Origin of the sequence: uncultured Ruminococcus sp. (assembly GCF_947301925.1) — a bacterium.
Taxonomy (GTDB): domain Bacteria; phylum Bacillota; class Clostridia; order Oscillospirales; family Ruminococcaceae; genus Ruminococcus.
In genome coordinates this window covers 170716-228386 of sequence record NZ_CAMYUE010000004.1, presented here as the reverse complement: position 1 = coordinate 228386, position 57671 = coordinate 170716, and the positions used below count along the sequence as shown (strand labels likewise).

Genomic DNA, 57671 nt, shown 5'->3' with positions numbered 1-57671 from the left:
GTGCTGACCGCCTCGGAAACCACTGGTGGCTCATCGGTACTGCTGCCGTTCTTTGATGAACTGCAGCCCGCCGCAAGAGTAACAGCTATTGCTGCCGCAGTGAGCAGTCCCGGAAGCTTTTTATAATAGTCCATACAGATCTCTCTTTCTTGAATTATTATCCGTTCAGCTCCCGACCTATGAATGCATTATAAGCTACAGATATGTGTATTCTGTGATAGAAAGCTGAATTAAATGAAAAATCCTCACGGAAAGCCCGTGAGGATATTTTTTCTCGGGAAGTGGGCAAATCAGAGCCCCGAAACGGAGAAATCCACCTCGATATCGGTCCAGTCCTTGAATTCGGCAGGATCCACCAGCTGAGCCGAATAGCTGCCGTCGTTGAGCTCTGAGGGAGAATTGGGATCGTTATTGTTGAAAAGAGCGCCCTCAGCCGACCTTGCGTCTCCGGGGAGACAATCGTCCGTTACCCATTCGTTGAATATATTGGAGCGTACAGCCTCGCCCTCGGTATTGGTATAGCCCTTTTTCTTCAGCGGAACGTCTCTGCCGTCCACCTTTACTCCCTTTACCGTGATGACAGCCGACGGCAGCGCCTTTTCGCCGTCGTCGATGATAACTGCCGCAAAGCCGATGCCGTTGACCTTGTACGAGCCCTTGGGATCGCCTGCCGCAAGATACTGGAAGGCCGTACTGTTGGCGGTAACGCTTACCTTATAGTCGCCGTTGCCGTTTATATGGGCGACGCCCGCCTTGTAGCACAAGGGATTCTTCTCATCGCTGCCGCCCAGATACTGCTTATCCCAGTTTGCGTCAACTACCGCGAGATATGCGTCTCCCGAAGCGGCCTCCACGGCCTCGTTGAAGTCCACACCCTCCACGGGAGCAGTGGTGGACTCAGCCTCACCGCCGGAGGCGGTATTTGTCTTTGCGGGAGCGTTTTTATCCTTTGAGCTGCATGACGCAGCTGCTCCGCATATGATTGAAGCAGCAAGAAAAGCTGCCGCCGATCTCCTGAAAACCATTTTCATGACCTCATTCCCTTTATGTTTGTAGCTATTATAATAATACACGATAAACCGTCAGTGTTCAAGATACTTATTGAACAAAGTTTGAGCCCTGCCTGTTTTTTGAATTGTATAATTGTATTAGCTGAGCTCGAACATACCCGTATAGAGCTGGTAATACTTGCCGTGCTGAGCTATGAGCTCCCTGTGGCTGCCTCTCTCGATTATCCTGCCCTGCTCCAGCACCATTATGGCGTGGGAGTTGCGCACAGTGGACAGCCTGTGAGCTATGACGAACACCGTCCTGCCCTCCATGAGGGAATCCATGCCCTTTTCGATAAGAGCCTCGGTACGGGTGTCTATGGAGCTTGTGGCCTCGTCCAGTATGAGTACGGGAGGATCCGCAACAGCCGCCCTTGCAATGGCAAGGAGCTGTCTCTGTCCCTGTGACAGGTTGCCGCCGTCCGCGGTGAGCATGGTCTCGTAGCCGTTCTCAAGGTGCTTTATGAAGCTGTCGGCGTTTGCCAGCCTTGCGGCCGCATAGACCTCCTCGTCGGTGGCGTCCAGCTTTCCGTAGCGGATATTGTCCATGACCGTGCCTGTGAACAGGTGGGTATCCTGAAGAACTATGGACTGTGATCTTCTCAGGTCGTCCTTCTTTATCTTGTTGATGTTTATGCCGTCGTAGCGTATCTTGCCCTCGGGCACGTCGTAGAAGCGGTTTATGAGGTTGATGATCGTGGTCTTGCCCGCTCCCGTAGAGCCCACGAAGGCTATCTTCTGTCCGGGCTTTGCGTAGAGGGATATGCCGTTGAGAACGGTCTTGTTTGGCTCATAGCCGAACACCACATCATCGAACTCCACATTTCCCCTTACCTCGGTATAGGTAACGGTGCCGTCCGCCTTGTGGGGGTGTCTCCACGCCCAGCGTCCCGTCCTATCGGCGGACTCGCTGATAGTGCCGTCGGCAGCTATCTCCGCATTGACAAGGGTAACATAGCCCTCATCAGCCTCGGGCTCCTCGTCTATCACACGGAATATCCTCTCGGCGCCTGCCAGAGCCGTGAGCACCGAGTTGAGCTGCTGCGATACCTGTGTTATGGGCATCGAGAAGGAGCGTGTGAACTTCAGATAGGAGACCACCGTACCCACAGTCATGCCGCCTATGTGCTTCACCGAGAATATACCGCCGACTATGGCCGTAATAGCGTAGTGAATATAGGAGAGATTGTTCATTATGGGCATGAGGATATTCGCAAAGGTATTGGCATGGGTAGCAGCCCTGCACAGCTCCTCGTTGAGGACGTCCAGTTCCTCCTCCGCCTTTTTCTCGTGGCAGAATACCTTTACCACCTTCTGGCCGTCTATCATCTCCTCGATGTAGCCGTTTACGCTACCGAGAGCCTTCTGCTGCGCGATGAAGCCCTTGCTGCTGCGGGAGCCCACAAAGCCGATGACCCTGATTATCACGAAAAGAACGGCCACAACTATGATAGTGAGCTGCCAGCTGTATATCAGCATGGCAATGAACACGCCCGTGATAGTCACCGCCGAGCTTATGAACTGGGCGATACTGTTGCTGAGCATCTCGCGTATGGCGTCGGTATCGTTGGTATAGAGGCTCATGAGCTCGCCGTGGGTATGCTTGTCGAAGAAACGCACAGGGAGCATTTCCATCTTGCAGAAAAGGTCGTTCCTTATCCGCATGAGGGTTGTAGTGGATATCTTCATCATCATGCGCTGATAGCAGAATGAGGACAGAGCTCCCACTGCGTAGATCACAGCCATGAATGTCAGTATGCCCGCAAATTTGCCGTACTGCCATTTTCCCGTATCTATGGCGCTGTCGAGGTTGTCGATGAGGGGCTTCAGCATGAAGTCTCCCATAATGCCAACGAAGGAGCTGAACACGATACATACCACCGCCAGTGCGAACTGAAGGCGGAAGCCGTACATATAGCTGAATATGCGCTTCAGCGTTGCGAATATGTTCTCCGGCCTGGCCAGAGCTCTCTGTTTTGTCGGAGGCATTATTCGTCATCTCCCTTCTGCTGGGACTCATATACCTCGCGGTATATCTCGCTGGATACCATGAGCTCGTCATGAGTTCCGATATCCGTTATCCTGCCGCCGTCCATGACGATGATGCGGTCGGCGTCCATTACAGAGGTTATCCTCTGGGCGATTATTATGGTAGTGGTATCGGAAAGCTTCTCGCGGAATGCCTTTCTGATACTGCTGTCCGTAGCGGTATCCACAGCGCTGGTGGAGTCGTCGAGAATAATTATCCTCGGCTTTTTCAGCAGAGCCCTCGCGATACACAGTCTCTGCTTCTGTCCGCCCGAAACATTTACGCCGCCCTGTCCCAGGTCGGTGTCGTAGCCGTCGGGGAAGCCTGTGATGAAATCATGTGCGCAGGCCGCCTTGCAGGCCTCCATGATCTCCTCGTCGGTGGCGTTCTCGTTTCCCCAGCGTAGGTTGTCCCTGATAGTTCCCGAGAAGAGAACGTTCTTCTGGAGCACCATGGCCACCTGGTCGCGGAGGGTATTGAGAGCGTACTCCCTGACGTCGTGACCGCCCACTATGACCCTGCCCTCTGTGGCGTCGTAAAGACGGGGTATGAGCTGCACCAGTGAAGTCTTTGAAGAGCCCGTACCGCCGATGATACCTATGGTCTCTACCGACTGTATGTCAAGGTCTATCCTTTCAAGGGCAAGATTGCCCATATCGTCATAATAGCTGAAGCTCACGTTCTCGAAGCGCACCGAGCCGTCCTCTGCCGAGACCTGCGAGTCAGGATCGTCCTTTATGGCGGGTTCCTCCTGCAGCACCTCGTAGATACGCTGGAGTGAGGCTCTTGATACCACGAACATGATGAACAGCATGGAGAGCATCATCAGTGACATGAGTATCTGTCCCACATACATGATGAAGCTTGAAAGCTGTCCCGTTTCGATATCCCCGTTTACGGACATATGGCCGCCGAAATAGAGTATAGCCACGATGCTTGCGTACATTACCAGCTGCATTATGGGCATATTGAGAATGACCAGCTTTTCCGCCGCGAACTGCGCCAGACGGACGCTGTCAGTCTCCCGGCCGAAGCGCTCCTTCTCGTAGTCCTCACGGGCAAAGGCCTTTACCACGCGGATACCGATGAGGTTTTCCTGTATCCTGCCGTTCATGCGGTCATAGCGCCCGAGCATCTTCTCAAAGCGTGGGTGAGCCTTGGATATGATGAAGAACACCGCTCCGCCCAGGACCGGTATAGCCACAAGAAACACCACTGAAAGACTTGCGTTCTGCTTTATGGCCATAGTTGTGGCACATATGAGCATTATGGGCGAACGGAAGGCCGAGCGCAGGAACATCATGAAGGCGTTCTGTATGTTGGTGACGTCGGTGGTGAGACGTGTGGTGAGCGACGCAGTGGAGAATTTATCCACATTGGCAAAGGAAAAGCCCTGTACCCTGCGGAAAAGTCCGCCCCTGAGATTTTTTGCGAAGCCCATTGCCGCAACAGCGCTGAATCTTGCCGCCAGTGCGCCGAAGCACAGGGAACAGACCGACATGAGCACCATAAGGCAGCCCATTTTCACAACATAGTTCACATCTCCGCGCCTTATGCCGTTGTCTATGATGCGGCCTGTAACTGCGGGGATAAGCACCTCCATGAGCACCTCTCCGATTATGGTCACAGGCGAGAGAATTGCCTGTTTTTTGTATTTCCCCACATGGGAAAAGATCGTCTTATACATCATTACTCCCCTTTCAGGCCGAAAAACAGCCTAACTTATATTTTACCATTTATAATGTGTCTTGTCAAATGAGCGGAAACCATTCTCCGCTTCTTGACATCTTCCCCGTACTATAGTAAAATGTAATTCGGAGGTGTTATGATGTTAAACTACAGACCTAAAATGTTCGACGAAGCGTCGAAGTCACACGCATCAAAAAAGCTCATATGGATAATACTGTCCTTTATCGTGGTTTTCTTTGTAATACTCATACTCGAGACCATAGTCCCGGGAATAATCTCATGGGGAGCCATGAAGGAGGAAATGGCAAGGCTTTCGGCAGCGGGCTTTTCCGGCAGTGAATGGGAGCTTTCCATGAAGGCTTCACAGATAGTCTCCGCCGAGCCCAACATAATGGTACCCACCCTGCTCAGCACGGTATTCGGCACACTTGCAGCCATATTCTACTGCCGCTGCATAGAGCTCCGCCCCGTCCGCTCCATGGGCGCGGTGAAGAAGCACAGCCTGCTCAACTATGCGGTGGGCATGGTCATAGGCGCCGTCCTCATGACGTCCATAGTCCTCATGAGCAAGCTCACGGGCACAAGCAGGATGACACTCTGCGAGAATATCAACTATAAGGTATTATGCCTGTTCTTCCTGGGCTTTTTCGTACAGGGCATGAGCGAGGAATTCATCTTCCGCGGCTATTTCATGACCACCATCGGCGGCGCAGGACACCATACAGCCCTTGCTGTGGGTATCAGTGCAGTGGGCTTTGCACTTGCCCATGCCACCAATCCCGGCTTCGGCCCCATACCCTTCATCAATCTCACACTGTTCGGCGTATTCGCCGCTTTATACATGATACTCACCGACAGTATCTGGGGAGTATCCGCAATACACTCCATATGGAACTTCACACAGGGCGACCTGTACGGCATAAGCGTCAGTGGAAGCGCCGACACCGAGTCTGTGTGGCGCACCACGGCGGTCTCCGCAAAGGACTATCTCACAGGCGGAGAATTCGGCATAGAGGGAAGCCTGTTCACCACCATTGCCCTTGGCATCGGCACGGTCGCAGTGCTGTTTCTGCTCAGCAGAAAGGCAGCGGCAGCAAAGACAGCTCCCGAGGCCGCAGCATAGACCATAACATGAAGCCCCCGAGCCTCAGCTCAGGGGCTTTGCAGATAATATCGCACTACAGAACAGAATACATACGGGAGGTGCTGAAATGCTGAATTACAGACCAAAAATGTTTGACGAATCATCAGATACAAATACCTCAAAGGAATTATTCTTAATTATATGCAGCTTTGTAGTTGTATTCATGCTCATACGCGGCTTAAACGCCATTGCTCCCGCTATCGCATTATCCCGACTGATAAAACAGGAAGAGGAGATATCCTCAAATGATCCAAGAGTAAAGATACCCTACCTGTTCGGTACGGTGCTTGGCATTATAGTTGCTATTATATACTGCCGCTTCCTGGAGCACAGACCCGTCCGCTCCATGGGCGTAAAAAGGAAGGGCTTCCTTGTTCACTATCTCTCGGGCACACTGGCGGGAGCAGCCCTCATGTCGTCCACTATACTCATGACAAAGCTCACAGGCACAGGCACCGTAAAGCTCTGCGGAAACGTGAACTATAAGCTGATCGTTCTCTACCTTCTCGGCTTCTGCGTACAGGGAATGAGCGAGGAATTCGTTTTCCGCGGCTATTTCATGAACTCCATAGGCGGCGCAGGCCATCATACCGCCATTGCCGTAGGCGTAAGCGCGGCAGCCTTCGGTATTTCCCACGGTGAAAACTACGGCTTCGGCCTCCTGCCCCTTCTGAATATTGCGCTGTTCGGAGTCCTCGCATCGCTCTGCATGATACTCTTCGAGAATATATGGGGCATATCCGCCATTCATTCCATATGGAACTTCACACAGGGCAATGTGTACGGCATAAGCGTCAGCGGTACGGGAGAGACGGAATCCATATTGCGTACCACCGTCACATCGGATAAGACTTATCTGACAGGCGGAAAATTCGGCATGGAGGGAAGCATATTCACCACCATTGCCCTCGGCACAGCTGCACTGATCGTATTTCTCCTTATCCTCGGAAAGGCTGCCTCGGCAAAGAAAACTCCCGAAGCAGCAGAATAATTTCATGAATGAATACAGAAAGCCCCCGAGCCTTTGCTCAGGGGCTTTGATGTTATTACGAAAGATCCTGTACCTTGGTCTGTATTATGAGCAGAGCCATGTATCCCACGTGTACCAGTACCGCAGCTATGCAGCCCACGGAGGTCATAGCCACCGACAGTCCTCTCAGCTTCTGTGCGGGAGTGGATACGGGGAGCCTGTTCTTCCTGCGGAATATTATAAGCAGGATAAGACCCACAACTGCCGCCGCGATAAGTCCCACCGACAGCATGGCCGTCATGGTCTTGTTGTCCTTTACAAGGGATATCACCGTTACCATGCTGTTGATGAAGATGTGAACGATGACGGAGGGGACGATTGAATTATGCTTCATGTCGATGTGGCCGAAGAATATTCCGATAAGGAAGGCCAGCATGAACTGGGGCACATTACCGTGAGCCAGTCCGAAGAAGGCCGCCGAAATGATTATCGCGAACCTCTGATCCGCCTTTGAGAATATCTTCATCAGCGCACCGCGGAACATTATCTCCTCGGTCAGAGGCGCTATGATACAGCTGTATATGGTCAGTATGGCGAAGCCCAGACCCGTTTCTCCGTAATCCGTGTCCATGACAAGTGTGGAAAAACCGTACTTGGAGAAGATATCCTCGATACCGCTTGACAGGAAGCCTGCGGTGACCCATATGAACAGTCCCGCAAAGCAGTGTATCACCGCGTCGCTCACGGTATAGTCACGGGTCTGTATCATGAAGGAGGGCTTTATCTTCGCCCATTTCAGTCCTATGAAAGCAAAACCTATATTGGCTATCATGTAGATAAGGAGATTTATAGAGACGAATATGGCCCCCTTGTCCATGTAATGTGAGATAGCGCCGCTTGCTGCGTCGGGGTTCAGCTTTTTCAGTATGAACTGTATTCCCAATATGAATATCAGCGCCAGAAGATTGCTCCCCAGGAACTGGAACAGCATGGTGAAGCCGCCTATGCTGTAGTATTTCCTGATGGCGTTCTTCTCCACCTTTGCAGGCTCATAGGGCACCGAGAATTCGGGCATGGTTATCCAGGGAAGTATCTCCGAGTAGTCGTCCCTGTACCAGTGGTACTCCGTGGGGTTCCTGAAGGGATCCTTCACATCTGTCTTTGTAGCCTCGCGGCACTCCTTTTCTTTGGCCTCGAGCTGCTTGGTAAGACTGTATATCTCATGGCTGAGCGCGGCATACTCCGCACTGTAGCCCTGTGTTTCATTCATTTCCGTCAGTCATCCCTGCCTTTCTTTATGTATCTGAAGTCTATTTTACCACAAAATCAGCCAAAAGTAAAGGGGCAGGAGCCATATTTTCAAACGTTCACGGTTATTGCCGATCCGTCGGCGCTTTCCACGGTATAGGGCTTGTCTGTACCGCTGACTGTCACCGCCAGCACATCGCCCCTGCGGACAGCTTTTATCTCGGCTGCCACAGCACCGCTCCTGTCGTAAACTGCCGAAGCAGCCTCGTCGCCGTCCTCCATGCCGTATACCACTATCCTCATGCCGTCGGCGTAGTCGTAGTCGGCGGTATCGGTGAAGTTTCCGTAAACTATGATCGAACGGGGCCTTGCAAACAGAGGAAGTCCGAAGTAATCGTACTTCCTTGTGTACCAGCCGCCGCCCGTGAGCTCCTCGCCTGTCTGTATATCCGTCCATACTCCTCCGGCGGGAAGATAGAAGCTGCACCGGCCGTCCTCGCTGAAAACAGGCGCCACCAACAGGGAGTCACCCAGCATATACTGGGTATCCACAGTAAGAGCTCCGCGGTCGTGGGTGAAGTCAACGGCCATAGCCCTCATGACGGGTACTCCCGTGAGATGAGCCTTCACGGCGTTAGCCCAGATATAGGGCATGAGCCTGCCCTTCAGGCGGACGAAATGCCTTGCGACGTCGCAGCTCTCCTCGTCGTAGTTCCAGGGCACACGGTAGGAGCTGCTTCCGTGATAGCGTGAATGAGTGGACAGCAGTCCGAAGGCCGTCCAGCGCTTGTACAGGTCGGGAGTTCCCGTGGATTCAAAGCCGCCTATATCGTGGGAGAAGAAGCCGAAGCCCGACATACACAGGGAAAGTCCGCCGCGGAGGGTCTCCCCCATGGAGCTGTAATCGGAGAAGCAATCGCCTCCCCAGTGTACGGGGAACTGCTGACAGCCTGCGGTGGCAGCTCTTGCAAAAAGGCAGCCCTTTCCGTCAAGCGCTTCAAATACCGTCCTGTTGTACAGATAGGAGTAATAGTTGTGCATCCTGTAGGGATCGGAGCCGTCGCTGTACACCACATCGGTGGGGATACGCTCACCGAAATCCGTCTTTACCGCGTCCACGCCCATATCTGCCAGCCTGCGCACCTGCGCCGCGAACCACTCTCTTGCCTCTGCATTGGTGAAGTCTATAACAGCCATTCCGGGCTGCCACATATCACACTGGAACACCGAGCCGTCCCTTTTCCTAATGAAATAGCCCTTTTCCATGCACTCACGGAACACAGGGGACTTCTGTCCCACATAGGGATTTATCCACACGCATATCCTCGGCCCCTGCTTTTTCAGCCTTGCCAGCATTGCCGCAGGCTCGGGGAACCTGCTCTCGTCCCATCTGAAGCTGCACCACTCCATCTCCTTCATCCAGAAGCAGTCGAAGTGGAAAACATCGAGGGGGATTTCCCTGCGTTTCATCTCGCTGATGAAGGAGCTTACCGTCTCCTCGTCATAGTCGGTGGTAAAGGAGGTGGACAGCCACAGTCCGAAGGACCAGGGCGGCGGCAGGGCAGGCCTGCCCGTAAGAGCGGTATAGCGCTCTATGACATCCGCGACAGTATCGCCGCCGAAGATGAAATACTCCAGCTCCTCCCCCTGCACGGAAAAGGCCGTCCCCGATACGTTCTCGCTTCCCACCTCGAAGCTTACCCTTTCGGGAGTATTCACGAACACGCCGTAGCTCCTTGAGGAAACGAAGAACGGCACCGACTTGTAGCTCTGCTCGGTGCAGGTGCCGCCGTCATCGTTCCAGACCTCAACGGTCTGGCCGTTCTTCACGAAGGCGGTGAACTTCTCGCCAAAGCCGTAGATGTACTCCCCAACGGACAGCCCCAGCATCTCGCGGATATAGGTGCTGCCGCCGTTGTCGTATGCGGAGAAGAAGCGCTGCTCCCTGTTCTCGGCTTCTGCCAGCCTTCTGCGGAAAGGCTCCTCCGTGACGATGGAGGTAGTACGCCAACCCGAGCGTGTAAGGAGCCTGTCACCGAAACGGTAGGATATATCCCACTCGCCGCCCGTCTTACCGGTTCTGACTGAGGTATTACCCGATATGAGCTCATAGCCGCCGTCCCCGGTACGCCTTATTACGGGACGGAAGCCGCTGTCCTCGCCGAGTTCAAAGGACGGGGACTTTTTTACGCCGCCGCTGAAGTGCCTGATCGTTACCTTTATGCTGTTTTCCAGAGTGGACGTAAATGTGACCGTGAGCATGGGGCCGCCAAGAGTCATGCCCCTGTTAGAGATGAAGTGAGTCGCCGCCCACACCGTCAGGGACCTGTCGTCCGCTTCGGTTTCATATATCTGAGCCGCCCAGCGGACGTCATAGCCTGTCCTGCTGAGCCAGTAGCCGTCTGAGACCTTCATTTTTCAACACCCTTTCCCGAAGTATCCGATAATGTCATGATAGTATCATCATATCATGTTTTTATGAACTTTTCAATCCGCCGTGTTCTTTGTTTTCTTAACTTTCTGCATTTTTTCACCAATGCAAAATGGTAATTCCACGCTCTGGATTTTCGGCACATATATGAAAAACAGCCCAGTCGTCACGACTGTTCAAAAATTGCGATTACCGTCGCAATTTATGGTAATATCATCATTTTTGCATTTTACAGCACACAGATACAACGAGATATATATAACATATAGTGCAAAATGTCACTCATTTTCCGAAATAGTACTTTTATGCTGTTGATAGTAAAATAATGACCTAAATTTTGTTTTCGGCAACGTATTTTGGGGACTTCCGTCATTTTGTACACCTAATCTGTATTTTGGGGGTTGCAAACTATAAATTAATGCAGTAAAATGAGTGTGACAACATGGAATGGTATGCCGTGTATCATTGCGTGAAAACGAAAAAATAAAATAATAAATATGAGGAGGAGAATGTATGAAAATCAAAAGACTGGTTGCAAGTCTTGCAGCTGCAAGCTGTATGTCGACCACGATAGTTGCACTGCCCGATCTTGTGCAGCGCACCTACGCGGCTTCTGTAGTTAGCAACGACTTCGAGCGCAACTACGAGGGCTGGTACGGCAGCAGCGATACTGTGGAGCTCACCGCTAACTCAGCGGCGGGCGTGAATATGTCCAGAGGCATGAAGGTCTCGGGACGTACTTCCAGGGAGGACGGAGCTCTTTCGTCAAAGGGTCTGTACCTTTTCGGCGGAGATACCTACACCTACAGTATCAAGGTATACAGCAGGACAGCTGAAAGATTCCATCTCACACTTACAACTATCGACGAGGAAACAGAGGAAGAGACCACCGTTGAGCTGGCCGCAAAGGACGCAGAGGCAGGCCAGTGGACAGAGCTGAAGGGCACCTACAAGGCTCCCAAGAACAGCTACGAGTTCAGGGTAGGCATCAGGAACGATTCCACAGAGGACTTCTTCTTCGATGATTTCCTTATCACAGGCGACAAGAAGGCTCTTGAGGCACACGCGGCTCCCTCAGGCAAGGGCCTGAAGGACGAGTTCGCCGATTACTTCCGCGTTGGTAACATCTTCAACGGCGGTACTATCAAGAACAGCGGAATCCAGGGCATACTGCTCAAGGACTGCAACGCTATCGAGTGCGAGAACGAGACTAAGCCATGGGACACTCTGGTACAGGACGGCTCCACTGATACAAATGTAAAGGTATCACTCAGCAGCTGCGCAGCTATCTGCGATTTCTGTGTAAAGAACGGCCTCGGCTTCAGAGGACATACTCTTGTATGGCACAGCCAGACCCGTGAGTGGTTCTTCAGAGAAGGCTTCAACGAGAACGGTGCTTATGTAAGCGCTTCAACCATGGATCAGCGTATGGAGAGCTACATAAAGAATATGTTCAATGCATTCAAGACCCAGTATCCCGACCTTGACCTTTATGCATACGACGTATGCAACGAGGTGGTTTACGACGGCACAGCCAGAAACGGCGGTGCAAGACCTACCACAGGCAACGACAGATCATCATGGGTCCAGGTATACGGCGGCAACTCCTTCGTTGAGAAGGCCTTCACCTACGCAAGAAGGTATGCACCTTCCACCTGTAAGCTCTACTACAACGATTACAATGAGTTCGCAGGCGACAAGAAGAACTGCATAATCAATACTATCCTCAAGCCTCTCATGGCTAAGGGACTCATCGACGGCATGGGAATGCAGTCGCACGTAAGCGCAGCTTCAGGCCAGTATGACTGGGGCGGAACTCCTTCCTACCTGGCTGCAATGGACGATTACCTCAGCCTGGGTCTCGATGTTCAGATAACTGAGCTCGATATCTCCACAGAGGCAGGAAAGTACTCATTACAGCAGCAGGCCGAAAAGTACAAGGCTATATTCCAGCACGCTGTTGAAGCAAACAAGAGCGGCAAGTACAAGGGCAAGGTTACTCTCGTACAGGTATGGGGACCCAATGACAACAACTCGTGGGTAGGCACCGACAAGCAGACAGGCAAGAGCAATGCTCCCCTCCTCTACGACGGAAATAACCAGCCCAAGCAGGCATATGAATACATTACATCCATTATCCCTGACAGCCAGTGGGGCACAGGCCTTCCTTACAAGGGACCCGGAAGCAGCGGCTATGAGCCCAAACCCGTTGAGCCTCCCAAGGTAAACAGCGACGGCTACTGGTTCCACAGCACCTTCGAGAACTCGGATGACGACTGGATAGGCAGAGGCTCCGCTTCAGTAGCTACCAGCAGCACAACAAAGTATCAGGGCAGCAAGGCTCTCTATGTAACAGGCCGTGAGGCTTCATGGAACGGCGCTGCTATCAACCTTGATTCTTCCATCTTCCAGAACGGCGAGGAGTACAGCTTCTCGGTAAATGCCTGCTATCTTGACGGCGATCAGGAATCACAGGAGTTCAAGCTCACACTCCAGTACAACGACAGCAACAACGATCCTCACTACGATAAGATCGCTATTGCTTCAGCTCCCAAGGGCGAGTGGGTACAGCTTGCAAACACCAACTTCCAGATACCCGCTGACGCTTCCGATCTTCAGCTCTACGTTGAGACCACTGACGAGAACGTATACGGCAACTTCTATATAGATGAAGCCATTGCCGCTCCCGCAGGCACAAAGATCGACGGCGCAGGACAGCCCCATATACGCACACTTATCCTCGGCGATGTAAACTTCGACGAGTGCATAGATTCTCTTGATATGATCGCTGCAAGAAGAGGACTCCTCAAGGGCGGCTTCGATGATACACTCACTCAGAAGGCTGCCGACGTTGACCAGAACAGGACCTTTGAGGTCGCAGATCTGGTGCTCCTCCAGCAGTACATCCTCAAGAAGATCACAGAATTCCCCGTAAACAAACCACAAGTAGACCTTGGTGCACTTGCATCTAAATTTGGAACAGTGACTATTGCAGATTCATGGAAAAAGGATAACGAGAACAATCCTCTTACAACACAGCGCTTCGGCGCAGACCCCGGCTGGATGGTATATGACGGAAGACTTTACATCTATACCACCAACGATGCTTTCGAGTATGTAAACGGAAACATCAGAACAAACGAATATGAGGTCCGTACGATCAACTGCGTATCTACAGACGATATGGTCAACTGGACAGACCACGGTGCTATCCCCGTTGCTTACGACCGCGGCGCACTTCCCAACGGTGCAGCTAAGTGGGCAGCTCGTTCATGGGCTCCCGATGCAGCATGGAAGATGATAGACAACAAGCCCAAGTTCTTCCTCTACTTCGCAAACAACGGTTCAGGTATCGGCGTTCTTACAGCCGACAGCCCCACAGGTCCCTGGTCAGATCCTATCGGCCATGAGCTCATCAGCCGCAACACACCTAACTGCGGAAACGTAGAATGGCTCTTCGATCCCGGCGTATACTACGACGAAGCAACAAATGAGGCTTACCTCTTCTTCGGCGGCGGTAAGAAGGAAAATGACGGCAACGGCTACGACAACCCCAAGACAGGACGCTGCGTAAAGCTCGGTGACGACATGATCTCTATCGAGGGTACTCCTCAGACAATGGAGACACCTTACCTCTTCGAGGACTCCAGCCTTATCAAGATAGGCGACACATGGTACTACTCGTACTGTGCAAACTGGAACGTTCCCAACAACACTAACATCAACGGCGTAAGCTTCGGCAACGCAGATATCCTTTACATGACTTCCAAGAATCCTCTCGGACCCTGGACAAAGAATCAGCTCGCAGGCAATGTATTCAGAAATACAGGCTCGCAGGGCATCGACAACGGCGGTAACAACCATCACTCCATCATCTACTACAAGGATAAGTACTACGTTGCATACCATTCACGTCAGCAGGAGATGCGTATGAACGGCGGCAAGGACAGAAACTACCGTTCAACTCAGATCAATGAGTGTACATACAATGCATCAAACGGCTCACTCTTCTGTAAGGGCGATATGACAGGTGTATCACAGATACAGAACCTCGATCCTACAAAGACTGTACGCGCAGCAACAATGGCTAACGAGTCAAAGGGCATAAGCGTATCAGGCGTAGGCAACACAACAGTAGAGTTCAAGAAGGGCGAATGGGCAAAGGTAAGCAAGGTCGACTTCTCCAAGGTAAAGAGCGGCACACTTACAGCCAAGGCTTCTTCCAAGAACGGCGCTATCATCAAGGTGGTAGCAGGTTCAAGAACAGGCGACGCTATCACTTATATCGAAGTACCCGCAGGCGGCTCAATGGAGACTATCGAGACTCCTCTGGCAGATATTCCTACAGGTGCAACAGATATTTACTTCATCGCTAACGGCGATTTAAGCTTCGACAGCTGGTCAATAGCATAATTTTATAATTCTTTTCGATGTTGATCTGTGCGGTGCATCTGCACAACGCGCCGCACAGATTGATATAATTCCAAAAATAAATTGTAAGGGACAAATCAGAACAGGAAAGCCGTGCTTAGGCAGCACGGCTTTCTTGTTGCTATACGGAAAAAGGAGTACCTCGCGGTACTCCTTTTTATGTGCTGTAAGCGATGTACAATTATCAGTTCTGATGATAGTGAGCGAGCTTGCAAGCTACAACGCGGCAAGGGTGCAGCGTCACGCTGCTCCTTTTTTCATAATATGAAGCAGATGAGCCCCGAACAGCCCTCGTTTATCACCCTTTCGAGAGTTTCCTGAAGCTTCATACGCGCGTCCACAGGCATTTTGAAAAGCTTGCTGTGAAGCCCCTCGTTCACCAGCTCGTGGAGGGACTTGCCGAAGATATTGCTCTCCCATATCCTCTTGGGATCGTCGTCGAAGCCGTCCAGCAGATACATCACCAGCTCCTCGGACTGCCGCTCCGTGCCTACGATAGGACTTACGGTGGTATTGATATTCGCCTTCATCAGGTGTATGGAGGGCGCTGAGGCCTTGAGCTTCACGCCGTATTTTCCGCCCTGACGTATGATCTTCGGCTCCTCCAGGGACATCTCCTCCAGCTCGGGCATGACTATGCCGTACCCCGTAGCCTCCACCTCCGCGAGGGCAGGCTCTATGCGCTTGTACTTGCGGCGTATTTCGTTGAGCTCCGTAAGCAGCGGCATGAGGTCGCTCTCGCTCTCGATATCTATACCCGTTGTCTCACCCAGTATCTTATAGAACAGGCTGTTATCCAGCTCCGCTGTGATAGTCACGGAGCCCTTGCCGAGGTCGATGCTGCTTATCTCCGCCTTTACCACATCGGGACACTCACCGATAGCCGCAGCCGCGTCCGCTGCCTCACGGACGAGACGTATATCCTTGGCCGCCGCCCTTATGCAGTCAAGTATCTCCGACCTGAGCCAGTGCCCCTTTTCAAGGGAATTTATCCACCGTGCGGTGCGGATATTTATCTCCTTTACGGGGAAGGAAAAGAGTATCTCCCTGATTATCCCGCGTATATCCTCCTCGCTGAGCTCCAGACAGTTCACGGGAATGACCTGCGCGTCATAGCGCTCCGTCAGCTGAGCCGCAAGAGCTTTTGTCTCCGCCGCCCGTGGGTCCACAGTATTGAGTATCACCACAAAGGGCTTGCCAAGCTCTCTCAGCTCGCGGATAACGCGCTCCTCGCACTCCTCATACTCCTCACGGGGGATATCCGTAACGGAGCCGTCCGTGGTAATGACCAGTCCAATGGTAGAGTGGTCGGTTATGACCTTCTGGGTGCCTATCTCCGCTGCCATATTGAAGGGTATCTCCTCATCGAACCATGAGGTCATTACCATACGGGGCTGCTCGTTTTCGATATAGCCGAGAGCGCTGGGTACTATATAGCCCACGCAGTCTATGAGGCGGACATTGAAGCCTGCGCCCTCTCCCAGGTCGATGCGTACCGCCTCCTCGGGGATAAACTTTGGCTCCGTAGTCATAATGGTCTTGCCTGCCGCGGACTGCGGAAGCTCGTCGAGAGCTCTTTCACGCATGAATTCACTGTTTATATTTGGTATCACCAGCGATTCCATAAACCGCTTGATAAAGGTGGACTTGCCCGTGCGGACCGGCCCCACCACGCCGATATAGATATCGCCGCCTGTACGCTCCGCGATATCGCTGTATATATCTTTAGTCATACAATACTCCTTTTTATAAGAACTATGTTCTGAGACCCAAGAACCAGGATTTGCAAACTGATGCACCTTAGTTCTCATTCCTTATGTCTCAGCCCTTGGTTCTATGTTCTTAGCTCTGATTTTCAGGATACTATGGGGATAAGCAGCATACCGCCCTTTTCCAGTCTGTCACCTGCCAGGTCGTTCTCCTCCATGACTGCGTCCACGCTGGTGCTGTAGCGTTTTGCGATGTCCCAGACGTCCTCATTCTCGGCGCCGAAATAGAGCTTTATGGCATAGTCGCCGTCCCTTTCCTTTCGTGCGGAGTCGTCCACGGTGATGTCAGTCACCGCCCTTATGGAATCGGAGCTGTACACCGAAAGCTTCACTGCGATATCCGACTTCGCCGCAAGCACGCCCTCGGGAGATATCTCATAGGAGGTCTCCCGTGTGCTGACCTCCGCCGACACAGCCGAGCCGCTGATATCGTCGGGAAGAGCAACTGTCTCCTCAAAGGCCTCCTCGCGGTCTGGCATGACTATCATACCCGACCTGTCCCTTGCTGCCATGGAGTACACCAGCATACCGCTGATGACCACGGAGCGGCCGTCGTCGCCGATACGGGTATTGATATTCTTGGGCGTGCTCCACATGGAATACACCGTCTGAGGAACACTGTCCCCCTCTGCAAGCCTTGCGCTGTGGCGGAAGCTCTCGTCATATATCTCTGGTATCTGCTCTGCCTTTATCTCCGACATTTCAACAGCGCAGGGATACACCGTTGAAAACGCGTCCTCCGCTATCATGGCCGAAGCGGTCTTCACAGCGCGGCAGCACAGGCGTAGCTCCGCCTCGCACCGCAGAACACGGCTGCTGCCGTCCTTATCCGCGGCAGCAGCCGCATCAAAACCCACGACCTCTGCGGCCACGGTGCAGCCGAAGCTTTCGTCCAGTCCCTCAACGTCGATTATCTGGCTGTAGCTCAGGGAGAAGCTCATGGTCTCCACATCTTCGCCGCCCATATAAAGGATATGCACGTCCGCCTCTCCCTTTGCAAGCAGCTTCCCGGAGATGAGCTTGACCTCGCACTCGGAGGCCGTACAGCGGCAGCTGAGTATCCCCGAGATATCGGGCTGAGCTGCGGAAAGCTCCATTTCCTCCTCGATACGGACAGTCTTTTCCTCGGTGAGCCTCCTTGCTGCAAAGCTCACGGACCGCTTTTTAAGCTGTATATTCATGCCCTCTGCGTCGGATATGACCTGCTGCTCCTGCTGTCCCTCAACGCCTATCTTCACGGACACCGTCCCTCTGAGCTCCAGACGGCGCTTGTTCACGGCACGGAAGCTGACATTCTCGGTCTTGGGCGCAAGTCTCACACGGGGAGAATCTGCGTCTCTGCCCAGCTCCACCGTCTTTGTGAAGGTACGGTGCTGATCCACGGACTGCACCTGGCTGCCCTCCTCGCCGCAGTAAAGGATATGTATATCGCACCTCAGCTCATAGGTGAGCCTGCCGCCGCTGAAGCTGCGTTCGGTGACGACGGGCGTCACATCGCAGCGTATCAGGCGGAAGATATCGGGACAGTAATCGGGCAGGATATAATCCAGCTCCACGGACTGCTCCTGAACGCCGTCGAAGATCACCGCGGCAGCAGGAACGGTCTCTCTGCTAAGTTTTAATTCCATAAAGTTCGGCCTCCTTGAAGTTTTGCTTTATGTAATCATATTCAGCGCCGCGGCCGTATATTCCTGTCCGTATTGACTTGCAGAGCCATATGTGCTATAATTCGGGTAAAGCAAGGACTGAGAAAGGAGCGGCAGCTATGAACAAAAAGGAATATTCGGGCTACAGAGGCTATATTATCAGCGTCGGCGGAGAGATACTCCTTGACAGCGGCTTCTGCTGTGTTGTACATTACAGCTATCCCGAGGACACAAGGTACTATGTGCAGTGCGAATTTCCCGTAAAGGCAGGCGTCCGCGAGACAAGCTGTCCCGAGATATGGACAGGCGACGAGGCCGAGGCAAAGTATCTGCTGGATAATCCCGACAAGGTGGTGGACTGGCTCCGCGGACGTATCAAGGCCGACCCGAAGCTGAGCCGCTATGCGGATCAGCCCGTTATCGAAAAGGAGCACAGGCTGCCGAATTACGGCGGAGATCCGCAGCTTCTGGCGAAAACTCCGCAGTATATCATCTTCAGGTGCCACTGGCCGGCACATGAGTACTATGAGCTGGCGGCAGAATACACGCCGAGAGGCTGCCACGACTGCGCCCCCATGTGGTCCTGCCGCATAACAAAGGAACAGGCGGATGACCTGCTTGCCCACCACGAGAAGACAGGACCGCTTTTCGGCGAGATGCAGAAAAGATACCCCTACGGCGACTGAAAGGATACAGAAAGGCAGTCCTCGCGGACTGCTTTTTCACAGGCCTTTGCCTGTGTTGGCAAAATTCTTTTCTTTTTTACAAAGTCAGGTATAGACAAATTTAACAAAATATGCTATAATATTTGTGAACAACATAAATAAGCAGCACCCGAAAGCCGCAGAAGCAGGGTGTCATGCTTATATTCTGCCTGTTTATCGGGCAAGAAAGGATAGTCTATGCTTCACGAGAAATCATGCGGCGCCATTGTCTACAGGAAATACCACGGCAATACGGAAATACTGCTGATAAAGCATATCAACAGCGGTCACTGGTCCTTCCCCAAGGGTCACGTTGAGAAGGGCGAGACCGAGGTGGAGACTGCTCGTCGTGAAATCATGGAGGAGACCTCCATTGACGTTATTATTGATCCGACATTCAGAGAAACAGTTACCTATTCACCGAAAAAGGACACGGTAAAGGTCGTAGTATACTTCCTTGCGAAGGCGAAGAATGTTGATTTTTCGCCGCAGGAGGGAGAGATCGCCGAGATACGCTGGGTAGATATCTCCTACGCCTCCAATATCCTGTCCTATGAGAATGACAGGACCATCGTAGCAAAGGCAAAAAGCGCTATAAAGGACAATCACTGAACCGGCAAATGGAAAGCCACCGCATAAGCGGTGGCTTTTTGTTTTGTTTATTCAAATGTCACAGGGTAACGGGCAGTCCGTTTATCTCGATAGTGGGATCGTCTATATCTATAAGGAGACAGCGTCTGCCGTCCACCACGCTGGTGCGGACCTTATCCGCCGCAGATGGCTTGATATTTACCGTAATACCTGGAGAAGTCAGCACGGTCTTTGTTTCCACAAGGTTAGCCGCCGTAAGAGGAGCGGTGCCGCACACCTTTTCGTATACGGGCTCTACCATATTCACTCTCTCCTCGGGAAGTCCCACATCTACCAGGATATCCCTGAGCCTTGCGTTGTCGATGACCACTCTGTCGGTCTCGTCCTTGCTTTCCTCGACCACCTCCTGTATCTTCTCGTTGACGGTCTTGATGAGCATATAGTCAAGATCCTCGCCCACCACGTTCTTGAGTATGCTCTGGAAGCTGCTCTTCTCGCTTTCGGCGGACATTACAAAGCTGCATCCCAGCACGTTCTCCACCACTGATACATTGGGTGACTTCACATTCTTGGTGTAGTACATCACATGATTGATGTCGGAGCTCCTGTTGCTGAAAACAGGGTACAGGAAGCCGTCGGAGGGCGCCTTGCTGATAATGAGCTCCGTATTGATTTTCTTGGTGATCTCATTGCCCACACTGTCGAAAACGAAGCCGTCCTTGCTGGTGTTCACGGGGCAGATAGCAGTGAGAAGATAGCGGTATATCTCGTCCTCGCCCTCAGCGAACTCGTCGTTCTTGTCCTTTTTGCGGACGGTATATGTACAGTATGAGGTTATTACCGCAAACGGGCCTGTATAGGCGATATTATTGGCGATATGGTTGAGGAAGTCCTCGCAGGCTATATCGTCCTTCAGCTCCGAGGTCAGCAGGGTATAGAGTATGTTCTGGGGCTGACCCTCGTCATAGGCCTCATTGGGGAACTCGTACTCCACAAAGGACTTGCCCACGTTGGTATTGAGCACCTTTTTCAGAGTCTCGTCGTAGACGTCGTGCTCCTCCACGGGCATGGTAAGACATGAGCTGACGTTATGACAGCGGAGGTTCTTGTCCGCGTCTATGAAAGCGGTAAGGACTCTCTCCATTATGAAAAAACCGCTTTTATCGGAAAAATTCTTTTTTATTTCTGCTGTTTCTTTTTTATTCATTGTGTTTTCCCTTTCCTGCGTAAAATGGAGCTGCCGTGCGGCCGTTACGCTCATACATAATTCATAATTATTACCGTGTGAACCATTTGAAGCAGGTCATTCCTCATCTCTCTCAAGACCGTTATTTCGTTTTTCTCTGACGGAGCCCCTTTGCATACTTGTCTTCACCAAAAGGGGGCTCTGTCAGTGAAAAAACGGCTAAAAGTCTTTGGAAAGCGGTTCGGGGAAGAACCTTTCCTCAGAAAGGTTTTCCCCGATAAATAACTATGATATGATGTATAAGCGCGGCGTTCAGACGACGCAGCTCCGTATTATCATCTTACAGTGATGCTTCCGCCCTGAAGGTGTTCAAAGGCGTATTTTTCAAAGGACATATCGTTGTCCGCATTGCGGAACATATCCGATTCCTTATAGTAGAAGCCCAACTTGTAGACTGTGCCCTGCTGAGCGTCATCGGGCACCTTGAAGAAGAAGGTGGCAATATCGCCGTCGCTGCCCTTGTTGTCCACGAACATGGTAGTAAAGAAAAGCGATTTTTCATGCTCTCTCACCAGCTCGGGATCAAGGTTTTTCTGCCAGTCCATAGCTATGAAGCCCGAATTTGCCTTTATGGCGCCTCCCGGAGTATATGCCGCAGAGAGATCGGTGGGATCCTCTATCTTGCACTCCAGAACATCTGGGTATGTCATATGGATACCGCACATTGTCCACTGATCCTGTGCTCCCGTGAGAGACACCGTTACCTCGGCCATTTCGCCGGGCTTTGCGAAGGTCTCGCTTATCTTCAGCACAGGTCCCTCTGAGAGTTCGGGAACGTCCTTGTATTTTATCCTCATGAGCTCCATGCTCTCGGACATCTCGTCGCCGCCGTTATCTGCGGAAGGCTGAGTCTCTCCCGAAACCGCAGCTGTAGTCTCCGCAGGCTTTGCCGTGCTGCTGCTCTTGCCTGAGCTGCTGCAGCCTGTCATTACTACCGCAGCCGCAGCCAGTGCAATAAGTGCCGCCGTTATCTTACGCTTCATCTGAGGGAGCCTCCTTACTGCCGCTGACATTGAGCTTGCCGTCCTCTGCGGTTATACTTATCCTGTTTATCTCGGAAACGCGCTCCAGTATCATCTCGGCAACCTTATCCTCCACCTCGTCGCGGATAACTCTGCGGATATCTCTTGCGCCGTAGGGCTTTCCGAAGGCCTTTTCCGCAATGAGCTCCAGAGCCTGACGGGTATAGTCAATGGTGATATCCTTCTCTGCAAGAGGCTCCTTCATCTCGTCTATCATGAGGGCGGCGATGTCCGCGAAGTTCTCCTTTGTGAGATCCCTGAACACCACTATCTCGTCGATTCGGCTGATGAACTCGGGACGGAGGAACTCCCTCAGACCCTTCAGCGCCTTATCCCTTGATATCTCGTTCTCGGTGCGGTTGAAGCCCACACCTATGCTCTTGTCCGTAGAGCCTGCATTTGAGGTCATACAGATGATGGTATTGGCAAAGTTTACTGTTCTTCCGTGAGCGTCGTCGACCTTGCCCTCGTCCAGTATCTGCATGAGGAGGTTCATAACGTCGGGGTGAGCCTTTTCTATCTCGTCGAAGAGGATAACGGAATAGGGCTTTCTGCGCACCTTTTCCGTGAGCTGTCCTGCCTCGTCGTAACCCACATAGCCGGGAGGCGAACCGATCATTCTCGCAACGGAGTGCTTCTCCATATACTCCGTCATATCCAGTCTTATAAGGGGATCGGGAGAATCAAAGAGCTCCTCCGCAAGGGATTTTACCAGCTCCGTCTTTCCCACGCCCGTAGGCCCCACGAATATGAAGGAAGCAGGTCTGCGGCGCTTGCTGAGCTGTACTCTTGTACGCTTTATGGCTCTTGTGAGCACTCCCACAGCCTCGTCCTGACCGATGACTCTCTTTTTCAGGGCGCTCTCAAGCCTTGATATCTTGAGGAACTCGTTCTCGGCTATCTTTGCGGCGGGTATACCCGTCCAGCGCTCGATGACCTTGGTGATATCGGACTCCTCAACGTTTACGCCCTCGGCCTTTTTCTTCAGTTCCACTGCGTCGTCGCGGAGGTGTATGAGCTTGCCCTTGACCTCGGCAAGAGCCTGATAATCTATCTCGTCCTCCTCGGATATGGACTTCTCCATATCCTCCAGCACCTTTATCTCCTTCTTGAGCTTTTCGTACTCGCCTATCTCGGGAGAGCGTATGCAGGCATAAGCGCAGCTCTCGTCCATAAGGTCGATGGCCTTATCGGGCAGGAAGCGGTCGGTGATATATCTCTCGGAGAGCACGGCACATATCCTTACAAGGTAATCGGAGATATGCACCTTGTGGAACTCCTCGTAATACTTCTTTATGCCCACGAGGACGTTCACTGTGTCCTCAATGGTGGGCTCATTTACCGTAACGGGCTGGAAACGGCGCTCCAGAGCCGAATCCTTCTCGATATACTTGCGGTATTCGCCGAAGGTGGTGGCGCCTATGACCTGAACCTCGCCTCTTGAAAGGGCAGGCTTCAGGATATTTGCGGCGTTCATTGAGCCCTCGGAGTCTCCGGCGCCCACAAGATTGTGTACCTCGTCGATGAAGAGGATTATATTACCCTCACGCTTTACCTCGTCCACAAGGCCCTTCACACGGCTCTCGAACTGTCCGCGGAACTGAGTTCCCGCAACGAGAGCGGTAAGGTCAAGAAGGTATACCTTCTTATCCACAAGGTTGAAGGGAACGTTGCCCTCGTTAATGCGCAGGGCTATGCCCTCAGCGATAGCCGTCTTGCCGACGCCGGGCTCGCCTATGAGGCATGGGTTGTTCTTGGTGCGGCGTGAAAGTATCTGAATAACTCTTGCTATCTCGTTGTCTCTGCCGATGATATTGTCCAGCTTTCCGTCCGCAGCCTTCTGTGAAAGGTTGGTGCAGTAGCTTCCGAGGAATTTGGGCTCCTTCTTTTTCTTCTCCTTATTGCGTGAGAAGAATCCCTTCTTATCCTTGCCGTCGTCGGACTTTTCGCCGCCGAGGCCTCCGAAAAAGCTCCTGGGATCAAAGCCGCCGTCAGAGGGCTTTTCCTCGCTGCTGCCGCCTTCGTCGTTTCCGCCGAACATATTGGTGATAAAGTCGGGAAGTACGCCTGAGCCGCCCATTTCAAAGCTGTCGCCGTCAAGCATACCCATCATCTGCTCGGAGAGCTGATCCAGCTCCTCGTCGGTGATGCCCAGCTTATCCATGTATTCCTTTATCTGCGGGATATTCTGCGCCCTTGCACATGAAAGACACAGTCCCTCGTTTTTCTTCTCATTGCCCTGAACAGAGGTGATGAACACCACCGCAGGTCTTTTTTTGCATTTACTGCACATTATCATCAGGCAGTTCCTCCTGTAGTAAGTTATATGCGCCGCCCCCGGGGATACCGGGAGCGCATTGCTCAAGGCCGTTTACATATCCTTGACGAAGTTGTAAACGTACTTGAAGATATAGGTATTGTCTATGGCCTCATGATTGAAGAACAGCATCTTGTTGCTGCCCATCACCACATACAGACGTACTATGGCGGCTATAAGGAACACTATGACAGCGCCCTTGAAGATACCGATGAGTCCGCTGAAGAAGTGGGTCACGAGGGTCGGAGCGACCTTATCGTCCTTGCCTGTGGAGGCGACGATAAGAATAGTTATCACAAGGAATAATACAAGCAGTATTATAAGTGTTATGAGCTTTACCAGTGTTGTATACGGGGTCTTGAGGTAATTGTCCGTAATGAACTCCGCAGGCTTGCGCAAACTCTCCGGCTCGTCGAAAAGCTTGAGAAGCTCATAGATCTTACCGGGATCGTTTCTTATCTCCTCGGCCGTAAATTCAGCGGAATACTCGCTGAGATGCTTTGATACGAAGCCGCTTGTAACGCTTGCATAGCCCTCATGGAGCTTGTTCATGAAAATGGCTTCCTCATCGACCTTTCTGTTGTTGATGTTGTTGAGATACTTGTATATCTTCTGATCGACGTCCTCTCCGCTTATACAGATATCGTACAGCGTGTCACGGTCTACGCTGACATTGTAGCCGAGTGACTCGAGATACTTGCCAAGCTCGTCGATATAGCCTCTGTCTGTCAGAGACTGATCCACTTTTTTTGTAACGCTCTCTCTTATAGAATTCTTATAGATAGAGCCTCCTATTGATGAACTGAGTGAAAGTGCTATGATAATTGCTATAACATAGCCAAGTGCGGACAGGGCTGCCTTGAAGAAGCCCTTCTTCACTGTGACAAAAATACTGATCAGAACTACAGCTGCTGCTATGACATCATAAAACCACCAGAATTGTACTCCCATAAAAACGCGTCATTTGCAAGGTGACGCTGCCTCCCTTCGATTAATGGTGTAGAACATATCAAAAGTCAGCTTTCATAGTCTATACGGTCTATTTTATTATAGCCCTTCAGGAAAATATGATCCTCGCTGCGCAAAAATCCCGAATAGGAATCGCTTACATCAGCAATTGAGCGCAGTCCGCCGTTAAAGTCATATGCCATGACTCTTCCCTGACACATAACATAGGCAAGGTCCTCATATATGGCAACGTCGATGGAGGGCTCGTCCAGCTCGATGATACGGGCCTCGGTATTGCCGCCCTTGAATATTGCCATAACATATTTTCTTCTGTCGTCGTCGTTGACAATAACAGCCGAATTGCCGCCCTCGCTTGCTCCCGCAACGAGCTTGCCGTCGTAGGAGTAGTATGAGCTTATCTGACCGTTTGCGTCAACATAACCGCAGGCGTCTGTTCCAAGGACAAAAGCGCCCTTTCCGTAGCCAAAAACATCAAGTCCGAGGGTATTGAGTCCCGGGGATGTCCAGTGCTCACCGTCCTTGCTGAAATCGATCTCCTGAACATTAGTGACGAGCTGACCGTTTTCTGCCGAGATATAACTCAGCACGCAACCCTTGCTCCTGTTGATGAAGCTGAGGTCGCTGACCTTTTCGATACATTCCCGCCCGTATATGAACTTTCCCCTTTTGTCATACACGGTGATCTCACAGCTATAGTTATCGGTAGTAGTTACTACAGCCGTAAAGCCTTCCTCGCTGATCCTTGCAAAGAGTATCAGCTTGTCGGCAAAAGTCTTTGAGTAGATGATCTGATCCTCATCCTCCACACAAAGCTCGTTTCCTCCGCTTTCATAGAGCAGGGCCTTTCCCCCTGCCGCACGGAGCACCGTATTGGTGAATGTATGCTGACGGCGTCTCAGAAGCGCTCCGTCAGTATCGTAGAAGTATGTATAGGTATCGCTGAGCACGATCATCTTGCTGTCCGTAAGATCGAACTGATAATCGGCTCCTCCGCTGACCTCTATAGGGAAATTTCCCGAAGCCAGCTTTCCTGAGTTCTCGATAGTCCTGTACTGCTCTCCTATACCCCTTAACTTATTATACCACTTGTCACGGGTGAAATAAAGCCCCGTTCCAATGCCCGCTATAAACAGGATAGTCAGAAACCGCATAAGTCTTTTCCGCCGCCTTTTGCGATTTTTAAGATCGACTATATCATCGGCGTCATACATTTTCGGCACACTGACACCTCCTTATCTCTGTTCTTACGATGAGATATACGCCTCACCGTTATGTATCTTCCAGAAGCTCCTCCTCGCTGTAGAACACGCGGTTCAGGTACAGCCCGTGAGCCATGGCAGTTCTGCCTGCTTTCAGGCGGTCTTTGGCTTCAAGGATACGGGGGATATCATCTACAGCTATCCTCTTTTCGCTGACGTCGATGAGAGTGCCCGCCATTATCCTAATCATATTATACAAAAAACCGTTGCCTTTTACAAGCATTATCACAGAATCTCCACTATTTTCTATTTTGAAGGAATAAATAGTCCTTACAGTCGTGGAAACATTTGTACAATCGGCACAAAATGAGGAGAAGTCATGAGTCCCCTCAAAGTACCTTGCAGCCCTCCGCGCCGCCTCGATATCGAATTTTCTCCTGTAGTGTAGCATCAGATCGGGAGCGAACGGGTTCTTTGATTCACTGCAGTGCATCTTGTAGATGTACTCCTTGCCCTTGCAGTCGAACCGGGCGTGGAAGTCCTCGGGAACGTCCTCGCAGCTCAGCACGGATATATCGTCGGGGAGTTCGCCGTTTACGCCTCTGCAAAAGCCCAGACAGCCTATGCTGCTGTCGGTCTTTACGTTGAGGCAGAACATATTTGCATGGACTCCCGTATCCGTCCTGGAGCAGCCGATAACGGCAACGGGCTGGTTCAGCACCTTTGAGAAGGCCTTTTCCACCACCTCCTGCACCGTAACTGCGTTGCTCTGCCGCTGGAAGCCGTGGTACTTAGTTCCCCTGTACGCTATCGTTACTTTCAGATTGCGCATCACCGACCTCCTTCCCTTCGCTGCCGTCGTAGAGTATTACCTCCGTGTCCTCCACTCTGCCCACGTCCTCACCTATGAGGGATTCGCAGACCTGATCGTAGACCTCGGCTCTGTAGTTGAAGTGTGACTCCTCTGCGTCTTCCTCCTTCGGCTCCTCAGCGGGAGCTGTCTGCCTGCGGCGCTTCAGCCGCCTCTTGTCAAGGAATATAACGAAGATCACAAGTCCCAGACTGACTATGGATATGGTCAGTCCCAAGGGGAAGCCCTCGGGAGTATATTCTATGCGGATATCATGCTCTCCCGCAGGTACGTTTACGCCTGTCATTGACTGCACCAGCTTGAAGGTCCCGGCTCTTTCGCCGTCTATGTAGACCTTCCAGCCCTTTTCGTAGGGTATGGACAGGAACAGTATCCCGTCCTCCTTTGCAGTCAGCTCGCCCCTTATCTTCCTGTCAGAGAATTCGGTGATATGGAGCTGCTCATCTGCAAGAGCGCAGTAGGCCTTCTCGAATACCTCCTTGTTCAGGGCATATATCATAAGCTTGAAATTGCCTGTCTTGTGGTCGGGATTGGACGTTATCTTCACGGTGGACATATCTCCGCCCTGACCGTTGCCCATAGTGAAAACTATGGGGTAGCTCTCGATAAGCTTGCCCGAATCCACCAGCTCGTCGCCGCACTTTATCTCAAGTGTGTCGCAGGTGCCTCCCATGCCGTTTGCATAGCCGTAGAGGTAGCTGCCGTCGATACAGTCGAAATTATATGTGGCGCTTCCGGTGGGCTCTCCCGAATCGTTCTGGAATGTGTAATTGCCGTAGCCGTTCTTGGTGATGTCAAGACCGTCATAGGCTGCAAGAGCCACGGGCTGAGGAACGAAAAGCTTGTCCTCAACGCCTGATATCCTGCGTATAAGGTCGTTCTGGTACTCAAAGGGATTGGCGCCGCCGTTATCCTCCATCATGAGCACCTTTTCATTTACCATGAAGCCCAGTGACAGCGGATAGCGGTTCTCATAGATGTGGGTATTGCCTGCGGAGTCGTCCTCCACCAGCGCCCACGACTCGGAATTGAGCTCGCCGCCCTTCTTCACGATGTATTTTATTCCCAGAAGTGAGTTCACAACGGGAGTAGATATCCTGTAGTAGTATCTGTTTCCCGCCTCCGAGGCGTATAGTCCCAGACGCTTGAACCAGGTGGTGACCGAGACGTTTGCCGCCGACGAGAACTGCGATACTCCGTAGTAGCCGTAGAGGGCACTGTCGTTGAGTGTATAGGTCTGGGTCATCTCTGTACGGTAGAACAGTGATTTTTCCGTCTGTGCCGTCCTGTCAAGAAGCTCCTTCACCTCGTCATAGCTGGCGGGATAGTCGTAATAGCCGGTGGTATCCACCGTCCTCACGCCCATCTGCGCATTGCTGACGAACTCGCTGAACACCGCCGCCGAAAGGGCAAGGGTGAGGAGCACGTTCCTGCGCTTGTTGGTCTTGAAGGGGAACAGCTTTGCGGCCACGAATATAAGCCAGAAAGCCACCGTGATGACTATGGAGCTCTTGAAGGCCTGCGAGGGCTTAAAGGCGTCGCCTTCCACCATGCGGTTGAGGACGAACACCGTGACCGGCACCACCGGCATGAATATTAGCTGATATATCTTTATGCCCCTTGACAATATCACGTCCAGCGCCCTGAAGGCCGACGCCGCCAGCACGAAGCTGAATATAAAGGCGAAGCGGTAGGGTATCTGGTTGGTGAAGTGGAAGCCGTGCCAGATGAAGTTGAGTATGTTCATATTGCAGCTGACGGCTATTATACCCAGCATCAGCAGCGATGATATCTTCTCTCTTATCTTTATGCCGAAGGAGAACACGAACACTCCGAACAGCAGCAGCGCCAGCATACCGCAGGCGAAGTTGGGAAGTCCGTCCACCTTTGTGGGCTCTCCGTATGAGAGCATATTTGCGAATATCTTCTTCCAGTCCTCGTAGAAGGTCATCTCACGGGGCATGGTATTGTTGGCACTGTAGGTCAGCTTCAGTCCATAGTAGGCGGGCAGGAGCATGAAGGCTCCCAGACCAAGTCCCAGCGCAGACGAGCGTATCATTATGAACAGCTTCCTGAACCAGTCCTTGATGCCCCTGCACTCGATAATGCTTGCCGAGGCGAACATGAACACCGAGAATATGCAGGTGAAATAGCCCACATAGTAATTGGCAATCAGTGAAAGCGCCAGTCCTATGGTGAATACCTTCCATTTTCCCTCGCGGCATATCATTACAATGCCCATCATTACCAGAGGGAACAGCGCTATGGTGTCGAACCACATGACGTTCCAGTAATAGCCCAGAGTATAGCTGCTAAGGGCGTACATCACCGAGAACATACATATGGTGAAGTCCTTGCGCTTGTAGGTGTACCGCAGGAATGTGCTGAAGAACGCTCCTGCGAAGCCTATCTTCGCCGCAAGTATGAAGGTAAGCGCGTCGCGCTCGCCTCCCTCTCCGAAAAACAGCGACAGCCAGTTCAGCGGACTTGCCGCATAGTAGGATATCAGCGACAGGAAGTTGGTGCCCATGCCGTTCTCCCACGAATACAGGAAGGAGCCGCCGCTGACCAGCTTTTCATGCACTACCCTGAAAAAGGGATAGTACTGATGCCAGAGGTCGACTACCAGTATCTGTCTGTCACCGAATGGGTGAACGCCGTATATCCCGAAGGCATACAGCATTATGGAGAATGGGATAAGGAACGAAAGCAGAAAGTACAGGACTCCCTTTTCGTACAGTATCCCGTAGAATTTTCCTTTTCTGAACCGCTCAAGCCTTGTGCGCCTGGCAGCTCTCTTTTCCTCTTTCTTCATTGTGATCCTCTCAATAGTTCATTTCAGAACAGTCTGCTCAGGACTATTACTGCCGCAAGGAACAGTATCGTTATACCCAGCGCGATATAGTCGCGGGGAGCCGATTTCAGCTGTCTGAGCCTTGTTCTTCCCTCTCCGCCGTGATAGCAGCGGCACTCCATAGCAGTTGCCAGCTCGTCCGCGCGTCTGAAGGCGGATATGAACAGGGGCACCAGTATGGATATGAGGTTCTTTGCTCTCGTTGTGAAGCTTCCTGTATCTATTTCGGCTCCACGGGCCTTCTGTGCGGACATTATCTTGTCCGTCTCCTCGATGAGTGTGGGAATGAATCTGAGCGCTATGGACATCATCATCGCCAGCTCATGTACGGGGAACTTTATCTTCCTCAGCGGCGAGAGCAGCCGCTCGATAGCGTCTGTAAGGGTTATGGGCGAGGTGGTGTAGGTCAGCAGGGAGCTTCCCATTATGAGGAGGACTATCCTTATGACCATGAATACGCTGGTATTCACGCCCTCGTCGGTTATCTTGATGAATTTCCAGTGAAAGAGCACGTTTCCGCGGCTCATGAAGAGCAGATTTATCAGCGCCGTTATCATAAGGAATATGAACAGGGGCTTTACGCTCTTGAAGAACATCTTCAGGGGTATCCGCGAAAGGAGTATTGCTCCGAAGGTATAGACAGCTCCCACTGCAAGGCATATATAGCTGCTGCCCGTAAAGAGCATGACTATATAGAGTATGGTTATCACTATCTTGAAGCGGGGATCCAGCCTGTGTATTATGCTGTTTCCCGGGAAGTACTGTCCTATGGTTATATCTCTCAGCAACTCAGCGTCCCTCCCTTTCACCGAGTTTCCTGAGCAGAAGGTCGCGGGCGTAGCCCACTGTGAATACCTCCTTGCCGAAGTCCAGGCCTCTGTGCTTCAGCTCTCCGAAAACTCTTGTTATCTGGGGGACGTCAAGTCCTATGCGGCTTATCTCCTCAGCCCTTGCGAATACCTTTACGGTCTCGTCGTAGCAGAAGAGCTTAGCCTTGCTCATTACAAGTATCTTGTCCGCAAATGAGGCGATATCCTCCATGCTGTGGGATACTATGAGTATTGTGTTCTTTGTGCGCTCATGATAGCGCTTTATGTGCTCCAGTATCTTGTCCCTGCCCGCAGGATCAAGGCCTGCTGTGGGCTCGTCAAGAATGAGCACCCTGGGCTCCATGGCCATAACTCCCGCTATAGCCACGCGGCGCTTCTGGCCGCCCGAGAGCTCAAAGGGAGAGCGCTCCAGCAGCTCCTCCGAAAGGCCTATATCACGGGCTGTCTCATGGACGCGGCGCTTTATCTCCGCCTCGTCGAGCCCCATATTCTTAGGGCCGAAGGCAATGTCCTTGTAGACCGTCTCCTCGAATATCTGGTACTCGGGGTACTGGAAAACAAGTCCCACCTTGAAGCGGACGTCCCTTATCCTGTTCTTGTCTGCCCATATATCCTTTCCGTCAAGAAGCACCTTTCCCGATGTGGGCTTCAGAAGCCCGTTGAAGTGCTGTATGAGGGTGGATTTGCCCGAGCCCGTATGACCCATGACTCCTACCATCTCGCCCTCTTCTATTTTAAGGCTCACATGGTCAACAGCTGTCTTTTCAAAGGGCGTACCCATGCTGTAGGTGTATGTGAGCTCCTGTGTTTCAAGGATAGCCAATTCTATTCTCCTTTTCTTTCTTGCAAATACACTGGCATTCTTTTATATTTATCCATGTGATTTGTTAAGAGTTATTTCTTTATATTCTTTTTCAATATAATCATACTTTCGACAAATTTCATCTAAAATCTTTCTAATTTCACTTATATCATCATTCATTTTCCTTTCAGTTTCTTCTTGTTCCTTTACACCTGCAATAATCTTTTTAAAAAAGCTATTTGGTAATTGGTATACAAGGATAGCAAAAAGCGTATAAATAATTATCCAGCCTCCAATCAATCCAAAAAATTCGCCTAAATATAACGCAAGATCATCTTTAACTGACTTGCTAAAAAAAAGCAATAAAATGAAAAAAACAATAAAAACAAACCCACATTTTATTCTATTATTCATGGCTTTTCGCCATTTAACAGGAGATTCTTTCAAGTTATTTTTTCTTTTTTCAAGTTCTATTTCATTATTATTAATTAGATGTGCCATAATAAACATATTATAAAATCGATGTTTGCCTTCTGATGTTTCATTTATTTTAAGTTTAATTATACCTTTCTTAGTATCTTCCAACACTTTCCACATATTCTCACAGAATTTTCTACACTCTATTTTATAATGCTCTGCTTGTTCTAAAAGATGAATGTGCTTTTCAAGCTTCCTTTCATCTATACAACCGCTTTCTGGGGTCCAAAAATCCTTATCATTTTCGCACTCTTTAATTTGCTCGATTATTTCTTCTCTTCTTCTATTGTATTCTCTTTGCTCTCGTTCTCTTTTCAGCCTGTCCTGTTCTTCATTATAAGCAGCATCATACATTTTTCTTAAATCTTGAACCTCTTTATCAAAAGGATACTCTAATTCAAGACGCTCTAACATTATTTCGGCATTTTTGAAATTACCGTTCTGAATGTGTGTATGTGCCGCTTTACAAAAACGTTTTTTGCTATCTAAATCAACAGATAAATGTTGCTGAATATCAACATCTATGCCGCAAAATTGACAGGTATATATATACTCGCCTCTTGGAGACTTATCAAGTTTTCCACCACAATTGGGACATTTCAGATTATTCACTTAACTCCCCACCTTTTTAAATCAGTCTGCAAAAAGCTTCTGAATCGCTGCCACACACTCTCCCTCCGAGATTATCTCAGGGGAAATGTCGCAGCCCGCCTTTCTCAGCTCCCACGCCAGCTCCGTCACCTGTGGTACGTCAAGGCCTATGGCCTTCAGCTTTTCCACCTGTGAGAAAACCTTCGCGGGAACGTCGTCAAGGACTACCATGCCCTTGTCCATGACCACCACGCGGTCGCAGTCCGCAGCCTCGTCCATATAATGGGTGATGAGGACTATGGTTATGCCCTGCTCGCGGTTCATGCGGTGTATCGTCGCAAGGACTTCCTTGCGTCCCTGTGGGTCAAGCATTGCAGTGGGCTCGTCAAGGATTATGCACTTGGGCTCCATGGCGATTATGCCTGCTATGGCCACTCGCTGCTTCTGTCCGCCCGAGAGCTGACTGGGCGAATGCAGCCTGTACTCGTACATTCCCACGGCTTTCAGGCTCTCGTCCACACGCCTGCGCATCTCCTCATAGGGAACGCCCAGGTTTTCCAGAGCAAAGGCCACGTCCTCCTCCACTATGGAGGAAACTATCTGGTTGTCGGGGTTCTGGAACACCATTCCCGCCCGCTGACGCAGGTCGAACAGTTTTTCCTCGTCCTTTGTGTCTATGCCGTCCACCGTCACCGTTCCCTCGGTGGGGAGCAGTATGGCGTTTATATGCTTTGCAAGGGTGGATTTTCCGCAGCCGTTGTGCCCAAGCACTGCCACGAACTCCCCTTTTTTTATATCAAGGTCTATTCCCTTGAGCACCTCAACGGGCTTCTTTTCCTCGTCGTCGGACTCATATGAGAAGTGCAGACCCCTTATTTCGATTATATTTTCCATATTTATCCCTGTTTTCACTTAATATCTATTGTCGAGCACATCATAAGCGCTTCTTCGAGCGTTCCTCCGATGACCTCTGCCGAATAATAGCTGTTGTCATCAACGAATAGCTCTATATCAAAGCACCGGTATCCGTCCCGACCTTTGCCGTCCTTCAGAAAATAGACATCATGTCCGTTTATCTGCCTGTAATACACCTCGGAATTGTCGGAAAGCAGGATTTCCTTTGCAAGCCCGGCATTCTCAAAGCTGATTTCGTTATCATCGGTGCGCAGAGCGCTCGTCAGCGACAGTGCCGACTTAAACATAGAAAGGCGGCTGCCGTCGTAATCTATGCCAAGATCGGCAAAGGAGTCCTTGACGACCTCCTCGGTCAGCTCCGGGAAGCTGAAATCATTGAAAAAACCGCTGCGAGCTTCCATTTTATCAACGATATATGCCGTTCTGAAGCCGTCCTCCTCCGTGTAATACGCCTTGACGTAGGATAATCCGAAATCCGATTCCGTAAGATCGGGCGGTATGCGCATACTTACGTCCTCGTATGATATTTCCTGCCAGTCGTCGGGGATTTCCCCGCATTCGGGAAAGGGCTGTGACGTTATATCAATGCCTTCCTCTGCTTTGAGCTTCATGTCTTCTCTGTGTTCCGCGTCCCATTCATCCATTTCCCACTCGGTGGTATCGGCTTCGCTGACCGTTTCCGTAGTCGGAGTGCTTTCGGGAGCAGACGTACTGTTTTCTTTTTTGCCGCAGGATACAGCGGCAGATGCCATTGCAGCGGCTGCTGTGATAACTGCAATAAATGCTTTTTTCATTTTTTATCCTTTATTTCTTGTAATTCTCGATCTCCTCGGGAGTAGAAACGACGGGCTTTCCGTCCTTGTCAACAAGTACGCATAGACCTCCCGCGTAACCGTCCTTGCGGTACAGGTAGTTTACTCCCGTTTTTTCGTCAACCCATATTTCGGATTCTACCAGCTTGCCCTGTGAATAAATCTTGATAAATCTTTCGTTTTTTGCCATGATGATTTCTCCTTTGATTGCTTTGATGATTAGTTGATATAGTTGTGCATTTATATGCAAGCCGTGCAGCAGCCCGGCTTATGGCTGTTTGTATAGTGAGTTTACCTCACGCTGAACAATTGATACATCAAAATTGACATTTTATACCAGCTATATATAACTTAAAATAAACCTTTTGCTTGACCGTCATTTTTGACATATACAGCATAGATTTGAGGCGTTATGATTTCTTTCCCCCAAAAATTCTGTGTTTTTGCACCTTTACTTACGCCCCAAATAGTGACAATATCATTATTAAGGATATTTGATTCTAATCTGTTACTTTCAACTTCAAAAGCAACAGTATCATCATAACCAAAATCCGTTTTTGTAACATTCATTTTATAAACACCTGAATTTCCTATTTCAGTAATTCGCCCCGTAAACTTAACTTTTTGTCCTTTAAAATAGTTTTTATCCCTTACAAACTCTTCATATGTTACTGCTCTGCAAGATGCTTTATAATCGGATTCATTATATCTGTTTGCTTCACTGATTATTCTCGAATTATCTGAAGCAGCAATATTGCTATTGAGAAATACACCTAAAATAATTCCGCCTACTACTATCGTTAATACTATCAATGTCGTAATTACAATAGAAAATAAACAGCCGCCTCCTGTTTGTTTCTTACGGCAATACGGGCATACACTTGCTCTGGGATCTATTCTCTGTCTGCAATATTTGCATAATTTGAATTGAAACTGCATGGGTTGCTGATTATTCATAATAAGCGCTCCTTTATTCAACTCTATAATATGTTTCCCTGCCAAAGACAGTCATTTATGGTCTGTTTGTATAGAACGAAGCAGTGTAGGCATCGCCCACTACAATGGGTCATTTGAATATTATAAGCAAGCGTCGCGCTGCCAGATCGCGGTGGAGCCGCAGGGAAGGGTCATTCCCGTGGACTTTACGGGAAGGCCTATCTCGTCGAAGCTTACCGTGCCGCCAAATCTGTCCGTCAGCACGCTTCCCAGTATATAGCCCATTACCGAGGGCGAAAGTCCTGTGGTATAGCTGTTTATCAAAAAGAACAGCGGATCATCGGAAAGGACTCCCGAACAGAGCTTCACCAGATCGTAAACGCAGTTTTCAAGCTTCCAGACCTCGCCTCCGGGGCCTCTGCCGTAGCTGGGAGGATCCATTATGACCGCGTCGTACTTGCGTCCGCGGCGTATCTCACGGGCGATGAACTTCTCGCAGTCGTCAACTATCCAGCGTATAGGCTTTTCCGTAAGTCCCGATGCAGCGGCGTTGTCACGGGCCCACTGTACCATGCCCTTTGAGGCGTCAACGTGACATACTGAGGCTCCCGCAGCAGCACAGGCCAGAGTAGCTCCGCCCGTGTACGCAAAGAGGTTCAGCACGTTTATCTCACGGCCTGCGCTCTTTATCTTGTCCGCCATGTAGTCCCAGTTCACGGCCTGCTCGGGGAAGAGCCCCGTATGCTTGAATCCTGTGGGACGGATATTGAAGGTCAGCTCGCGGTAGCTTATATTCCACGACTCGGGAAGTCTTTTGCGGAATTCCCACTTGCCGCCGCCCTGATTTGAGCGGTGATAGTGGCCGTCCGCATTCTTCCACAGGGGATCGGTGCGGTCGGTCTTCCATATGATCTGTGGATCGGGCCTTACAAGGCTCACGCCGCCCCAGACCTCCAGCTTCTCGCCGTCGGAGGTGTCGATTATATTATAATCCTTCCAGTTATTTGCTGTTCTCAAAATAAATGCTCCTTAGTATTATTCCTCAAGATAGTTCTTCACCCATATGCAGCCTGCAATGAAGGCCACAGCTATGAGAAAGAGGAGTATCAGACCTGCCAGAGCGAAAATATTCATGGCAAGCTGTCTTTTCGGGTGAAAGTCCCTGTATGGTATGGCTTCGGGGTTCGCGGCATACTCGTCGTTGAGCTCCTCGCACAGACTGCTGTGGTTCGGATAGGTCACCGCGAAATATCTGGCAAAATCGGCGCTTTCCCGTATCTTTTTCCTTACGCAGATGTCGTTGAGCACCGCTGCTCCCTTTTTTATGGGATAATTCAGCAGCAGCGACAGGGCTATGTTTATCAGTCCCTTTGCAACGCCTATGCTGTAAACGTTGAGTACCACGGCTCCGAAGGTGAATACCACCAGGAATATGCCGAAATACTCAACTGCCGCCGCAAGGTCGCTCTCCTTGTAGTACCAGTAGCTGAAAGAGACCTGATAGCCGTTGACGTTTACCTTTTCCGCGCCGAGGCGCTCACTTTTCTTCATGGCTTATCCTCTGAAGGTGCAGGTGTCCTTGATGTTCTGCGCTATATCCACTGCCATATCGTTTATGCGGCCGAAATCGCCGCCCTCTATAATCAAACGGACGATGGGCTCCTTTCCGCTTTCGCGTACAACTATCCTACCCTCGTCCCCAAGCTCCTTCGAGTATTTCTCTATGAGCTCGGTTATGTTCTTTTCGTTCTTCCAGAGCTCCTTGTAGTGAGGATGTATCTTCACATTGAGCTTCACCTGGGGATAGCTGCGCATATCTCCCGCAAGAGCACTGAGGCTTACGCCCTTTTCCTTCATTATGCCAAGGAGCCGCGCTCCTGCCAGCTGGCCGTCGCCCGTCCCCGAATCGTCGAGGAAGATTATATGGCCGTCGGGCTCTCCTCCCAGCTTGTAGCCGCCCTCCAGCATACGCTCAAGGACGTACCTTGTGCCTGCTCCGGAGCTGACCACGTTTATGCCGTGTTCGGCGGCGTATCTCCTGAAGCCCAGAGTGCTCCCTGCGGTAACAACCACCGTGTCCTTGCGGAGAAGTCCCTTTTCCTTCATGCAGCAGGCAAATATCGCAAGCTGCCTGTCGCCGTCCACTATGCAGCCCTTCTCGTCGACTGCAATGCACCTGTCGGCGTCGCCGTCAAAGGCAAGTCCGCAGTCGCAGCCGTTTTCCACCACGAATTCCATAAGGCGGTGGACGTTTGTGCTGCCGCATTCCCTGTTGATGTTGTTGCCGTCGGGCTTGTCGGCTATGACAAGGGTCTCAGCTCCCAGAGCGGTGAACAGCTTTTCTGCGGTATAGGACGCACAGCCGTTGGCGCAGTCCAGAGCCACCTTCAGACCGCTGAGGTCGGCGCCTGTCAGCGCCCTTATATGTTCGGTGTACTCCTCTGCGGCGCTTTCGCCGTGGAGTATACGCCCCACCTGATCGTGGGATCTCAGCTTTATCTCCTCGGGAGCTGTCAGCACCAGCCTTTCTATCTCCTCCTCGGCGTCCTCCATGAGCTTGCAGCCCTTTGCCGAGAACAGCTTCAGACCGTTGTATTCGGCGCTGTTATGGCTGCCCGATATCATTATGCCGCCGTCGGCTTCTCTTTCGCCGATAAGGTATGTAACGGCAGGCGCAGGGACTATGCCCAGCAGCTCAGCGTCTGCTCCCACGGAGCATATACCCGCACAGACCGCTGCCTCCAGCGCGTCAGAGGACACTCTTGTGTCCTTGCCGATGAGTATTTTCGTCCTGCCCCCGTCCTTCTTCGCAAGCACCAGCGCAGCGGCTCTTCCCGTCTGCATGGCAAGCTCGCAGGTCAGGTCGGTGACGGCGATCCCTCTCGGCCCGTCGGTCCCGAAAAGTTTTGCCATTATCCTTTCTCCTTAATTGGGCTGAGATATCTCTGCGCATAGTAACGCCTGTTCTCAGCACACCTTGTATATCGCTATGGGACGCCTCTTCCCTGCTACCTCCTCGATATCCCTGCAGAGCTCCTCGTGGGTGCAGCTGTTGTACCTGTTGTATACAACTATGCCGTTCCACTGCTTTACGCAGAATACCGTATGTATAGTGGAAAGGAAGGGCGTCTTTGTCCAGAATGTTATGATGAAGGCCTTGGCGTCGTCGGTATTCTTCACACGCTCGAAAGGAGCGCCGAAATAGCCCAGCGCCTTGCCGAGACTGTAGGCATTACAGCCGAAAAACCCCAGCAGCACGCGGAATCGCTCCATATAGAAGGCGATATCCTTCAGCGGACGGGGCTTTTTCAGGTAAACAAGTGCATTGTGTACGGCTATGACCTCACAGCCGTTGAAGCTCATATGACATATGCCGTAGCGCAGGTTGGCCACCAGCCCTTTGCCCTGCCCGTTTATCATCTCACCGAGGGGCGGCTGTTCGGCCAGATCGGAATTGTATTTCAGATTATAATTCTTTGAACCTTTTATAAGCATTGTTTTTTCCTCATCTCCCGCGGAGGGGAGCAGCGTCAGAAGCTCATCTGTCCGTCGTCGGGGGCTGCCGGCTGCTCGGGAGGCACTATGCCCAGATGCTCGTAAGCCAGCCTTGTTGCCACTCTGCCGCGGGGCGTCCTTCCCAGGAATCCCAGCTGCATAAGGAAGGGCTCGCAGACGTCCTCGAGGGTGACGCTCTCCTCGTTTATGGCCGAGGCCAGCGTTTCAAGTCCCACGGGACCGCCGTTATAGCCCTTGATTATCATTTCCAGCATACGCCTGTCAAGGCCGTCAAGGCCGAGATGATCTATCTCAAGGCGGCTGAGCGCTATGGAGGCTATCTCCTGAGTTATCTGTCCGTTGCCCATTACGTCGGCGAAGTCGCGGACGCGCTTCAGCAGACGGTTGGCTATTCGCGGCGTGCCTCTTGCCCTGCCTGCGATCTCTGCGGCTCCGTCAGCGGTACAGGGTATGCCCAGTATCATGGAGCTCCTGCGGACGATATCCGTCAGCTGCTCCTTTGTGTAGAGCTCGAGACGGTGTATCACGCCGAAGCGGTCGCGGAGGGGCGCCGAGAGCTGTCCTGCCCTGGTGGTGGCGCCGATGAGCGTGAAGGGCTTCAGATCCATTCGTATTGAACGGGCCGAAGGACCCTTGCCTATGATTATGTCTATAACTCTGTCCTCCAGCGCAGGATAGAGGATCTCCTCAACTGCGCGGGACAATCTGTGTATCTCGTCGATGAAAAGCACATCGTTGTCCGAGAGGCTGGTAAGCAGCGACACAAGGTCGCCGGGCTTTTCTATGGCGGGACCTGTGGTGACGCGAAGGTTCACTCCCAGCTCATGTGCGATTATGGAGGAAAGAGTGGTCTTTCCAAGGCCGGGAGGGCCGTACAGCAGCACATGGTCAAGGGGCTCGTTCCTTCGCTTTGCAGCCTCGATATATATGGCAAGGTTTTCCTTTACCTTGTCCTGTCCGATATAGTCGTGGAGTGTCTGCGGCCTGAGACTCAGCTCGGCGTCGCTGTCCTCCGCGGTATTCTCGGGAGTGATTATCCTCGGAGCGAACTCCATATCCTCAGTCTGTATCAAATAAACACCTCTGGATCATTTCTCGAAAAATCTCTTCTTGCGGACATAGAAGGGCTCTACGGTCTCCGCGGCCTTCTTGCCCATATCCTGCTCATAGCTGATGAAGCACAGGTGCTCGTTGGCCTTTACGGTCTTTGAGAGGTACTTCGACAGGGGCACGAAGAGCTTTCTCGTGCTGCCCATCATATCCAGGACTATGAGTATCTGGGGCTTTTCGCAGCCCTTTATCATCTCCATGATGAAGGCACGGTCAACGTTGGGCTGCTTTGAGAGGAACTTGCTTGCAGCCTTGACGATGTGGCCTACCTCATGCTCTACGGGGCGGTAGCTGATTATATCCGCCTCGTTGTAGGAGATAGCCTTTATCTTCAGATTGCGGGCTATCATAAGGATGCTCTTGATCTCCTGCGACGAGAACTCCTTGCCGTAGGAATTGGGGTTCAGGACGGCGGATACCGACTGTATGAGGTCGAAAAGTCTCAGACAGTTGATCTTGTAGCAGTCCACATAGCGCTTGGCAAACTGCTGGAGCGCACGGTAACTGGTAAAGAAGGGTATAAAGATATCTCCGTCGGGATTCTGGGTGGTTATCAGCTCGAGCTGAATACCGCCTTCCGCTCTGTCACGCTCCTGCTTGACGGGGTTCTTGCAGATGACATACACGTCGCTTTTGATGAGCGTCTGAAGGAACAGAGCACGTTTTGAGGGGTCCTTTATTGCTGCTTTCAGCAATTCATCAAGATTCATCATAACAGTAACCATCCTTGTTCAGTATTTTCGTTTTTAACGCATATTCTTTGCCGCCATTAATCTTAAAGTTTCCTTTATAAGGTCCTGTGTGCTGAGAGAGGGATCCAGCCTGCCCAGAATGGGAGCGGTCTCGCCCTGTGAATAGCCCAGCACCATAAGAGCCTCAAGAGCCTCGGACACCGACGATGAAGCCCCGCCCGAGGGTATGTTCGCAAGCTCTGCGGCGTCGCCGCCGATGCTGCCGCTTATGGATTCGGAGGATATCTTGTCCTTCAGCTCAAGGACTATCCTCTGGGCAGTCTTTGCGCCTATGCCCTTTGTCCTTGTGAAGGCCTTGCTGTCCCCCGAAGCTACGAGGAATGCGAATTTTTCGGGAGTCACGTCCGAGAGTATGGCCGTTGCCGCTTTTGGTCCTACTCCCGATACGGATATGAGCAGTTTGAAACAGCTCAGCTCCTGAAGGGTAGCGAAGCCGAAGAGCTCCACCACGTCCTCGCGCACATAGAGATAGGTGTATAGCGTCGCCTCGCTGCCTATCTCCCCCAGCTGCGCGACCGTATTGTATGAAGTCTTACAGCCGTAGCCTACTCCGCCGCATTCCACCACTGCGAAGCCCAGCTCCTTTACCGTGAGCCTTCCTCTTACGCTGTATATCATTTCCCTTTTCCTTTTCCTGTGCTCCGTCCCGTCACAGGCTGTCGAACCTTGTGGTATGGCCGTGGCATATAGCTATTGCCAGGGCGTCGGCAGCGTCGTCGGGCTTAGGTACCTGCGCAAGTCCGAGGAGCTGTCTGGTCATCTCCATGACCTGCTTCTTCTCGGCCTTTCCGTAGCCCACCACAGACTGCTTGACCTGGAGGGGGGTATACTCGGACACTGGGACTTTCCTCTTCGCCGCCGAAAGAACCGTTATACCTCTCGCCTGTGCCACATCTATGGCAGTCTTCTGGTTGGTAGTGAAATAGAGCCGCTCTATGGCCATGCAGTCGGGGGCATACTTGTCGAATATGAACTCGATGTCCTCGTGTATGGCTCTGAGCCTTTCGGGAAAGGGAGTGCCCGCCTCGGTGAGTACGGCTCCGTACTCCACGGGAGTGAACCTTATACCGTCATAGTCCAGCACGCCGAAGCCCACTATGGCATACCCCGGGTCTATGCCTAAAATCCTTATCTTTTTCACTGTTTTTTCCTGCACATTTGTTAAAATCTTCACATGGATATAGCTTCTCACTATATTCTATATCATTATACCACAGAACACTTGTGATTTGCAATATATTTATCCTTTTTTTATTGATTTCTACAAAAATAAATGCTATAATATGTGAGGTATATCAATTAGCCTTCAGCCGTTAGCCAACAGCTGAGAACCAAAGGCTAAAACGGAGGTTTTTTTATGGATCTTAAACAGCTCAGAGACGGCATTGATGATATAGACGCGGAAATACTCGCGCTCTTCATGAAGCGCATGGAGCTCTGTCAGAGCGTTGCTGACTACAAGAAGGAGCACGCCATGCCCGTTTTCCAGGGGGGACGCGAGCAGCAGATCATCGACCACATCAGGGAGCTGACAGGCAATAAGGAGCTTGAGAACGGCACTACCGCTCTTTTCACCAATATCATGGATATAAGCAAGATACTCCAGAACCGCTCCATACTTGTGGACTCCAATGACTACAGCTTTACGGCTCCGGATTTTGAGGGAGCTAAAAAAATAGGCTGTCAGGGCACCTCGGGCGCAAATTCCGAGGCTGCTGCCCAGAAGGTATTCGGAGACAGAGAGTTCACCTTCTACCCCTCCTTTGAGGACGTTTTCAAGGCGGTGCAGGCAGGCGAGGTGGACTACGGCGTGCTGCCCGTGCAGAACTCCACCGCAGGCTCGGTGGACAGCACCTACGATCTTATGGCGAATTACCCGTTCTACATCGTGAAAATGGTCACACTGGAGATAGACCACTGTCTCGCAGCGAAAAAGGGTACGAAAATAGAGGATATAACAATGGTATACTCCCACAGACAGGCACTTTCCCAGTGCGAGGTGTTCCTCAGCAGGACAAGGCTGAAAAAGGCGGAATACAGCAACACCGCCACAGCTGCGGAAAAGGTGCTCAGGAGCGACGAGCCCATTGCCGCCATATGCTCCGCAGCCTGCGCGGAAAGGCTGGGGCTGGAGATACTGGCAAGGGATATCGCCGACTGCACCATAAACCGCACACAGTTCATAATCATTTCCAAGGAGCTTCAGGTAGCCGACGATTCCGATGCAGTATCGGTAATGCTGACCCTGCCGCATACGGAAGGTAGTCTTTACCGTATGCTGACCAAGTTCTATGTGAACGGCATGAACCTGCTCAGGATCGAGAGCCGACCCATAAGGGACGGAAGCTTCAACGTCATGTTCTTCCTGGATTTCAGCGGAAAGCTCTCTGACCCCGGCGTCAAGGCAGTCCTCCGCGACCTGGAGGAGAACCTCAGCGACTTCCGCTGCATAGGCACATTCAAAAGCGAATAATGATAAGGAGATAAATATGTCCCAAGATTTCTTTTCCCTGCTTGACAGCAGAAGCTTCGTGTTCCTCGACGGAGGAATGGGAACTATGCTTCAGGCTCACGGCATAAAGACCGAGCATATCCCCGAGCTTCTCAATATAACCGCCCCCGAAGCCATAATGAATATACACCGCCTCTATATCGAAAGCGGTGCCGATATCATCTATGCAAATACCTTCGGAGCCAACCGCTTCAAGCTGGCAAACAGCGGCCATACCGTGGAGGAGATAGTCTCCGCAGGCGTTGAAAACGCAAAAAAAGCCGCCGCAGGCCGCGCTCTCGTTGCTCTTGACATGGGACCTATCGGTCAGCTCCTTGAACCCGCGGGTACCCTTAAATTCGAGGAGGCCTATGAGGTATACAAGGAGCTTGTGCTTGCAGGAAAAGCTGCCGACGTCATCGTCATCGAGACCATGACCGACCTGTACGAGGTCAAGGCGGCAGTCCTTGCGGCAAAGGAGAATTCGGACAAGCCCGTTCTGGTCACCATGACCTTCGAGGAGAATATGCGTACCTTCACGGGCGTATCCCCCGAGTGTATGGTGGCGGTGCTGGAGGGTCTGGGCGCCGACGCCGTCGGCGTGAACTGCTCTCTGGGACCCGAGGAGCTGTTCCCTGTACTGGACAGGATATTCGCTCTCACAACTCTCCCCGTTATCGCAAAGCCAAATGCAGGTCTCCCCGACCCTGTCACCAATGAATACAGCGTGGGACCGCAGGATTTCGCGGACAGCGCCGTTAAACTGGCAAAGGCAGGCGTTACCGTGTTCGGAGGCTGCTGCGGCACTACTCCCCAGCATATCTCCGCAGTTATCGGGGCTCTTTCGGGCATGGAGAGACAGCCCAGAAAGATAGTCCGCGCAAGCATAGCCTGCTCTGCGGTGAACTGCGTGAATATAAACCAGCCCCGCGTTATCGGCGAGCGTATCAACCCCACGGGAAAGAAGCGCTTCAAGGAGGCTCTCCTGGCCCATGACGTGGACTATATCCTGGGTCAGGCAGTGGAGCAGATACACGCAGGCGCCGAGATACTCGACGTAAATGTGGGACTTCCCGGCATAGACGAGAAGGAGATGATGGTGACCGCCGTAAAGGCTATCCAGAGCATATGTGATACCCCCTTGCAGCTGGACTCCACTATCCCCGAGGTGCTTGAGGCAGGTCTCCGTGTCTACAACGGAAAGCCCGTGGTAAACTCCGTAAACGGCGAGGACGACTCACTGGACACTATACTCCCCATCGTCAAGAAATACGGCGCATCAGTGGTAGGACTTACTCTCGACAAGGGCGGCATACCCAAGACCGCCGACGGACGCTTTGCCATTGCGGAAAAGATACTCCGCAGAGCTATGGAATACGGGATACCCAGGGAGGACGTTTTCATCGACTGTCTCACCCTGACCGCCTCTGCCGAGCAGGACGGCGTTATGGAGACACTCAACGCTCTCCGCAGAGTAAAGACCGAGCTGGGGCTGAATACGGTACTGGGCGTTTCCAATATCTCCTTCGGTCTGCCAAACCGCGAGCTCATAACCCGTACCTTCCTGACCATGGCGCTCCACAGCGGACTTACCCTGCCTATCATCAATCCCAATATCGAGGGAATAATCGGCGCGGTAAGAGCCTACAGGCTCCTTGCGGGAATAGACCGCAACTCCGCGGATTTCATCAGCATATACGCTCAGGACGACAGCGCTCCCAAGGCTGCTGCTCCTGCGCAGGACAAGGGCGCTCCCGACATAATGTACGCAGTTGAGAACGGCCTGAAAAATCAGGCTGTAAAGGCTGCCGAGGAGCTCATGTACACCGTGGATCCCATGGAGATAATCAACGGCTATCTCATACCTGCTCTGGACAATGCGGGAGCTAAATTTGAAAAGGGCAAGATATTCCTGCCCCAGCTCATACTCACCGCCGAAGCGGCTCAGGCCTGCTTCGAAGTCATAAAGACAAGGCTCTCCGCCGCAAACAGCGAGAGCGTATCCAAGGGCAAGGTGGTGCTTGCCACTGTACACGGCGATATACACGATATCGGCAAGAACATCGTCAAGGTACTCCTTGACAGCTACGGCTTCACGGTAATAGACCTGGGCAAGGACGTGCCTCCCGAGACTATCGTGGAAGCCGCCATACAGCACAAGGTCAGCCTTGTGGGACTGTCCGCGCTGATGACAACTACTCTGGGCGCTATGGCCGAGACTATACGCCAGCTCAACGAGAAGTACCCCGAGTGCAAGACCGTTGTGGGCGGAGCTGTGCTCACAGCCTCCTACGCCGAGCAGATAAATGCTGACTACTACGCAAAGGACGCAAAACAGACCGTTGATATAGCGTCAAAGGTCTATGGAGCGTGATGAACCATTAGCTATCAGCCTTTAGCCATTAGGCTGCAGGGGCGAATACTATCTGCCTGCAATAATGCAGATAATGAAATGAACGGCTCTCCTGCTGATTTTTAAATGAGGTATACCATGAATAGAAAAAAGAGCAAAAAGCTTTTTATGATCTTATTGGGGTTACTATTAGTCGTAGTTCTTGTTTTCGGGGTAATTTTACTGTTCAAAAATATGCTCTTCAAACCTACGATATTAAATAAAACAACGTTCTCAGAGGCGGATAAGAACATAATTGCAGAGGAACTTGATATTCCTGCTGATAAATTCACTGTAGAAAAAATGAGATTCACACATGCCAAAGATTCATATTTCTGCATTACCATAAAGACCTCTTCTCTTGAACTGCTTAGTTTATATGAATATAAAGAAAATGATAATTACAATAACCGGCCAGAATACTTAAAAAGAGACAATAATGACCCCCACAACAATATTGTTTGTACTGTAATATCAAACGATCCCTACGAACTCGATTTTGAACTGCATAACTGGAATAAAAAACTTTACAGTATAATAAAATGATATTATTGCTTAGAGAATCCAAAAAAGCAGCCCATATGGGCTGCTTTTTTCATCACATATACGATCACGGGCGGCGGGGCTCCGTCCCCTGCTTAGTTCTTGGCTCTTACATATTTTGCAGCGTAAAGCTTACCGATGATAAATGCCGCTACGTCTGCAAATACCGAGGCTATACGCATTGCCAGCACGAACAGCACTATCCTGTCCGCAAAGCTGTCTCCGCATACGAAAAGCATCACGCCCTCGCGGATACCGATACCGCCGGGAGCTCCGGGGGTAACAAAGCCGATTATCCACGCGAACATGAAAGCTCCCGTAAGAGCAATGAGCTCCCCTGCTCCTGCCTGGGGAACTATCAGCCACAAGCACACAAGGTACATAGCAGCCGATATTATATTCTGGAGCAGATAATAGAAGGCTCCGCGGAGAAGCATGGGGCGGTTCTCCTTTGCAAAGGCCTTGGAATAGCGCGATATATAGGCCTTGAACTTGTCGCGGAATTTAAGCCTTACCGCCAGAAGCAGCAGTATCACGATGACAAGTCCCGCGGCTCCCACTATGAGCAGGTTCCTGCCGTATTTTCCGAGAAGCTCCGCAATTCGTCCTCCCAGCAGCGCCACCGATATCACTGACGTCCAGAACACGCAGAACAGCACGTCCAGCACTGTTGCGCAGGCCACGTCCACATGGCTAATGTCCATATCCGCCGCAAGCTGATTGCGGCCGACGTACTGGAATACGTTACCCGGCAGGTACTTATACAGATTGGACTGTGTGTACACGGGCATTGCAGCCGAAAACGGTATGCTCCGCCCCGAAAGTGAACGGGTGAACACCAGCCAGGGATAGCAGGAAAACAGGATTATCACCGTCTGTATCACAAGGCATATGACCAGCGCCGCAATGACTCTGCCGCTGCAAAGCTGTGACAGGCTGATGTCCATGTCCAGCAGCTTCTTCACCACGAAGGCAAGGGCTGCTATCATGACGATATTTCCGATTATTTTCAGTGCCTTTTTCATACGCACCTCTGATCCTTTATACGCTTTATGAGCTCCGCAAGCTTCTCGGGACTGCCCATCTCGCAGAAGTAAACGCCCTCGTCGCTTTCGGAATAAAGCTCGTGATTGGCAGGATTATCGCCCAGTATAACAGGCTTGCCCATTGCACGGTAGATATAGGTCTTTCCTGCGATGGTACGCTTCGCCTTCATGATGCTGCCGTCAAAATGTCCCGCAAGACACAGGTCTGCGCCTGCGATGCGCTCCGCAAGCTCCTCCTGGGGCAGCCACTCTATATACTCGGTAATGTTCTCGCCTGTGCGCTCGCTGCTGCCGAGAGGTCCAACGAATACGAAACGCAATCCCTTCTCGTCCTTCAGCAGGTCTATGGCCTTCAGTATGACGGGTATGCCCTGCAGGGGCAGCACGCTGCCGAAGTAAAGCACGGTGAAGTCCTTGTTTTCCGGCGCTTCACGGGGATAGTATATGCTGCTGTCGGCCTCAAGATACAGCACGCTCATCTTTTCTTTGGGGAAACCGAATTCCCTGCAGAAGTAGCTGCCGTGAGCCTTTGTATCGCATACGGCAAGGTCGGCGGCGGCAAGAGTGCGGCGGTCGATACGCTTCAGCAGCCGTCCGGGAAGGCTTTTTGGTCTGAACTTTTTCCTGTCATAGCATAAGGTGTCGTACATGGAGATGAAGAAGTCCATGACAACGGGCTTTTTCTTCAGCTTCCTGCGGAAAAGAGGCATTATCAGCTGTGGTGCAAAGCCTATGAAGCTCATATCATAGTCTGCCATGCGTACCTTCATCAGCTGACGGTAGACGTACATGAGACGCTTCGGATAGCTCTTTGAGGGGGAGCTTATGACCGTGACGGTGTTGCCGTTTTCGCGGAGCAGCCTTATCTCCTGCACAAGGCGGAGGTAATCGCTGTTCTTGGTGGCAGCGTAGAGTATCCTCTTGTCCCTTATGTCACTGAGCCTTTTCATTCTTCATTTCCTCGTCGCTCTTTCCGCACTCCATTTTTCTCACTCTGTACTGAACGTCCTCAAGGAGCTTCCTGTTTGCCGAGATAGTATCTCCCAGAAGGCCTATGGTTATGGTCTGGAAGCCCATCATGACAAGGATAGCCGTCAGGATAAGTGACTGGATATGTCCGTCGCCCTCGCCCATGGCCATGAGTATCAGGAAGCGTATTCCCAGTACAGCGCCGATGAGGAGCAGCACAAGTCCTATGGTCATGAAGAACTTCAGTGGCTTGTACATCACGAAGGAACGTGTTATCACAGTGGAGGAGCGCTTCATGTAGCGCCACATACTGGAGAAAAGCCTTGAAGGTCTTGTCTCGGGGTTTGTCCTTATGGGCACCGAGGTCATGGCAGTCTTGTTGTTGCCTGCCTGTATAATGGTCTCAAGAGTGTAGGTGTATTCGTTGACAACGTTGAGCTTCAGTGCGGCCTCGCGGGAATAGGCTCTGAAGCCGCTGGGAGCGTCGGGGATATCGGTGCCTGAAGCCACGCGCACCACCCAGCTTCCCAGGTGCTGGAACTTCTTCTTTTTCCATGAGAAATGCTCGGTCTGGTCAATGGGTCTCTCACCGATGACGATATCCGCCTTCTCGTCGAGTATGGGGCGGACTATCTTCTCGATATCCGCACCGCAGTACTGATTGTCGGCGTCGGTATTCACGATTATATCGGCTCCCAGGTGGAGACAGGCGTCGATGCCTGCCATAAAGCCCTTGGCAAGTCCCTTGTTGCGCTTGAAGGACACGATATGATGGAAGCCCAGCTCCCTTGCGCGGGCAACTGTATTGTCCTGACTTCCGTCGTTGATGATAAGATACTCTATGGTGTCGATACCGTCTATATGCCTGGGCAGGTCGTTATAGGCCAGCTCCAGGGTCTTTTCCTCGTTATAGCAAGGTATCTGTATTATCAGCTTCATATTCTTTCAGTTCCTTTCTTTTACGAAACAGGTGCAAAGCGCACCGATCTCAGCGGTATTCCCAGCTGACGGCCGTCGTTGGGGTTGGACAGTGAAGCGCTCCACAGGGGCGAGCTTATCTCAAGGATATTCTCGCCGTCCCTGATCTGCTCCTCCTTTACCGTGAAGTGCAGGGGCTGACCGTTGTTTGCTGCGGTTATGGAGTCAGATCCCAGCTCCCTGCCGTTGAGGAAGAGCTTTACCTCAACGCTGTCGGTGCCGATCTGTTCAAGGGGCAGACCGCAGCCAAGCTCCATGGTGATATCGTAATCGCCGGGGTAAAGGCCGCATTCCACCTGAGCCTCATCGCTGTCCGTCCAGCAGAAGTAGCTCTCCAGAGCGGAAACTCCGCTCATCTTGCCGTAATCTCCTGCGGCGGTGTACACAAAACGGTACTTGTCATAGGAGAACAGCCTTATCTCCTCGGTGATCTCGTAGAAGTGCCTTGGCATCGGCACGAACCAGCCCGTATTCACTCCGTCGTCCTCGATGTGGTGAATCTTGTTTGAATAGAGGACGGTGTAGTCCTCCTCGCCAAGATCGTCGGCAGTCAGTACCACTACCCTGCCGTAGCGTGCGGAAAGCTTCTCGAACTGCTGAGGATCGTTTCTGTCCTCGGGTATCACCTTTGCTCCTGTCATTGCCTTCACGGGCATCCACAGTCTTGAAGCGTAATCGGGAGATACCACCACGCAGTCGCTCTCCTCCACGAAATCGGCGATATCGCTCAGTATGCTCCACTCCATGCGGGAATCGTCCTTGTGGCCTATGAGGTAGGCGTCAAACTGTCCCATGTAGAGGTAGGAGACCGCCGTTACGGGTATCAGCAGCTTTCCGCCGAAGCGGTCCAGAGCTGCGGCGCCGAAAAGCACGGCAATGGGTATGAACGGCGCCAGATAGCGCGAATAGTAGTAGTAATACTGTATGTCAAAGCGCAGGAACGCCGAGTATACGAGAACACAGTAGAAGAACATGATGAACAGCACCAGTCTCGGCAGAGTCTCCGAGAAATACTTCACGAATACCACGGAAGCGATGATGCCCAGCGGCATCAGCACAAGTCCTGCGTTGGCCGCAAAGCCCCAGAGCGCCACATGGCCTGCTCCCGCCCAGTCGCTGTAGGTGAAGAAGGCCTTTGCGATGATGTATACGCAGGGCAGTATCACCATGAGCCTCATGAGAAGGGCGAATACCTTCGATGCGGAGGCCTTTTTCATGAACTTCCTCTGGCTGAAATCCTTTGCAGTCTTCTTTTTTACGATGACGGCAAAGAGTATCACCGCGGCAAATGCAGCAGCAGATGCGATGATGACCACCTTGGTTATATTGTGTACGTTCACGCCTCCCACAAATACGGGGGCGTAGTTGTTCATGGTGTAGAACGGCTGGAGCTGCTTCATCATGAAGAAGCTGGCAAGATAGCCTGCCACGGTAACGGGCATGAGCACCGCGTACTGGCGCTCTCTTGTGAATACATACATACCGCCGTATATAAGCACGAATACGGGTATCATGGTATATATGGACACATGATAGCAGGCGAACACCGCCACGGGTATCACCGACATCCACCTGTGCTTTGTGTCCTCATCGGTCATGAAGTAAAGGAACACCGCAGGTATCAGCGCCAGTGTCATCTCCGTCAGCGAGGACTTGGCTACCCATACTATAACGGGAGCCAGCGCCGTTGCGGCGCACACACAGGCGGAGGTGGTCTTTTTCAGCTTAAGCGAGCTGCTTATGAAGTACATTATGAATATGAGACACACAAATAGTATAGTCTCAAAGCCCTGCATATGCTCCATGCCGAAAAGGCTGCCCCACATGGCAAGAAGCGCGGAATATGTAGGTATGCCGTGGATTATTCCCGATACGGGGCTGACGCTCCTGTCGTAGACCGTCTCGGGGTAATCGGGAGCGGGGATATCATAGCCGCGGAGCTTGTTCTCCACGTTGTACCTGAAGGCGCTTATCTCCGCGGGATCCGTCATGTCATGGAACTCGGGGATATCCTTCTGGCGCTTGGTATCGCCGTTCATGAAGAGTATGGCCTGGGTCTGGTATACGCCCTGATCCTGTCCCATGCCGAAGAACTCGTTCTTCACCGACACAAGGGGCAGAGCCAGCAGGCTTATGATAATGGGGATCAGCATTTCCTTTATGGAGAATTCATGCTTGAAGATGTGCCGCCAGCGGAACGGCTTGCTCCTGCGCAGGAACAGTGCCAGCAGCATTATGACGAAGCTTGCCGACGCGGCTCCGAAGGCCGTCCGGAAAACGGTGTACTTGTCTATGAGGAACAGCCCCATGCTTACCAGTATGTGTATGAAGAACCACATGACGACGCCCATTACGACGCCCTCTGTCAGGTTCTTGTGCCTGAACCATATCACAGCTCCCAGCAGGCTGAATATCACTCCCGCCAGGCAGACCGCCCAAAATATCATCTATCCAGTTCACTCCTTGCAGATATCGTTTATCATCTCGCTGAAATTGCGCATTATGACCTCCCAGCGGTAGTTGCTGTCAACATAGGCCGCGGCATTCCTGCGCATTATCTCATACTCCCTTTCATGGGAGAATATATAGTCCAGTATGCCCTCGAATTCAAAGTAACCGGTATAATACAGGCCTCCGTTGCTCTTGACGCAGTGTCCCTTCAGCACCTCGCAGCCGCCGTTGACTATAACGGGAACGGAAAGGGTCATGGCCTCCAGCACGGATATGGAAAGGCTCTCGAAGCGCGAGGGCAGCAAAAGGCATTTTGCCCCCGATATACCGCTGAACTTGTCCTCCTCGCTGACGAAGCCGAGACTGATTATATCCTCATGCTGAGGTATCTCGCAGACGGGCTTGCCCATGAGCACCAGCTTCAGCGGACTGTCGGGACGGCGCTTCTTGTACTCCAGGAAGTACCTGAACATCTCGGGGCAGCACTTGCCCTCGTCGATACGTCCCACATAGATGATGTATTCGCCGTCGATGCCGAATTTGCTGCGGAAAGCGGCCTCATCGGGCTCGCATGGCACCTCTACTCCCGTACCCATGACCTTGCAGGGGATATCCTCACAGTGGAAAAGTCCCTGCACCAGAGCCTTCTCCTCATCGGTGAGGAACACATAGGCTCTCGGCAGCCTGAAGAAGGTCTTGTAGGTCTCGAAATGTATGAAGGGCTCGTCGTGAGCCGTGGGTATCATTATGGACTTCTCAGCCACCTCCGGGAGTCCCTGCACCGTCAGGTAGTAGAGGTAGGTGACGAAGATGAACACGTCATACTTGTCCTTTGAAGCGCGGATATAGTCTATGGCCGCAGGTGAATAGGGTCCCTGCTTCTCGAACCATATCTTCTCGGTCTCCGTATCGTAGCTGCCGGAGGACAGATACTTCCCGTTGAATTCGTTGAAGTCCTTTGCGCGGGGCTTCTCCACGGGGAAGCGGAGCACTCTTACTCCGTTTATCTCCTCCTCATCGGCGGTATAGTAGTTCTCCCATGTGGTATATTCAAGAGCCTTTGTGGTAATGACGTCCACCTCGTACTCTCCCGTGAGTCTTTCGGCAATGAGCCTTGTGTAGTACTCCGAGCCGCCGTTTACCTCAAGGCCGTATCTCTGATTTACAAGCGCTATCCTTTTCATTATTCCTTTTCTCCGATAACTTCTGCGAAAAACTTCTTGTACTTCTCGACTATAACGTCCCATGCGAAGCTGCTGCGGACATAGCTGCCGCCGTTCCTTCCCATGAGCGCAGCCTTTTCCCTGTTTGCAAGGAACCAGTCGGTGCAGCCCTCGAACTCGAAGTAGTCACCGAAATAGAGACCGCCGTCGGACTCCGATACGAAGTTCCTCGTTACGGGGCAGCCGCTGTGTACCAGCACGGGACGTCCGCAGAGCCAGCTCTCCATGATGACAAGGGAGAAGCTCTCGTTCTTAGACGGCTGACAGAGGTACTCCGCCGCAGCCTGTCCGTTGTATTTGTCCTGTATATCCACGAAGCCCAGGTCGATTATCCTCTTCTGCTTCACCAGCTCGTCGGGGAGCTCTATGCTGCCGCCGCCTATGAGCACCAGCTTCAGGTCGGTATCGCGGCGCTTCAGGTACTCCGCAAAGTACTGCACCAGTGTGTGGACGTTCTTGCCCTTGTCCTTGCGGCCCGCGTATATGATGAAGGGGCTGTCTATGCCGAACTTCCTGCGGAAGGCCTCTGCGTCGGGCTTTATATCCGTGTCCATGCCTATGCCCATGACTATGGTCTTTGTGCCGCTCTGCGAGAAGCCGTAGAGCCTCTCTGCCAGCTCAGCCTCGGGACGGGCGTTGAATATCATTCCCGCCGCCTTGGGGAACACTTCCCTGTACCGCGATATATAGGCGTATGCCTCATCGTGGAAGCAGGGTATCAGCACAGATTTCTCAGGGAACATCTTAGTTCCGTTGTAGGTGGTGCAAAGCAGATAGGGCATGAACACAAAGAGGCTGTACTCCTCGCTGTGCTCCTTCATGTAGCTGTAAAGGGCGGAGCATTCGGCCATTTCCGTAAGGAAGATATCCTCCTCGGCGGGAGTTATCCTCATGCCCTTCATGAGCTTTGCATTCACCGCGTCAAAAGCCGCAGCGTTCCTCTCGCCCACTCTGAACCTTCTTACGGTTATGCCGTTTGAGGCAGTCTCCGTGCCCTCCTTGTGGAAATTGCGGCTCCAGTCCGAGCCTGCGTCCTTTATACAGGTGGTCAGTATCTCCAGCTCCACCCCTGCCCTGTGCAGGCGGTCAGTCACCTGCCGGAGCTCCATTTCCGCTCCGCCGGGGATATTCTCGCCGTACCACGGGATAACAAAACCTATCTTCTTCATCGTTCTATCCTTTGTTATTTACCTTTTCTTCCCTCGATAAAGCCTGTAAGGCAGTCTGTGAAGATGTCCTTCAGGCGGTCGTATGAGAAGTATTCAAGTCTTTCCTTCTGTCCCTCGATGAGACTTCTGCGGAGCTTTTCGTCCCTTACAACTCTGTCGATGACAGCCGCCGCGAATACGGGGTCATTGCTGTCCAGAAGGACGCCGCTTCCGCCGAGAGTCTCGGAAATAGCGCTGGTATCGTAGGCTATTATGGGGACTCCGAAGAACATCGACTCCACCAGGGGCACGCAAAGTCCCTCATGCTCGCTCATACAGACAAAAGCGTCAGCCACATGGTAATACGCCAGTATCTCGCTGAACTTTATATGTCCCGTAAATATTACATCGTCGCTGAGTCCCAGGGCATTCACATACTTCATAAGGCGCTCGTTGTAGTTCTCCATGCCGTTTGCGGAGCCCACAAGTATGAGCCTTGAATTCGGCTCCAGCTTCTTATAGCAGTAGTAGGCTCTGATGATATTCTCCTGTCTCTTGTTGGGAGCTATCCTGCCCACGAATATGATATTCTTCTTTCCGTCGCGGTACTTCTTCATAGTAGCCTCGTCTGGAGCCTGCTCATAGTCCTCGAACTTTGTCAGTGAGGGGCTTATGTCTATGGGGCAGGTATAGCCCAGCCTTCTCAGCTCCGACTTGTTGTAGTTTGACACTGCCATGACATAGTCCATCTTGTCCCGGAGGTACTCCACGCCCTTGTAGCCGTATTCCGTCAGCTGTGTGGCTGAGGGGCTGTAGGGACGGAAGAAGTCGGGGGGAGTTATATTGTGGTATATCATAGCCCTGCGGCACTTGTAGCTGTCTATCTTGAAGGACAGGTCCGTGCCTGTGGACTTGTGGTATATGAGCACATCACTGCTTTTCAGGTCAGTGAGCTTATCCGCCTTTATGGCAGAGCCCTCGGGGAGGCGCTTGTCGATATTCTCGGCGTATATAGCGGTCTCATAGCCCATACCCGCGATTATCTCCTTCAGTGCGAGAGCGTCGTTTCCCACGCCGTCGCCGAAGGACAGCGTCGGAAGGAGCTGTACCACCTTCATCAGTCATTCTCCTTTGAAACAAGTCTGCGGAGCTCTGCGTTCTCGCGCTCCAGCCTGTCCAGTCTTATGAGAAGCTCCTTGTTTGCCAGCTCAAGGGTCTCCACTCTGCCGCCCAGGTCGGCGCTGCCGCTCTCTGTAAGGGACTTCATGACTGTTACCGCATTGGCATTGAAATCGTTCTGCTCAAACACAACGGGCTCAACATAGAACTTGACCAGCTTGCGCAGCACCTTCTTGATGAAAACCTTTACGGGATTTCCCTTCAGCTCCTTATAGGGCTGTATATAATAGTGTGTGCTGATATAGTCAAGAGCCTCGGAAGCGGAGCCGCTCTGGGCGTTCTTCCTGTAGGGCACGTCCTCGAAGCTGAGCATATCGGCGGTAAGTCCCTGATCCTTTATGCTCTGCTTTATCTCAGCCATTATCTCCTCTATGTTTATCTTCTCGTTTTCCATAGCTTATCCTTTCTTAACAGCCACAATGGCGTAATCCTGACTTCCGAACAGCATTTCCGAAACGCGCTTCATAGCCTCGTTGAACTCTGCTGTTTCCCCGGCGCTGCCGCATTTCAGCTCTGGTATGATGTAGGGCGGACGGCTGCTCTCGGTATATATTATCTCGATGTCCGTGAAGCCTGCCTTTTCCAGGTAATACTGCATGGTAAGGGGGTGTACGGGCTTCATATGGGACGGATCAATGTAGAATGCATTGGTATATATGGACAATGAGGTGGGATTGGGAGTCTCTATGACGATACAGCCGCCCTCCTCAAGGCGCTCATAGGCGGTATTGCACAGGCTTATTATCTGGTGGGGCTTCAGGTGCTCCACCACCTGTCCAACGAATATGCCGTCAACGCCCTCAGACTTTATGAGGAAGTCCACACCGTCACCGCAGGAGGCCTTCAGCCCCTTCATATTGCAGTATTCGGTGTAGGGCTCGTATATGTCAACACCCTCCGCGGGGATACCGTTATCCTGCATGAGTGAGAGGAATTCTCCCCTGCCGCAGCCTATATCCAGCACCCTTTTCTTTCCGCGGAAGAACTTCAGATAGAACTCCTGAGACTTCTTTATGCTGTCTATGGAGCCGCGGAAGTGGTTCTCGAAGTCGAAATAGTCTATATCCTCATAGTCCGAACCGCTGCTGTCGGCAGCAGGAGCAGCAGTCTGCACTGCGGCGCCCTCTGATACGGCAGGCTGCACCGGTGCGGTTTTCAGCTTCTTCTCCACCGTGCCCAGCTTGCTTCTTAGGAACTCCTCCTCGCTGGTGAGACGCTCGATAAGAGTATTGTTGTTCCTGAGGTTCACACAGGCCGCCTCAAAATCGTTCCTGACGGCAGAAATGCGGTCTGCGGCGCTTTCGTCCGACGCTGTCAGACGCTTTTCCAGCTCCGCCATATCCCTGTCGGCCGCTTCAAGCCCTGCAAAGAAGCTGCCGAAAAGCTTTCTTTTCAGTGCTCCCTTTATACCCTTCTGATTTTTTATGCTTTCCAGAAACTGCGCTATATTGCTCATTTTTTACCTCTGTAATTTCCATGAGTGGTCGACCCGTGCTATGCCCGAATCGCCGTATGCCGATATCATCTGAATCTTGTAGGCCTGTCTGTAGTAGTCCACAGGTATGCCCTCACCCTGTTCAATGGCGATATCTATCATGTACTCGCCCGATATGAGCTGCACGTTCTTCAGCGTCACCTCTGCGGTGCCGCCCTCGGTAAGCTCAAACTCGGGGAGCTTGTCTATCCTTGTGTTGGTGCCGTAGCACTGCACTCCGTTCATATCGAATATACCGAAGCCTATGACAGCGTCCCTGACGGGCTTTTTCACGTTGTATTCCACAGTGAGCCTTATATCCTCGCCTGTTCTGAACACTGACTGCTCCGTACCGTCGGCAGCAAAGGAGCGTATCCTCTTTATACGCGCCTCGCCGCTGCCCCAGCGCTTGCCCTGCTTGTTCTCCACGGGCTCCTCGCTGTCGGCAGCTTCCGCCTCCGCGTTCTTCTTGTTGCTGTCCTGGAGCTTCCTGCTCATATAGTCAAGGTATTCCAGGTCTATCTCCTTGGGAGGCCCCTCCGCCCTGATGAGCCCCTCGTGTATCCATATGGAGCGGTCGCATATCTGCTCTATCTGTCCCAGGGAATGTGAGACTATGACGATGGTGGTGCCCTGAGCCTTTATCTCCCTCAGCTTGTTGAAGCACTTGGACTGGAAATTGGCGTCGCCTACCGCCAGTATCTCGTCTATGAGAAGTATATCCGCGTCCACGTTTATGGCCACGGAAAAGGCCAGTCTCATGTACATACCCGAGGAATAGGTGCGGACGGGATTGTCGATGAAGTCCGCCAGCTCCGAGAACTCGATTATGCTCTGTATACGGGAGTCGATCTCCT

48 protein-coding genes (2 of these 48 only partly in view) are annotated in these 57671 nt (G+C 51.8%); 8 read left to right on the top strand and 40 right to left on the bottom strand.

From position 1 onward, the window contains the following. From Q0Y65_RS07865 to Q0Y65_RS07850, 4 genes are all read right to left on the bottom strand, one after another. A protein-coding gene (locus Q0Y65_RS07865) for a carbohydrate-binding domain-containing protein (RefSeq protein WP_297958679.1) crosses the window boundary here: on the bottom strand, positions 1-134 show its 5' portion. 1723 nt of this gene lie to the left of the window's left edge; the window shows 134 of its 1857 coding nt (coding positions 1-134); the start codon lies at positions 132-134; the stop codon falls past the left edge of the window. A 156-nt stretch (positions 135-290) separates the two neighbouring features. Next, the gene (locus Q0Y65_RS07860; RefSeq protein WP_297958677.1) at positions 291-1025 is read right to left on the bottom strand and encodes a hypothetical protein; all 735 of its coding nucleotides are present in this window, start codon (positions 1023-1025) and stop codon (positions 291-293) included. A gap of 123 nt (positions 1026-1148) precedes the next feature. Then, the gene (locus Q0Y65_RS07855; protein WP_297958675.1) at positions 1149-3038 is read right to left on the bottom strand and encodes an ABC transporter ATP-binding protein; all 1890 of its coding nucleotides are present in this window, start codon (positions 3036-3038) and stop codon (positions 1149-1151) included. After that, positions 3038-4765 (bottom strand): ABC transporter ATP-binding protein, encoded by a 1728-nt coding sequence (locus Q0Y65_RS07850; RefSeq protein ID WP_297958672.1) that lies wholly within the window; start codon positions 4763-4765, stop codon positions 3038-3040. The genes Q0Y65_RS07855 and Q0Y65_RS07850 overlap by 1 nt, the downstream gene beginning before the upstream one ends. Before the next feature lie 141 nt (positions 4766-4906). Between Q0Y65_RS07850 and Q0Y65_RS07845 the strand changes: the two genes are divergently transcribed. Together Q0Y65_RS07845 and Q0Y65_RS07840 are read left to right on the top strand one after the other, a co-directional pair. Then, positions 4907-5890: a CPBP family intramembrane glutamic endopeptidase gene (locus Q0Y65_RS07845; RefSeq protein WP_297958670.1), complete on the top strand. Its 984-nt coding sequence runs from the start codon at positions 4907-4909 to the stop codon at positions 5888-5890. A gap of 88 nt (positions 5891-5978) precedes the next feature. Beyond that, positions 5979-6902, top strand: coding sequence for a CPBP family intramembrane glutamic endopeptidase (locus Q0Y65_RS07840; protein ID WP_297958668.1), 924 nt, complete (start codon positions 5979-5981; stop codon positions 6900-6902). A gap of 55 nt (positions 6903-6957) precedes the next feature. On the opposite strand, the gene Q0Y65_RS07835 is transcribed toward Q0Y65_RS07840, so the two are convergent. Continuing rightward, positions 6958-8151: a CPBP family intramembrane glutamic endopeptidase gene (locus Q0Y65_RS07835; RefSeq protein WP_297958666.1), complete on the bottom strand. Its 1194-nt coding sequence runs from the start codon at positions 8149-8151 to the stop codon at positions 6958-6960. A gap of 89 nt (positions 8152-8240) precedes the next feature. Continuing rightward, on the bottom strand, positions 8241-10544 hold the full coding sequence (gene yicI / locus Q0Y65_RS07830; protein WP_297958665.1) for an alpha-xylosidase: 2304 nt from the start codon (positions 10542-10544) through the stop codon (positions 8241-8243). Between the two features lie 529 nt (positions 10545-11073). Here yicI and Q0Y65_RS07825 point away from each other — a divergent pair. Beyond that, positions 11074-14973, top strand: coding sequence for an endo-1,4-beta-xylanase (locus Q0Y65_RS07825; RefSeq protein WP_297958663.1), 3900 nt, complete (start codon positions 11074-11076; stop codon positions 14971-14973). A 275-nt stretch (positions 14974-15248) separates the two neighbouring features. On the opposite strand, the gene spoIVA is transcribed toward Q0Y65_RS07825, so the two are convergent. Both spoIVA and Q0Y65_RS07815 read right to left on the bottom strand, forming a co-directional pair. After that, positions 15249-16724, bottom strand: a complete 1476-nt coding sequence (gene spoIVA / locus Q0Y65_RS07820) for a stage IV sporulation protein A (protein WP_297958662.1) — start codon at positions 16722-16724, stop codon at positions 15249-15251. A gap of 122 nt (positions 16725-16846) precedes the next feature. Beyond that, on the bottom strand, positions 16847-18388 hold the full coding sequence (locus tag Q0Y65_RS07815; RefSeq protein WP_297958660.1) for an SPOCS domain-containing protein: 1542 nt from the start codon (positions 18386-18388) through the stop codon (positions 16847-16849). 137 nt (positions 18389-18525) lie between these two features. Here Q0Y65_RS07815 and Q0Y65_RS07810 point away from each other — a divergent pair, with 137 nt between their 5' ends. Both Q0Y65_RS07810 and Q0Y65_RS07805 read left to right on the top strand, forming a co-directional pair. Further along, the gene (locus Q0Y65_RS07810) at positions 18526-19092 is read left to right on the top strand and encodes a hypothetical protein (RefSeq protein ID WP_297958658.1); all 567 of its coding nucleotides are present in this window, start codon (positions 18526-18528) and stop codon (positions 19090-19092) included. A gap of 216 nt (positions 19093-19308) precedes the next feature. Beyond that, positions 19309-19722 (top strand): bis(5'-nucleosyl)-tetraphosphatase, encoded by a 414-nt coding sequence (locus tag Q0Y65_RS07805; RefSeq protein WP_297958656.1) that lies wholly within the window; start codon positions 19309-19311, stop codon positions 19720-19722. 58 nt (positions 19723-19780) lie between these two features. Here the strand turns inward: Q0Y65_RS07805 and Q0Y65_RS07800 are convergent, their stop codons facing one another. The 22 genes from Q0Y65_RS07800 to ruvC all read right to left on the bottom strand — a co-directional run bounded on the left by Q0Y65_RS07800 (position 19781) and on the right by ruvC (position 42052). After that, positions 19781-20908 (bottom strand): DUF4317 domain-containing protein, encoded by a 1128-nt coding sequence (locus tag Q0Y65_RS07800; RefSeq protein ID WP_297958654.1) that lies wholly within the window; start codon positions 20906-20908, stop codon positions 19781-19783. Between the two features lie 314 nt (positions 20909-21222). After that, positions 21223-21930 (bottom strand): hypothetical protein, encoded by a 708-nt coding sequence (locus tag Q0Y65_RS07795; protein ID WP_297958652.1) that lies wholly within the window; start codon positions 21928-21930, stop codon positions 21223-21225. Next, positions 21920-24268 carry an ATP-dependent Clp protease ATP-binding subunit gene (locus Q0Y65_RS07790; protein ID WP_297958650.1) on the bottom strand — a complete coding sequence of 783 codons (2349 nt, stop codon included), beginning with the start codon at positions 24266-24268 and terminating at the stop codon, positions 21920-21922. Before Q0Y65_RS07790 ends, Q0Y65_RS07795 begins: the two co-directional genes overlap by 11 nt. 72 nt (positions 24269-24340) lie before the next feature. After that, positions 24341-25237 carry a hypothetical protein gene (locus Q0Y65_RS07785; RefSeq protein WP_297958648.1) on the bottom strand — a complete coding sequence of 299 codons (897 nt, stop codon included), beginning with the start codon at positions 25235-25237 and terminating at the stop codon, positions 24341-24343. A gap of 65 nt (positions 25238-25302) precedes the next feature. Beyond that, the gene (locus tag Q0Y65_RS07780) at positions 25303-26466 is read right to left on the bottom strand and encodes a DUF5711 family protein (protein ID WP_297958703.1); all 1164 of its coding nucleotides are present in this window, start codon (positions 26464-26466) and stop codon (positions 25303-25305) included. Between the two features lie 58 nt (positions 26467-26524). Beyond that, the gene (truA, locus tag Q0Y65_RS07775) at positions 26525-27286 is read right to left on the bottom strand and encodes a tRNA pseudouridine(38-40) synthase TruA (protein WP_297958646.1); all 762 of its coding nucleotides are present in this window, start codon (positions 27284-27286) and stop codon (positions 26525-26527) included. Continuing rightward, the gene (locus tag Q0Y65_RS07770; RefSeq protein WP_297958644.1) at positions 27246-30140 is read right to left on the bottom strand and encodes a YfhO family protein; all 2895 of its coding nucleotides are present in this window, start codon (positions 30138-30140) and stop codon (positions 27246-27248) included. Before Q0Y65_RS07770 ends, truA begins: the two co-directional genes overlap by 41 nt. A gap of 23 nt (positions 30141-30163) precedes the next feature. Further along, positions 30164-30967, bottom strand: coding sequence for an energy-coupling factor transporter transmembrane protein EcfT (locus Q0Y65_RS07765; protein ID WP_297958642.1), 804 nt, complete (start codon positions 30965-30967; stop codon positions 30164-30166). A 1-nt stretch (position 30968) separates the two neighbouring features. After that, positions 30969-31832 (bottom strand): energy-coupling factor transporter ATPase, encoded by an 864-nt coding sequence (locus tag Q0Y65_RS07760; protein WP_297958640.1) that lies wholly within the window; start codon positions 31830-31832, stop codon positions 30969-30971. A 48-nt stretch (positions 31833-31880) separates the two neighbouring features. Then, the gene (locus Q0Y65_RS07755; RefSeq protein ID WP_297958638.1) at positions 31881-32900 is read right to left on the bottom strand and encodes a hypothetical protein; all 1020 of its coding nucleotides are present in this window, start codon (positions 32898-32900) and stop codon (positions 31881-31883) included. A gap of 21 nt (positions 32901-32921) precedes the next feature. After that, entirely contained in the window at positions 32922-33773 is an 852-nt protein-coding gene (locus tag Q0Y65_RS07750; RefSeq protein WP_297958636.1) for an energy-coupling factor transporter ATPase, read from the bottom strand. Positions 33774-33787: 14 nt separating this feature from the next. Next, complete coding sequence (locus tag Q0Y65_RS07745; RefSeq protein ID WP_297958634.1) at positions 33788-34588, bottom strand: hypothetical protein; 801 nt, start codon at positions 34586-34588, stop codon at positions 33788-33790. Between the two features lie 10 nt (positions 34589-34598). Further along, positions 34599-34796, bottom strand: coding sequence for a DUF6440 family protein (locus Q0Y65_RS07740; protein WP_297958633.1), 198 nt, complete (start codon positions 34794-34796; stop codon positions 34599-34601). Positions 34797-34957: 161 nt separating this feature from the next. Further along, a complete protein-coding gene (locus tag Q0Y65_RS07735) occupies positions 34958-35563 on the bottom strand; it encodes a hypothetical protein (RefSeq protein WP_297958632.1) in 606 nt (201 codons plus the stop codon). Positions 35564-35683: 120 nt separating this feature from the next. Next, positions 35684-36559: a class I SAM-dependent methyltransferase gene (locus Q0Y65_RS07730; RefSeq protein ID WP_297958630.1), complete on the bottom strand. Its 876-nt coding sequence runs from the start codon at positions 36557-36559 to the stop codon at positions 35684-35686. A gap of 18 nt (positions 36560-36577) precedes the next feature. Next, positions 36578-37093 (bottom strand): hypothetical protein, encoded by a 516-nt coding sequence (locus tag Q0Y65_RS07725; protein WP_297958629.1) that lies wholly within the window; start codon positions 37091-37093, stop codon positions 36578-36580. 3 nt (positions 37094-37096) lie between these two features. Next, positions 37097-38455 (bottom strand): phosphoglucosamine mutase, encoded by a 1359-nt coding sequence (gene glmM / locus Q0Y65_RS07720; protein WP_297958628.1) that lies wholly within the window; start codon positions 38453-38455, stop codon positions 37097-37099. 54 nt (positions 38456-38509) lie between these two features. Then, a complete protein-coding gene (locus Q0Y65_RS07715; RefSeq protein WP_297958627.1) occupies positions 38510-39037 on the bottom strand; it encodes a hypothetical protein in 528 nt (175 codons plus the stop codon). 35 nt (positions 39038-39072) lie between these two features. After that, positions 39073-40131, bottom strand: a complete 1059-nt coding sequence (ruvB, locus tag Q0Y65_RS07710) for a Holliday junction branch migration DNA helicase RuvB (protein WP_297958626.1) — start codon at positions 40129-40131, stop codon at positions 39073-39075. Positions 40132-40146: 15 nt separating this feature from the next. Further along, positions 40147-40881 (bottom strand): enhanced serine sensitivity protein SseB, encoded by a 735-nt coding sequence (locus tag Q0Y65_RS07705; protein WP_297958625.1) that lies wholly within the window; start codon positions 40879-40881, stop codon positions 40147-40149. A gap of 33 nt (positions 40882-40914) precedes the next feature. Beyond that, positions 40915-41538: a Holliday junction branch migration protein RuvA gene (ruvA, locus tag Q0Y65_RS07700; RefSeq protein WP_297958624.1), complete on the bottom strand. Its 624-nt coding sequence runs from the start codon at positions 41536-41538 to the stop codon at positions 40915-40917. A gap of 31 nt (positions 41539-41569) precedes the next feature. Then, positions 41570-42052 (bottom strand): crossover junction endodeoxyribonuclease RuvC, encoded by a 483-nt coding sequence (gene ruvC, locus Q0Y65_RS07695; RefSeq protein ID WP_297958701.1) that lies wholly within the window; start codon positions 42050-42052, stop codon positions 41570-41572. Positions 42053-42277: 225 nt separating this feature from the next. Here ruvC and Q0Y65_RS07690 point away from each other — a divergent pair, with 225 nt between their 5' ends. The 3 genes from Q0Y65_RS07690 to Q0Y65_RS07680 all read left to right on the top strand — a co-directional run bounded on the left by Q0Y65_RS07690 (position 42278) and on the right by Q0Y65_RS07680 (position 46349). Continuing rightward, positions 42278-43393 carry a chorismate mutase gene (locus Q0Y65_RS07690; RefSeq protein WP_297958623.1) on the top strand — a complete coding sequence of 372 codons (1116 nt, stop codon included), beginning with the start codon at positions 42278-42280 and terminating at the stop codon, positions 43391-43393. Between the two features lie 16 nt (positions 43394-43409). Then, positions 43410-45785, top strand: coding sequence for a homocysteine S-methyltransferase family protein (locus Q0Y65_RS07685; RefSeq protein WP_297958622.1), 2376 nt, complete (start codon positions 43410-43412; stop codon positions 45783-45785). Between the two features lie 117 nt (positions 45786-45902). Further along, entirely contained in the window at positions 45903-46349 is a 447-nt protein-coding gene (locus Q0Y65_RS07680) for a hypothetical protein (protein ID WP_297958621.1), read from the top strand. 92 nt (positions 46350-46441) lie between these two features. Here the strand turns inward: Q0Y65_RS07680 and Q0Y65_RS07675 are convergent, their stop codons facing one another. The 10 genes in view from Q0Y65_RS07675 to Q0Y65_RS07630 are tightly spaced (at most 20 nt apart) and all read right to left on the bottom strand, a layout consistent with a single transcriptional unit that may run on beyond the window. Continuing rightward, on the bottom strand, positions 46442-47371 hold the full coding sequence (locus Q0Y65_RS07675) for a lysylphosphatidylglycerol synthase domain-containing protein (protein ID WP_297958620.1): 930 nt from the start codon (positions 47369-47371) through the stop codon (positions 46442-46444). Further along, positions 47368-48342, bottom strand: coding sequence for a glycosyltransferase (locus Q0Y65_RS07670; RefSeq protein ID WP_297958619.1), 975 nt, complete (start codon positions 48340-48342; stop codon positions 47368-47370). The genes Q0Y65_RS07675 and Q0Y65_RS07670 overlap by 4 nt, the downstream gene beginning before the upstream one ends. Then, the gene (locus Q0Y65_RS07665) at positions 48326-49300 is read right to left on the bottom strand and encodes a glycosyltransferase family 2 protein (protein WP_297958618.1); all 975 of its coding nucleotides are present in this window, start codon (positions 49298-49300) and stop codon (positions 48326-48328) included. The genes Q0Y65_RS07670 and Q0Y65_RS07665 overlap by 17 nt, the downstream gene beginning before the upstream one ends. Before the next feature lie 20 nt (positions 49301-49320). After that, complete coding sequence (locus tag Q0Y65_RS07660; protein WP_297958617.1) at positions 49321-51786, bottom strand: hypothetical protein; 2466 nt, start codon at positions 51784-51786, stop codon at positions 49321-49323. Positions 51787-51795: 9 nt separating this feature from the next. Then, positions 51796-52974, bottom strand: a complete 1179-nt coding sequence (locus Q0Y65_RS07655) for a glycosyltransferase family 4 protein (RefSeq protein WP_297958616.1) — start codon at positions 52972-52974, stop codon at positions 51796-51798. Further along, positions 52974-54182: a glycosyltransferase family 4 protein gene (locus tag Q0Y65_RS07650; RefSeq protein ID WP_297958615.1), complete on the bottom strand. Its 1209-nt coding sequence runs from the start codon at positions 54180-54182 to the stop codon at positions 52974-52976. Before Q0Y65_RS07650 ends, Q0Y65_RS07655 begins: the two co-directional genes overlap by 1 nt. A 14-nt stretch (positions 54183-54196) precedes the next feature. Further along, complete coding sequence (locus tag Q0Y65_RS07645) at positions 54197-55279, bottom strand: glycosyltransferase (RefSeq protein WP_297958614.1); 1083 nt, start codon at positions 55277-55279, stop codon at positions 54197-54199. Then, entirely contained in the window at positions 55279-55734 is a 456-nt protein-coding gene (locus tag Q0Y65_RS07640) for a hypothetical protein (RefSeq protein WP_297958613.1), read from the bottom strand. The genes Q0Y65_RS07645 and Q0Y65_RS07640 overlap by 1 nt, the downstream gene beginning before the upstream one ends. A gap of 3 nt (positions 55735-55737) precedes the next feature. Continuing rightward, positions 55738-56796, bottom strand: a complete 1059-nt coding sequence (locus Q0Y65_RS07635; RefSeq protein ID WP_297958612.1) for a bifunctional 2-polyprenyl-6-hydroxyphenol methylase/3-demethylubiquinol 3-O-methyltransferase UbiG — start codon at positions 56794-56796, stop codon at positions 55738-55740. A 3-nt stretch (positions 56797-56799) separates the two neighbouring features. Then, a protein-coding gene (locus Q0Y65_RS07630; RefSeq protein WP_297958611.1) for an ABC transporter ATP-binding protein crosses the window boundary here: on the bottom strand, positions 56800-57671 show its 3' portion. The gene runs 370 nt beyond the window's last position; 872 of the gene's 1242 nt are visible here — the last part of the coding sequence; its start codon lies beyond the right edge, outside the window; the stop codon is at positions 56800-56802.

Bases quoted from the DNA above. Each gene is read 5' to 3' on its own strand.
- Q0Y65_RS07860 (WP_297958677.1), bottom strand. From the start codon at position 1,025: ATGGTTTTCAGGAGATCGGCGGCAGCTTTTCTTGCTGCTTCAATCATA.
- Q0Y65_RS07855 (WP_297958675.1), bottom strand. From the start codon at position 3,038: ATGCCTCCGACAAAACAGAGAGCTCTGGCCAGGCCGGAGAACATATTC.
- Q0Y65_RS07850 (WP_297958672.1), bottom strand. From the start codon at position 4,765: ATGTATAAGACGATCTTTTCCCATGTGGGGAAATACAAAAAACAGGCA.
- Q0Y65_RS07845 (WP_297958670.1), top strand. From the start codon at position 4,907: ATGTTAAACTACAGACCTAAAATGTTCGACGAAGCGTCGAAGTCACAC.
- Q0Y65_RS07840 (WP_297958668.1), top strand. From the start codon at position 5,979: ATGCTGAATTACAGACCAAAAATGTTTGACGAATCATCAGATACAAAT.
- Q0Y65_RS07835 (WP_297958666.1), bottom strand. From the start codon at position 8,151: ATGAATGAAACACAGGGCTACAGTGCGGAGTATGCCGCGCTCAGCCAT.
- yicI (WP_297958665.1), bottom strand. From the start codon at position 10,544: ATGAAGGTCTCAGACGGCTACTGGCTCAGCAGGACAGGCTATGACGTC.
- Q0Y65_RS07825 (WP_297958663.1), top strand. From the start codon at position 11,074: ATGAAAATCAAAAGACTGGTTGCAAGTCTTGCAGCTGCAAGCTGTATG.
- spoIVA (WP_297958662.1), bottom strand. From the start codon at position 16,724: ATGACTAAAGATATATACAGCGATATCGCGGAGCGTACAGGCGGCGAT.
- Q0Y65_RS07815 (WP_297958660.1), bottom strand. From the start codon at position 18,388: ATGGAATTAAAACTTAGCAGAGAGACCGTTCCTGCTGCCGCGGTGATC.
- Q0Y65_RS07810 (WP_297958658.1), top strand. From the start codon at position 18,526: ATGAACAAAAAGGAATATTCGGGCTACAGAGGCTATATTATCAGCGTC.
- Q0Y65_RS07805 (WP_297958656.1), top strand. From the start codon at position 19,309: ATGCTTCACGAGAAATCATGCGGCGCCATTGTCTACAGGAAATACCAC.
- Q0Y65_RS07800 (WP_297958654.1), bottom strand. From the start codon at position 20,908: ATGAATAAAAAAGAAACAGCAGAAATAAAAAAGAATTTTTCCGATAAA.
- Q0Y65_RS07795 (WP_297958652.1), bottom strand. From the start codon at position 21,930: ATGAAGCGTAAGATAACGGCGGCACTTATTGCACTGGCTGCGGCTGCG.
- Q0Y65_RS07790 (WP_297958650.1), bottom strand. From the start codon at position 24,268: ATGATAATGTGCAGTAAATGCAAAAAAAGACCTGCGGTGGTGTTCATC.
- Q0Y65_RS07785 (WP_297958648.1), bottom strand. From the start codon at position 25,237: ATGGGAGTACAATTCTGGTGGTTTTATGATGTCATAGCAGCAGCTGTA.
- Q0Y65_RS07780 (WP_297958703.1), bottom strand. From the start codon at position 26,466: ATGTATGACGCCGATGATATAGTCGATCTTAAAAATCGCAAAAGGCGG.
- truA (WP_297958646.1), bottom strand. From the start codon at position 27,286: ATGCGCAATCTGAAAGTAACGATAGCGTACAGGGGAACTAAGTACCAC.
- Q0Y65_RS07770 (WP_297958644.1), bottom strand. From the start codon at position 30,140: ATGAAGAAAGAGGAAAAGAGAGCTGCCAGGCGCACAAGGCTTGAGCGG.
- Q0Y65_RS07750 (WP_297958636.1), bottom strand. From the start codon at position 33,773: ATGGAAAATATAATCGAAATAAGGGGTCTGCACTTCTCATATGAGTCC.
- Q0Y65_RS07745 (WP_297958634.1), bottom strand. From the start codon at position 34,588: ATGAAAAAAGCATTTATTGCAGTTATCACAGCAGCCGCTGCAATGGCA.
- Q0Y65_RS07740 (WP_297958633.1), bottom strand. From the start codon at position 34,796: ATGGCAAAAAACGAAAGATTTATCAAGATTTATTCACAGGGCAAGCTG.
- Q0Y65_RS07735 (WP_297958632.1), bottom strand. From the start codon at position 35,563: ATGAATAATCAGCAACCCATGCAGTTTCAATTCAAATTATGCAAATAT.
- Q0Y65_RS07725 (WP_297958629.1), bottom strand. From the start codon at position 37,093: ATGAAGAAAAGTGAGCGCCTCGGCGCGGAAAAGGTAAACGTCAACGGC.
- glmM (WP_297958628.1), bottom strand. From the start codon at position 38,455: ATGGCAAAACTTTTCGGGACCGACGGGCCGAGAGGGATCGCCGTCACC.
- Q0Y65_RS07715 (WP_297958627.1), bottom strand. From the start codon at position 39,037: ATGCTTATAAAAGGTTCAAAGAATTATAATCTGAAATACAATTCCGAT.
- Q0Y65_RS07705 (WP_297958625.1), bottom strand. From the start codon at position 40,881: ATGATGAATCTTGATGAATTGCTGAAAGCAGCAATAAAGGACCCCTCA.
- ruvA (WP_297958624.1), bottom strand. From the start codon at position 41,538: ATGATATACAGCGTAAGAGGAAGGCTCACGGTAAAGGAGCTGGGCTTC.
- Q0Y65_RS07690 (WP_297958623.1), top strand. From the start codon at position 42,278: ATGGATCTTAAACAGCTCAGAGACGGCATTGATGATATAGACGCGGAA.
- Q0Y65_RS07685 (WP_297958622.1), top strand. From the start codon at position 43,410: ATGTCCCAAGATTTCTTTTCCCTGCTTGACAGCAGAAGCTTCGTGTTC.
- Q0Y65_RS07680 (WP_297958621.1), top strand. From the start codon at position 45,903: ATGAATAGAAAAAAGAGCAAAAAGCTTTTTATGATCTTATTGGGGTTA.
- Q0Y65_RS07675 (WP_297958620.1), bottom strand. From the start codon at position 47,371: ATGAAAAAGGCACTGAAAATAATCGGAAATATCGTCATGATAGCAGCC.
- Q0Y65_RS07670 (WP_297958619.1), bottom strand. From the start codon at position 48,342: ATGAAAAGGCTCAGTGACATAAGGGACAAGAGGATACTCTACGCTGCC.
- Q0Y65_RS07665 (WP_297958618.1), bottom strand. From the start codon at position 49,300: ATGAAGCTGATAATACAGATACCTTGCTATAACGAGGAAAAGACCCTG.
- Q0Y65_RS07660 (WP_297958617.1), bottom strand. From the start codon at position 51,786: ATGATATTTTGGGCGGTCTGCCTGGCGGGAGTGATATTCAGCCTGCTG.
- Q0Y65_RS07655 (WP_297958616.1), bottom strand. From the start codon at position 52,974: ATGAAAAGGATAGCGCTTGTAAATCAGAGATACGGCCTTGAGGTAAAC.
- Q0Y65_RS07650 (WP_297958615.1), bottom strand. From the start codon at position 54,182: ATGAAGAAGATAGGTTTTGTTATCCCGTGGTACGGCGAGAATATCCCC.
- Q0Y65_RS07645 (WP_297958614.1), bottom strand. From the start codon at position 55,279: ATGAAGGTGGTACAGCTCCTTCCGACGCTGTCCTTCGGCGACGGCGTG.
- Q0Y65_RS07640 (WP_297958613.1), bottom strand. From the start codon at position 55,734: ATGGAAAACGAGAAGATAAACATAGAGGAGATAATGGCTGAGATAAAG.
- Q0Y65_RS07635 (WP_297958612.1), bottom strand. From the start codon at position 56,796: ATGAGCAATATAGCGCAGTTTCTGGAAAGCATAAAAAATCAGAAGGGT.